The organism is Campylobacter sp. 2014D-0216 (assembly GCF_014931215.1).
GTDB lineage: Bacteria > Campylobacterota > Campylobacteria > Campylobacterales > Campylobacteraceae > Campylobacter_D.
Window position 1 is genome coordinate 112084 of the sequence record NZ_CP063089.1, and the last position, 57671, is coordinate 169754.

The window sequence follows — 57671 nt, forward strand, 5'->3', positions numbered from 1 at the left end:
AAGGGTTATGATCTAGATCAGCTTGCTAGAGTAAGGGAAATTTGTCCTGTGCCTTTGGTAGCAAGTGGTGGCGCAGGAGCTAAGGAGCATTTTTTAGATGCTTTTAAGCTTGGGGTTGATGGAGCTTTAGCGGCTTCAGTGTTTCATAAAAAGCTGATAGATATTAAAGAATTAAAATTATTTTTGAAAGATCAAGGCATACAAATTCGCATATAAAAAGGAAAAGCTATGAAGATAGATCAAGAAGAATTTATAAAAAGCGTTAATTGGCAAAAGGTTGATGGGCTTGTTCCGGTGATCATTCAAGATTACCACTCGTGTGAAGTTTTAATGCAAGGTTATATGAATGAAGAAGCTTTAAAAGAAAGCTTTAAACATCAAAAAGTTGTCTTTTACTCACGCACCAAGGCGCGCTTATGGATGAAGGGTAAAGAGAGTGGGAATTTTTTGCACATTGTTGATATGGGGCTTGACTGTGATAAAGACTGTGTTTTGATCCTAGCTAAACCTTATGGGCCTACTTGTCATAGTGGCGAAATTTCTTGTTTTGAGCAAATTTCCAAAAGAGCTGATTTTGTATTTTTATCGCGTCTTGAAAGACTTATCAATTCGCGTAAAAACCTTGCTCCAAACTCTTCTTATACAGCTGAACTTTTTGCAAAAGGCACCAAACGTATCGCACAAAAAGTAGGCGAAGAAGGCGTTGAAACTGCTTTAGCTGCTACTGTTAAAGACAAAGATGAATTAATCTGCGAAGCAGCAGACTTGCTTTATCATTTAGATGTTTTATTGGCTGATGCAAATTTGAGTTTAAATGATGTGATTGCTAAATTAAAAGAAAGAAATTCAAAATAAATAGTATGAATATCAATAAAGAGATATTTATTCATCATCTTTTAAAAGATATCCAAAGTGATTTGAAAGGATATAATAAAATTCTAAAGTTTGGAAAAATATTTTCCGAATATAATTTTTCAGATAATATTATTATCCAAATTGAAGATTCTTTTGATGTAAGTTTGTGTGCTTTATTGGGTGTTTATATAGAAAAATATTTAAAAACTTATAATATTACTATCAAATCAAGTAATTCAAAATTACATAATATTGGATTTTTAGAAAATTTCAATTATGAAAGAAATTTCACAAAACATTCTAAACTTAAACAATACTTCCATATAAAAACAAAAGAAGAATCTAAAAGTGAAGTATTTAAGGAGTATGTTAATTCAGTAATATTAGATCATAAAGAATTTCCAAAAATAAGTAAATTGGTAAAAAAAGAAATTGCAAAATCAATTTTTGAAATCTTTGATAACGCAAATATACACAGCGAAAGTGATAAAATTTATATTTGTAGTTTTTTAGATGAGAAAGAACATGAGTTGTATTTTTCTATTGTTGATTCTGGAATAGGATTTGCTAAAAAATTAAATAATTATTTTGGACAAAAATTTTCTTCCGAAAGTGCTATTAAATGGGCTATAAAAGAAGGACATACAACCAAAGAACAAACAGGAGGTCTTGGGTTTAAGCTTATAATAGAATTTATAAAATTAAATCAAGGAAGATTGCAAATTTTAAGTGGAGATTGTTTATATGAAATGAGTGACAATAAAGAAAAATATAATACTTTAGATTATGAATTTTGTGGTAGTATGGTTAATATGATATTTAAAACAAATGATACTAACTCATATCAGTTAAAAATAGAAGATGATGATTTATTTTAAGGAAAAAATATGCAAACTAAAACAATAAATATAAATCAACTTACAAATAGCCAATGTATTTTATCTGAAGATGGACAAAAAGTTTTTACAGAGATAAAAAAAATATTAGAAGCTAAAGATAAAGTAGTGTTATCATTTAAAGATATAAATATCTTGACAACAGCTTTTTTAAATTCTGCTATAGGAAATTTATATAATGATTTTAGTGAAGAATATATAAAAGAAAAATTGAGTGTTGAAAACATGAAAGATGAAGATAAAGCAATGTTAAAAAGAGTAACAGCTAATGCTAAAAGTTATTATAAAAATCCTGATAAAATCAGACAATCTATAAAAGAAATTTTAGAAGAAGATTGATGTCAGTTGTCTATTATTTAAAAGATATCACTACATTTAACAATAAAAAAATATTTTTTGATACCAATATTTTGATTTATCTTTTTTATGCAAGTGACAAAAAATTACAAGAAGAATGTGCTAGTTTATACAATGAGCTTTTAAAAACAAAAGCCCTGTGTTATACTAGTTTTTTAAATATTTCTGAATTTTATAATCGTTGCATGAAAATTGAATTTGAAAAGGCAAAAGAAATAAATAAGCAACTTAAATATAAAAATTTTAGAAATAGTCCAGAAGGTTTGGAGATAGAAAAAGATATTACCAATATTGTTAAATCATTATTAGATAAATTTTTTCTTGTTATGGTAGATTTTGATAAAGATTTTATTATAAAAGTTTTAGACAATGAAACTATTGATTTATGTGATAAAGCTTTAGTAGAAATTTGCAAAAAAGAAAATATGATTTTATTTACCAACGACAAAGACTTTAAAAATAAAGATCTTAATATTCTTGCTTTAGAAAACTTTTAATAAAAGTTAAGCGTGATTTCTCACGCTTAATTAAGCAATATTTTTGAAAAGATTCACTGACTATATCGAGTGATTTTTAAAAAACTTTATATTTTAATGCATAGTTTTGGCATTTTATATCCAATACATCTGTTTTAATTCGGACTAAAATCATTTTTTATCATTTTCTAACATTATTTTCTAGTATAAATCTTCAAATTTGTAACATTTTGCTGTATTTTTGGAACAGTTCTTGCTTTACATTAGCTAAGCAATAGAAGATTGTGAGATATTCACAAAGCAATATTTTTTAAAGGATTTAATTATGATGAGATCTCTTTGGGCTGGGGTTTCAGGACTCCAAGCACACCAATACGCAATGGATGTAGAAGGTAACAACATAGCAAATGTTAATACATTTGGTTTTAAGTATTCTCGTGCGGATTTCTCAACGCTTATGAGCCAAACTTCTAAGATAGCTACAGCTCCAGATGGCAATTTAGGTGGTAAAAACCCTATGCAAGTTGGACTTGGTGCAGGCGTAAATTCTACGACTAGAATTCACTCTCAAGGTAATATCCAAACCACAGATAAAAACACCGATATGGCTATTAATGGAGATGGATTTTTCATCGTATCAAATGATGGTGGCACCACTCAGTATTATACCCGTGCAGGGGATTTTAAAACAGACGCGGTAGGAAATTTCGTAGATAATAACGGCTATACTGTTCAAGGCTGGAACTACAACCAAGAAACAGGTCAAATTGACTCTTCAACTTCAGTAGGTGATATCGTAATCCCACCTGGCATGAGTATGCCTGCTAGACCAAGTTCTTCTGTAAAACTTACAGCAAATTTAGATAGTGGTAATACTTTAGGTATGAATGCTTCTGCTAAGCGTCCTATCTATGCTCTTGATTCTGTTCATGGTATGAGAACTGATACAGGAACAGCAATAGATGAAAATGATACAGGCCATACTGAGTTTTACACTACTTCAAAAAGTGGAGCCCAAGTAACTGAAAAAGGTGTAGATATGGGCGTAGTGTTTAATGCTCAGGGTGAGGGCTTAAACTTAAGAAGTGGTCAAGGTATATGGATAAGTTATGCTGACGCGAAGCACACATCAAATGTTACTATAAAACCGGATTTACCACAAGATCCTTCAAAATGGCAAGCAAATACTGATTATACATTTTGGGGCTTTAAGCAACCAGATGGAACAATGGTAAATGCTGTTTTAGATATTAATATCAATGGTGTAAATATAAAAGCTGAAGGTGTGGGGCAAGAAACTTTTATCAACGCTATCAATGCTAAGACAGCAGAAACTGGTGTAGTAGCTTCTATAGTAGATGGTAAAATAACTTTTACAAACGATAATAGCACAGGAACTACGGCAAAATCTAAAAATTTAGATATTACTATAAATAATGCAACTACAGCAGGTGGACAAGTTAGAATACAAAATGCCCCTGGAAATAATCAGGTTACAGCTGATAATATACAGGTTCAAGGACAACCTAGGAGTGCTTGGTTAGGTGTTGACAATGGTGCAGCGAAAACTACTGTCCAAGTAGTTACAGCTCATGAATATATTTATAGTCCAAATAATGTAGATATAGGACCAAATCCTAATCCAAACGCGAATAATCAAACAGATGCGCATATGCCTAGCATAAATGGACAAAGAACTTTTCATACAACCGAAGATTTAAGAGAGCTTATGCAAAGAGATGCAAGATGGGGTGTGGATTATGATGGAGATGGAAAATTAGAAAATTGGAACAATGGTGGTGGCGCAGGAGAAGATGCAAATGCCGGTGTAGAAGTAGTAGTTGAAAGTGATGGTAGATTTAAAATTACAAATCCTAAATTAGATGAAAATTCCAAAGACATGACTTTTAAAGTTACAGGTTATTCTAATGAGGCTAATAAAATCGCCACAAATGATAAATTCACAGCGATGTTTAGTGCCTTAGATGGAAATTTCAATGCAGGTAATAATGAAAAATATTCTCAAGACATGTATCTTTCAGCTCATACTGCTAGTATAGAAATTTTTGACTCATTAGGAACTAGACATGAGCTAACTGTGCAATTTACTAAGCAAAGTAAAACAGCAGATGGTGGAGCTGAATGGTCTATTATCATCTCAGTACCTGAGCCTGCAGAGATAAATTTTAGTGGCGATGGTGCTCCAGGAAACATAGTAGTAGGAAATTTAAGATTTGGTAATGATGGCTCTTTACAAAGCTATACGCCAAATGTATTAAACTTCACTGGAAATAATGGCTCAAAACCTGATCAAGTTATAAAACTTGATTTTGGTACAACAGGTGGTTTTGATGGTTTAACAAGCTATGATAAAGACTCAGCTACCACTAAACAAGAAACTGATGGTTACACAGGGGGTAACTTAAAGCCAGATGCATTAAGAACTGATGAGAATGGTTATATCTATGGAGAATTTACAAATGGTAAAACTCTAGCTCTAGCTAAGGTTGCTCTAGCTACTTTCCCAAATAACATGGGTCTTGAAGAAATGGGTAATAACCTTTTTAAAGCAACAGCAAACTCAGGTAGTCCTACTATAGGTCATGCTGGTGAAGGTGGTAGAGGGGGCTTAAAAGGCTCAGCTATAGAAATGTCAAATGTGGATTTAAGTCGTGCATTAACTGAGCTTATCGTAATCCAAAGAGGTTATCAAGCAAACTCAAAAACGATTACCACAAGTGATCAGCTTTTAAATACTTTGCTTCAATTAAAACAATAATTTTAACCCAAGGTTTTAAAAACCTTGGGATCAAGCTTTACAAGGTTATCGAGGTAGCCTTGTAATACTTGATAGCCTTGAAGCCTTCAATCTATTGCTAACTCACTTCTTTTTTGCCTTAAGGAGTGAGTAGCATGATTTGCATATCGACAAGTTAAAATAAAAATTTACAAACACAATATTCTACTAATGATTTTATCATCATAAATTTTAATCTTTAATGCATTAAGGTTTTCAAAAAGCCAAAGCAAGATTAAAAGTTTGGTTATGTGATGAATGTTTAAGATTATAATATTACTAGATATAAAGTTTTTTGAAAAAGGTTCGATATAGTCAGTGAATCTTTTCAAAAATATTGCTTAATTAAGTGCGAGACATCGCACTTAACTTCTTTTTGATTTTATTTAACTTTCTTTTATTGGTTAATCTTAAATACGAAACTAAAGATAAAAATGTGCAAGTTCCTAAAATAACTGATAAAAATATAGGTGTATTTGCATTTAAAAGACTGACAAAAAATGCCATCACTCCTGCCATGGCAAATTGTGTTGCGCCTAAGAGTGCAGAGGCACTTCCTGCGTGTTGTTTAGATCTTGCCATGGCTAGGGTAGTGGTGTTGGGTAAAATAAAACCCAAGCTTGCTATGATCAAACATAAAGGAATTTCAAAAGCCCAAAAACCTAGATCAAAAGTCGCTCCTAAAATCAGCACAAAGGTAAAAAACGTGATCATCGTAAAAGCTTTAGGTAAAACATAATAAGGAGAAAATCGACGCACAATTCTTGCGTTGATATTAGCACAGATGACAAAGCTTAACGCATGAGCACCAAATAAAGCAGCATATTGTTGTTCGCTAAGTCCAAAAACACGAGTAAAAACAAAAGATGACCCTGTCAAATACGCAAAAAATCCCGCAAAGATTAAATTACCGCAAAGTAAATACACCACAAAACGGCGATCTTTTAAGACTTTTTTGTAGCTTTTTATCACTGCTTTATGGTTGAATGTTTTACCTTGGGTGTTGTGGTTGCTTTCTTTTAAAACAAAAATAACAAGCAAAAATAAAATAAAACCTAAGACAAATAGTGTCAAAAATATACTACGCCAAGAAAAAAACTCTAGCAAAATTCCACCAAAGGTAGGAGAAAGCATAGGAGCTAGTGAGGTAAAAACCATCATCAAAGCATAAACCCCAGCGGCTTCTTTAAGATCAAAAACATCATTTACGATAGCTCTTGCTACAACTACACCCACACAACCTCCTAAGGCTTCAAAAAAACGCAAAGCTATAAAAGCGTGGATTGAGTCCACTAAAACACAGGCGATACTAGAAGAAATAAAAATAAAAAGTCCTATATATAAAGGTTTTTTTCTTCCATACACATCACTTAAAGGCCCATAAAAAAGTTGCCCTAAAGAAAAGGCGATAAAAAAACTTGCAAGAGAAAGTTGGGTAAAAAAAGAATTAGTATGAAAACTTTGCTCTACTTGGTTTAAAGCGGGTAGATACATATCAGTAGAAAGTGGTGCTATGGCAGATAAAAATCCTAAGATAAAAATGAGTTTAAGTTTTTCAAAACCTTTGATTTGTGTGTGTTTTTGCATAAGAAGTCCTAAAATATTTTTACCATTGTATAGCAAAAAGTCTAAAATAAACAATAATTTACATTTTTTAAAGGCAAATAAGATAAAATTAAAATAAAAATAATCAAGGAAAAGTTATGAATATGCCTTTTAGTGATGAGGAGTTGATCGAGCCTGTCAAAGCAAGTTTAGCTAAAACTATGCATATTTTAGAAAATGATGGTGGCGGGCTTGATTTTTTAGGGGTTAAAAATGGTGTAGTATATGTTAAATTAACCGGTGCATGTCATGGCTGTCCAGCTAGCGGAACGACTTTAAAATACGGTTTGGAAAAACAGCTTAAAATCGACATACACCCAGATATTACCATAGTAAATTTAGCAGGTGGAGAAAGCGAATTTGCAAAATTATAAAAAAATAGCCATAGAATGTTTTTATAATAAAGACTTTAAAAATGCCAAGATGTATTTTTCTCTTGCGTATGAAAAACGCAAAAACAAAAGACTTTTAACCTTTATCAATATTTGCGATTTGGCCTTAAAAAGCCCTGAAGAGGCGTTTGTGTTTTTTGAATTTTTTATGCAAAATTACAAAAACACTAAGGTTGATAAGGATATTGAAAAACTTATTAATCTTAGTCAAAGCGTACAATTTGAAGAAGATAGCGAGGATTTTGAAGGTTTGAGTTATCAAGACTTTTTGCTGAGTGAAGCAAAAGTTGGGTTTAAACAGGCATTAGAAAATGTTATAATATCTAATAAGCTTATTATCAACGACAAAGAAGATTTTGTGGATTTTTTAGAAAAGCTTTTAGAACATGGCTATAAAGATATGCTTGTTGCCTATATGGAAGATGTTTCGGCGCATTTTTATTCAAATTATAGGTTTATTAAACTGAGTGAGAAAATCAAGGAATTAAACTATGGTAGTAAAGATTGATAACACTTTCATTTGTGATAATTCTAACGAATGTGAAAAAGGGTGTTATTTTTTAAAAACTGCACAAAATGAAAAATTTCTTCAGCAAGCCTTAGAAAAAGAAGCAAAGGTCATTAGTGTTGATGAGGCTAAAAAGCTTTTAAATATCGATGAAAATATCCAAATCATAGGCATTACAGGAACCAATGGTAAAACAACCACTGCGGGTGCGATTTATTCTATTTTGCTTGATTTGGGTTATAAATGTGCTTTGATGGGAACTAGGGGAAGTTACATCAATGATAAAAAAGTAAGCCCCAAAGGCTTAACCACTGCTCCTATTTTGCAAACTTTGGAGCTTTTGTCTTTAGCTAGTAAAGAAAAGTGTGATTTTTTAGTCATGGAAGTAAGTTCGCATGCTTTGGTGCAAAAGCGTATCGAGGGACTTGAGTTTAAGGCTAAAATTTTTACCAATATCACGCAAGATCATTTGGATTTTCATCAAAATTTTGAAAATTACCAGGCTGCAAAGGAAAGTTTTTTCACTGATGAAAGCATGAAATTTATCAACAAAGATGCAAAAGCTATTTGTTTTAATGTTAAAGGTGCTTTTACTTATGGGGTGGAAAATCCAAGTTATTATCACATCAAAGCTTATGCTTTAAAAAATGGCATAGAAGCTGTGGTAAATTTTGGCAAAGACACTTTTATGATCGATTCTTCTTTAGTGGGGCTTTTTAATCTTTACAATCTTTTAGCTGCGAGTGCTTGTGTAAATGAACTTGTAAAGCCAAATTTAAAAGAACTAGAAAAAGCCATTAGTAATTTTGGTGGCATTGAAGGCAGAATGCAAGTGGTTGCCAAAGATGTGATCGTGGATTTTGCGCATACACCAGATGGTATAGAAAAGGTTTTAGATGCTTTAAAATACCGTGATTTGATTGTAGTGTTTGGAGCGGGTGGAAATAGAGATAAAACCAAGCGTCCTTTAATGGCAAAAATCGCAAAACATTATGCTAAAAAACTTATCATCACAAGTGATAATCCTCGCTTTGAAGAACCTATGGATATCATTAGTGATATTTTAAGTGGTGTAGAACAAGATGAAAGCATTTTAGTAGAATGTGATAGAAAAGAAGCGATTAAAAAAGCTTTAGAGTTTAAAACTAAAGATGAATTTGTCGTGATTTTGGGTAAGGGAGATGAAACCTACCAAGAGATCAAAGGCGTGCAATACCCTTTTAATGATAAAGAAGTGGTATTAGAGATATTAAACGAAGGAAAATAAATGTTTGAAAATATGGATTTTTCTAAAATGGGCGAGCTTTTAACTAAGGCTCAAGAAAAGGCAAATGAATTAGAGCAAGAAGCTTTAAAAAAAGAATTTAGCGCAAAAAGTGGCGGTGGCTTAGTCAAAGTTAGCGCAAATGGAAAAGGGGAAATTATCGATGTGAATATTGATGATTCTTTGCTTGAAGATAAAGAGTCAATGCAAATTTTATTGATTGCTGCGATGAATGATGTGCTAAAAATGGTAGAACAAAATAAAAAATCAATGGCTAGTAATTTATTTAGTGGGATGGGAATGCTATGAGAATTTTACTTTGTATTTTAGGTATGGCTTGTGTGCTTTTTGCTGTGCCAAGACCGACTTTTAATGATTTTTTAGGGTGTTATGAGAAAAACAAAGCAAGTATGTTAAACTATGAGGGTTTGCCTGCTTTTGCTTTAAATGAAAACACTCTAGCAGTGGTAAAAACACAAAATGCAAAATTAAATAGCTATACAAAATACGATCCGTTTTTAAATTTGTATTTAGTTAAAACTGATTTTAGTTTAATCCCTGCTCCTATGGGAAATGAAGAAGAATTAACACGCAATAGCTGGGTGGGAATTTTAGATCATAATAAAAGCTATATAGGGCATTTGAAGTATTTTGGGCAAAATTTAACAGAACGTGATCAGCTTGATTTTACTTCAAAGATCGGAGAATTAAATTCGCCTTGTTGTAAAATGCTAGGTATCACTTTAGATAATGGCAAGCTTATAGGAAATCGCTACTTAAAGCATTTTGCAAAATACCCTGATGTATACTGGGGCGATATCGGTGTAGATTTTGATATGCGCGATGGTAAAATTTATGTTAAAAATGTACGCAAAAACGGACAATTTTTACTCAATGATGAGCTAGTGAGTGTAGATGGTCAAGTTTATGATGATCTAAGAAAGTTGAATGAGAAAATTTTATTTGCTGATCGCGGCGCAACTTTGTACTTTAATATGCTAAGAGATAACAAAGATGTAAACATTTCTACCGTAGTTTTTGACAAAGACTTAGGAGTGTTTGCTAAACCAAAAAAAGTTGCACCGGTTAAACCAACATCATTTTATAGTAATCTAGGCTTGCGTGTTGACACAAAAATGAATGTGATAGAAGTCATTCCAAATTCTAAAGCACAAATGGCAGGATTTATGAAAGGCGATAAGATCTTAAGAGTAAACAACCAAAAAATAAACAACTTTAATGATTTTCAAGCAATCTTAGCTCAGGCTAATGCTTTTGATGTTTTGGTTTCAAGACAAGCGACAAATATCCCTTCAGCGATAAATAATGATTTTGAACATTTTAATAAAGGATATTTTGACTTTTTTATAAGGCTAAATAAGTGATTTTACAAAAATTCAAACAGCACTTAGAGCAAAATTTTCCTAAAAGTCAAAGTTTTCATCCATTTTTTAATGAAGCATTAAAATGGATGTTAGAAGCCGGCGGAAAGCATTTTAGAGCCCAATTACTTTTAGGGATAGTCAATGCTAAAAATCCTGCTTTGTTTGAAAAGGCTTTAAATGCAGCTTTGGCTTTAGAGTTTATCCATACTTATTCTTTAATACACGATGATTTACCTGCTATGGATAATGCTTCTTTGCGTAGAGGAAAACAAACTTTACACAAAAAATATGATGAAACCACTGCTATTTTGGTGGGCGATGCTTTGAATACTGAAGCTTTTTTACTGCTTTCAAGGCTTGATTTAAAAGAAAGTGTAAAATTAAAACTCATAGAAACTTTAGCTTTTAATGCAGGGCTTGGTGGTATGATCATCGGTCAGGCGATTGATTGTTATTTTGAAGATCAGCCACTAAATTTAGAGCAAGTAGAGTTCTTGCATATCCATAAAACTGCAAGATTAATCGCAGCAAGTTTAAAAATGGGCTGTGAAATTTGTGAGTTAGATGAAAAAGAATGCGAACAAATTTATGAAATAGGGCTTTTAATAGGCTTAGTTTTTCAAATCAAAGATGATATCATTGATGCGACTTTAGACACACAAGAAGCGGGTAAGCCAACTCACAATGATTTACATAAAAATTCTTTTGTGAAACTTTTGGGTTTAGAAGGTGCGAAAAAGGCAAAAAATGATAAAATCGCTTTATGTGAAGAAAAAATGAAAAATTTAGATTCTAAGCTTGCTGATGAGCTTCAAATTTTGATTGATAAATATTTAAAGGGTTAAAAATGTTACAAAAACAAGCTAATACGATAAGATTTTTATGTGCAGATATGGTGCAAAAAGCAAATTCAGGTCACCCAGGTGCACCTATGGGCTTGGCAGATATCATAAGTGTTTTAAGCACCCATTTGGTACATAATCCAAAAGATCCAACTTGGTTAAACCGTGATAGATTAGTTTTTTCAGGTGGTCATGCAAGTGCGTTGCTTTATAGTTTTTTACATTTGAGTGGTTATGATATAAGTTTAGAGGATTTAAAAAATTTCCGCCAATTGCACTCTAAAACTCCAGGCCATCCGGAAATTTTTACTCCAGGAGTTGAGATTGCTACAGGGCCTTTAGGACAAGGTATTGCAAATGCGGTGGGTTTTGCTATGGCTGCTAAAAAAGCAAGCTTGCTTTTGGGCGAAGATATTATCAATCACAAGGTGTATTGTTTATGTGGTGATGGAGACTTGCAAGAAGGAATTTCTTATGAAGCTTGTTCTTTAGCAGGTGTGCATAATCTTGATAATTTAATCATTATTTATGATAGCAATAATATTTCAATCGAAGGTGATGTGGCAATTGCCTTTAATGAAAATGTAAAAGAGCGTTTTAGAGCGCAAAATTTTGAAGTACTTGAGATAGATGGGCATGATTTTGAGCAAATTGACTTAGCGTTAAAAACTGCTAAAGAAAGTAAAAAGCCTTGCTTGATCATCGCGCATACTACCATAGCAAAAGGCGCTTTGGATCTTGAAGGAAGTCATCATTCACACGGAGCACCTTTAGGTGAAGAGCTTATTAAAAAAGCAAAAGAAGCTTTAGGATTTGACCCACAAAAAACTTTTGAAATTCCAGAAGATGTAAAAGTGCGTTTTGGTGCAGCAGTAGAGCTTGGGGATTTAGCGCAAGCTAAGTGGCAAGATAAGGTTAACAAGCTTGATCCTTCAAAACAAGCTTTGTTAAAAGAGCTTTTAGAGCCTGATTTTTCAAAAATCGAATTTCCAGACTTTAAAGGAAAAGATCTAGCCACTAGAGATAGCAATGGTGCGATTTTAAACGCTATAGCTAAAGCTTTACCGGGATTTTTAGGTGGTAGTGCGGATTTGGGTCCATCAAATAAAACCGAACTCAAAGATATGGGTAATTTCCCAAATGGAAAAAATATCCACTATGGTATTAGAGAGCATGCGATGGCTGCGATATCAAATGCGTTTGCAAGATATGGTTTGTTTATGCCTTATTGTGCTACTTTTTTTATCTTTAGTGAGTATTTAAAACCTGCTGCAAGAATAGCAGCTTTGATGAAAATCAAACACTTTTTTATCTTTACTCACGATAGTATAGGTGTGGGCGAAGATGGTCCAACACACCAACCTATAGAACAACTTAGCACTTTTAGAGCTATGCCAAATTCACTAACATTTAGGGTAGCTGATGGGGTTGAAAATGTAAAAGCATGGCAAATAGCACTTAAAACTAATATGCCAAGTGTTTTTGTGCTATCACGTCAAAAATTAAGCGCTTTAAGCGAACCTGTTTTTGGTGATGTAGCAAATGGGGCTTATTTGCTAGAAGAAAATACCAATGCGCAATTTACACTTTTAGCTAGTGGTAGTGAGGTGTCATTGTGTCTAAAAGCAGCTAAGCTTTTAAAAGAAAAAGGCGTGATTATGAATGTGGTTTCTATGCCATGTTATGAATTATTTATCGCTCAAGAAAAATCATATAAAGAAAGAATTCTACAAGGCAAAGTTATCGGTGTTGAAGCTGCAAATTCAAATGAACTTTATAGAATTTGTGATGAGGTGTATGGCATAGAAAGCTTTGGTGAAAGTGGAAAAGATAAAGATGTATTTGAGCATTTTGGATTTAGCGAGGAGAAGTTAAGCTCTTATATTTTAAGCTTATGTTAACGAAAAATAAAATCATCAAAAACACTAAAAACGAAGAATGTGTTTTTAGTGTTTTTGGCACTTGGGATCAAACTAACGCCGGAGAAAAACACACATTAGATCTTCCTGAATGTAAAAATATCGTTTTTGATTTTACTCATTTAGATTTTATAGATACTGCGGGAATTCGCTACTTTTTAGCTTTGGAGAATGAGTTTAAGCAAAAAGGTCATATGGTCACTAGAATTCATCTTAAAAATGAACATGCTAAACTTTTTGAACTTTGCCAAAAACACTATAAAAGTTTAGATCACACACAAGAAGATAAAACAAGCATTAGAGATTTTTTTGAAATTTTAGGCAAAAGAGTAGTGAGTTCTTTTGAAATTTTGATACAGTTTTTAAATTTTATAGGTTTGATTTTTTATACTTGTTTTAAAACTTTACTAAATCCCAAAAAACTTCGCTTTAAAGCATTTTTATATCATGTGGAAAATTCTGCCATTAATGCTTTGCCTATCATTATGTTAACTTCACTGCTTGTGGGTGTGGTGCTTGCATATCAAGCTGCTTATCAGCTTTCACAATTTGGTGCAAATATTTATATCGTTGATTTGATGGGAATTTCTGCCACTAGGGAGTTGGCTCCGTTGATTAGTGCTATTGTTATTGCTGGTAGGAGTGCTAGTTCTTATACAGCACAAATTGGGGTAATGAAGCTTACTGATGAAATCGATGCTATGAAAACCATGGGTTTTAAAGAAAGTGAATTTATCGTGCTTCCTAGGGTTTTGGCTTTGAGTTTGGCTATGCCTTTGGTGGTAATCGTGGCTGATATTTTAAGTATTTTGGGTGGGATTATCGTGGCGTGGCTAAGTTTAGAAATTAGCATGAATGAATTTATGAGTCGCTTTAAAGAAGCGGTGGAGTTAAAGCATATCATCATAGGTTTGATAAAAGCTCCTATGTTTGGTTTTTTGATCGCTTCTATTGCATGTTTTAGGGGATTTTTTGTGCAAAAAACAACCGAGAGTATTGGTATTTATACTACAAAAAGTGTAGTAAATGCCATCTTTTGGGTGATAGCATTTGATGCGATTTTTTCTATCTTTTTAACAAAGGCTGGAATTTGATCATACAAGCTAAAAATATCAGTACTTATTTTGGAGATAAATGCATTCATGAAGATATCAGCTTTAAAATACAAGAAAATGAAATTTTTGGTATTTTAGGTGGTAGTGGTAGTGGTAAATCTGTACTTTTAAAACAAATGCTAATGCTTGAACATTTTGATGGTGGTGAGTATGAAATTTTAGGAAAAAAATTAAAAAATATTAGCGATGATGATGCTTTATTTTTGCAAAAACAATGGGGAGTTGTTTTTCAATATGGAGCTTTGTTTAGTTTTTTTAATATCCTTGAAAATATCAGCATACCTTTAATAGAATACACAAAATTAAGCAAAAATGATATCAAAGAAATAGCTATGATGAAGCTAAAAATGGTGGGACTTGATGAGAGCGTGGCAAGGCTTTATCCAAGTGAAATAAGTGGAGGTATGAAAAAAAGAGTTGCTATAGCTAGAGCTTTAGCGCTTGATAGCAAATTGCTTTTTTTAGATGAGCCAACCTCAGGGCTTGATCCGCATAGTTCGAGGGAATTTGATGAGTTGCTTTTGAGTTTAAAACAAAGCTTTAAATTATGCGTGATTTTGATCACACATGATAAAGATAGTATGAAAAATGTATTAGATCGTTTTTTGATTATAGAAGATAAAAAAGTGGGTTTTTTGGGTGATATGCAAACATTGCAAAAAGACAATCTAAGACTTTATGAAAGGTTTATGCAATAATGGAAAATAAAGCAAATTATATTCTAATAGGAATTTTTGTTAGTGTATTATTTTTTATCAGCTTGTTGTTTATTGTTTGGTATGGAAATTTAAAAGATGAAAAAACTTTCAAATATTATGAAATTTTCATGGAAGAATCAGTCGCAGGGCTTAGCGTAAAAGCACCTGTGAAATTTTTAGGAGTTGATGTTGGTAGTGTTGAAAGTATAAGTATTGATAATTCAAGTAAAGAATTAAGAGTAAAAATTCTAGTCAAACTCGATTCTAATTTAGTGATAAAAACAGACACTTATGCAAGTTTGCAAATTCAAGGTATAACAGGTTTTAAATTTATACAACTAGCAGGTGGAAGCGAAAAAGCTGCACCGTTACAAGCAGATGAGGATACTTACCCTATCATTGCTTCAAAAGAAAGTTTTTTTGCAAGTATTGACAAGCAAACTAACAATATCTTAGAGTTAATGCACACTTCTAAAGTAAAACTAGAAAGTCTTTTGAGTGATAAAAATTTAAAAAACATAGAACAAATTTTACAAAATACATCAGAATTATCAGCGCATTTAAACACACAAATTCCGGTTTTCTTAGCAAATTTAAACCAAACAAGCACTAAGGTTGCTAAAAGTTCAGATGAATTTTCTAAATTTTTAAATCAAGCTAATTTGCAATTGGTTGAGTTAAATAAAAGTAGAATGCTTTTGAATGATAATTTAGATATTTTAAGAGTGATGTTTTTAGATTTTTCTCATTTATTGAAGAATTTAAAACAAAATCCTTCAAACATCATCTATAAAGACAAAAACATTCAATATGCACCAGGAGAATAACACAATGAAAATTTTATATGCCATAGTTGTAGCGATTTTTTTTAATGCCTGCTCGTTGATTGGGCCAAGTCAAACCTTGCCTGCAAATAAGTATTTTAGTATTAATTTAGAAAAAATACCACAAGAGCAAAATTATAAAAAAGAAAAAACGATCATTGTTGCTTTACCTAAGGGTTTGGATTATTCTAGTGCAATTTTTTATAAAAAAGATCATATGGTTAATGCCTATGCGTATCATTTTTGGAAACAAAACCCCGCGTTGATGATAAAAGATTTTTTAGAGTTTCACTTGCAAGATTTAAATGCATTTAAAGCAGTATTAAATCAAGATAGCCTAGCAAGTGCTGACTATGTACTAGAAAGTAAGGTAGATGTGCTAGAGCAAGAATTTAGTGATGAGATGCATTCTAAAATAAAATTTGGCATTAGTTTGAATTGGGTGCATATTAATACTAAAAAACTCTTAGCTAGTAAATATTTTTATTATGAAAAAAAATTAACCGACAATGCGCCTGAAGTTTTGATCCAAAATTACAATGAGCTTTTTATGCTATTTGCTAAAGATTTTAGGCTTTGGATTGGTCAAAATTTGGAATAAAAAATGCTTTTCTTGTTATAGCAATAACAAGGAAGGTGTAATCATGAGAGATGAATTAGAAATCTTACAAAAACATTTAGGACAAGTAGGTTCTAGTATAGAAGGTGCAAATTTAAAACACCAAACACAAAAATTTAGCGAAGATATCACCGATGCAAATGATTTTGTAGGTGCGTTGCAAATTTTAGATTCTTCTTTGAAAAAAATTTCAAAAATTTTAGAAGATAAAAATTATGAAGATGTACAAGATAAAGTATTGATCGCAAGTGAAAGCTTAAAGATAGTAGATAATTGTTCTTTTTTGGGTAATGCTTTATTTGATAATAATTATAATGTCAATGTTGGCTCAAAGGCATTTGCGTTTGAAATTTATAATCCTTTGAAAATTTTAGAAACAAGCGACTATGAAGGTATGAAAGCTTATATCGAAGATAAAAGAGAAGAAATTGCTTCTATGCTTTCAGAACTTGCAGTGGCTATTGCTAGTTATAGTCCAAGCCAAAGTTTTGGTGGAACAAGTTTTGATTCTATGGGCGATTTTGATTTTACTAAACTTTTTAAATAATACTAAAGGCAAAAGCCTTTAGTATGGTTAGTGAATAACTCCACAAGCCATTCTAGCGCCCCCGCCGCCAAGCGCAGCTGGGTGATCGCTGTGATTATCCCCGCCAAAATGTATCATTAAAGCATGGTTTTTTAACTCATCAAGGGTTTTGATCTTTGGTGCTAATACAGGATTAGTAGCCTTTCCATCTTTTTCAACATAAAGTGGTGGTAAATCACCTTTGTGACCTTTATCGTCCCATGGACTTGAATGTGCATCAGTCTTTTCAGGATCCCAGTGTCCCCCTGCTTTCATTCCTAAACCCTTATCGGTTGCTCCGCAATCTGCATTTGCATGTACATGAAAGCCATGAATTCCACTTTCTAAACCTTGAAGATTTGGATAAAATGCTACCCCATAAGGAGTTTGCACTGCTACGATTTCTCCTGCGTCTTTATTTGCTTTTTTGTCAAGAACTTGCATTTTGATAACTAAATGTTCTTTTTGTGCTTTAGGATTAAAATTCTCTAAATTTGCTCCAAATAAAAAGCTTGATGCTAGTAGTGAACCTAGTATGATTTTTTTCATTATTTCTCCTTTTTGTAAAAAATTGTTTTATTGTAGCATATATTTAGAAAGGAAAAATTATTTTTTATTGTCTTTTATAAATTACAATAATCAAAAAACTTATAAAAAAGGTAGAAATTGATTTTTCCAAAAGACTTAGAAAAAATGAGTAAAAATACAGTAAAAAATTCTTTATTTTCCTTGTGTTGGTATGTTAAAAATGCTTCTGCTTGTGTAAGTCAAGAAGTGTTGTTTGAAGATTATGCTTTGGTTTATATTTTAAATGGAAGCAAAAGTATCCATAGTATGGATAATCACTTTAGTGTGAAACAAGATGAGCTTGTTTTTTTTACTAAGAACTCTTTTTCGATTCGAGATTATCTTGATACTGAAGGCAAGTACGAGTCTATTATTTTATGTTTTAAAGAAAGCATTTTGGTGGAGTTTGTTTTTAAATACAAAGAATTAATCTTAAAACTAGATACATCAAAATACAATAAAAGCTTATTTAGTTTAAAAGCTGATCTTATAACAAAAAGCATATTTGAATCTTTTTTGCCTTGTATAAATAGTGCTTGTGTTTATAATGAGCATTTGTTTAAGCTAAAATTTGAAGAATTATTTTTATCTTTATTGTATAGTGAGAATAATGCAGAATTTCTAGCTTTTTTAAAGATGGTTTTAAGTGGTTTTAAGCTGGAACTGTATCAGATGTTTGCATATTGCCAAAATGATTTTGAAAATGTAGCTTCTATGGCAAAATTTAGCAAGATGGATATTGCAACTTTTAGCCGTAATTTCAAGCAAAGTTTTGGCATTAGCGCAAAAGAATGGCTTGATAATAAGCGTTTTGAAAAGGCTAAATTTCTACTTGAATTTTCTACGAAAAATATTACTCAAATTTGTCATGAGCTTGGCTTTAATTCGCCTGCATGGTTTATAGCAAGATATAAAAAACGATACGGCATTACTCCAAAACAAGAACAAAAATCAAAAAACTTATATTTTTTATCTTAAAAGTGATAGATTTTTCTTTGTGTTTTTATTAAAATTTCTTAATAAAAATTAAGAAAGGTAACATCATGAGAAAAAATATCTTAGCTTTGGCTTTGTTTGCATTTTGCGGTGCAAATGCTTTGGAAATTCAAGAATTTAAAGGATTTTCGCATCCTGAGAGTGTTTATGTGGATCAAAACACAGTTTATGTGTCAAATGTAGGAAAAAAGCTAGCCCCGCTAGATAAAGATAACGATGGATTTATATCTAAACTAGATTCAAATGGAAAGATTTTAGAATTAGAGTTTATTAAAAATCTTCATGCACCAAAAGGTATGTCTAAAATAGGCAATACTTTATATGTGGTGGATATTGATGTAGTTTATGGTTTTGATGTGGTAAATAAAAAAGAGGTTTTTAAACTTCCTATAAACAATGCGGTTTTTTTAAATGATATAGCGGTTTTAAATGATGATGTTTTGTTGGTTAGTGATACGGGCACAGGATATATTCACAAAGTGTATTTAAAAACAAAAAAATATGAAAATTTCATTCATTTAGATCCAAAATACGGTGGTCCTAATGGTTTATTGGTAGATCAAAACTCCTTGCTTGTAGCTGGTTATGATCCAAGTGATAAATCAGGTGGAAAGGTGATTTGTATAGATTTACAATCTAAAAAAATTCAAGAATTAAGTTCAAAAATAGAACAATTTGATGGTATAGTATATGATAAAAATAAAAATCTTTTAGTGTCAAGTTGGGGTAAAAATTTACAAGGTTATATCTACAAGATAAAAGATAATAAGGAAGAAAAATTAAAGTTAGATTATATTCAAGGGCCTGCGGATATGTTTTTTGATGGAGAATATTTATGGGTGCCAAAAATGGCAGAAAATGCGATTGTGAAAATTAAATTATAAGAACTTTTAAGCTTAAAGGCTTAAAAGTTGATGTTTTGCGGTTTATTTTTATATGTTTTTAAAATACGAAGCAAATCAAGAATTTAAATCCCAATCAATTGGCGTTTTAGAAAGTTTTGACAAAATGATATTGCTTTGGGAAAAGTGTTTGCAACCTGAAAAAGCATTTCTTGCTAATGGAGAAGGGTGTGCTGCTTCTAAGATATAATGTTTTTGCATGTTGATTAAAGATTTTTTATTTTTAGCATAATTTCCCCAAAGCAAAAATATCAAACCCTCTTTTTCATCGCTAAGTTTAGATATAACCGCATCGGTAAATTTTTGCCAGCCAAAATGAGCGTGCGAGGCAGGTTTGTTAGCTTCTACACTTAAGATAGAGTTTAAAAGCAAAACCCCTTGCTTAGCCCATTTGCTAAGATCTCCATGTTTTGCTATGGGTATATTAAGATCTTGATATAATTCTTTGTAGACATTTAGCAAAGAAGGTGGAATTTTTACTCCATTTGGCACGCTAAAGCTTAATCCCATAGCTTGATTTGGATTATGGTAAGGGTCTTGCCCTAAAAGTATGATTTTTAGATCTTTTAAAGGGGTAAGATTAAAAGCATTAAAGGTTAAATGCGCAGGTGGGTAGATGGTTTTTTTTGCATGAAGTGCTTGAATATAATGCGATTTGATTTCTAAAAAATATGGTTTTAAGAATTCATCTTTTAGAAATTCTTTCCATGATGGTTCGATTTTGATCTGATCTAAACAAATTTCCATTTTTATCCTTGCCAAGAAAGTATAAATTCACTTCCTTTGTTTTCCTTGCTTATTACTTTTATGTTGATGTTGTTTTTATCTGCAATTTGCTTGACTAAATTTAAACCTATACCAAAACCTCCTTGGTCTTGATTAAAGCGTTTATAGCGTGTAAAAATTTGAGTAATTTCTTTAGCGCTCATACCTTGACCCTCATCTTTAATACTAAGCATATTTTGTTGTAAAGAAATATAAATTTTTTTATGAGTATGGGTGTATTTTATAGCATTGCTTAAGAGATTGTCAAATAAAATTTGAATTTCTTCTTTATTGGCGTGGAAATTTTGCTCTAGTAATTTCTTTTCTATGGTTAGATTTTTTTGAGAGATTAAGCTTTCAAAATATTCTAGTCTTTGTTCGATTAATTCTTTTAGTTTGATATCTTCTTTGGTATTTTCTTTTTGAATGAAAAAATTCAAGGCGATGAGATTTTGATAAATATGATTAAGGTTTTTACTTGCTAGTTTGATGTGGTTTAGTTTTTTGATGTTGTTGGGATCTAAATGGGTATCATCAAATTTTTTAATACTAGCTAAAATCACACTTAAAGGTGTGTTGATTTCATGCGTAGTGTCTTTAATGAAATCATTGAGTGCTTGAAATTGTTCTTTGATATTTTTAAACACTAGTGAAAGCAATATATAAGCAATAGCAGCAAGTATACTAATGCAAATAAGTGCATAAAAGATGGTTTTTAGTTTTAACTTCCAAAGTTCACCAGCAAAGTCTTTGATGTCTAGGTTGTTGTAATTGTCTTTGGAGTATTGTTCTTTTTTGAATCCAAGATCGTTGATTTCGATAATAATGTAAATATTCTTATGTTTTAAAAAATGAGAATGGTGCCTTGGTTTTTTGATATTTTTGGTATCAACATAGGTGTCAAGATTTCGAATTCTTAAAAAATCTATAAACAATCGTTGGTTTTGATTGTAAATATAATTGTTTTTTTTCAATTGTTTTAAAATATCTAGAGCGTTAAAACTTAGATTGCTGAAAATGATTTGATCTTCTGCGATGATGGCAAATTGCGTGTTGAGTTTTTTGGAAAGATATGCAAAGTCTTCTGAGGTTAAAAAGCTTCTTTCGTGTCTTGCTTCGATGATGTTTTGCAAGATATAGTTAAAATGAGTGTAAGAGTGGGTGATTTGATTTAACCGTATAAAATTGGCTTCCTTTTGGTAAAAAGTAATGAAAAAAATCGTCAAAAATACACCACTTGTAATGATATATAGTGCTAAAATCTTTAAAATAGTATGGTTGAAATTTTCACTTTTCATTTTCTAACCTAATCGCATATCCGATATTCCTTTGGTTGATGATAAGATCTTTACCGAGAATTTTTCTTAAATTTTTTATATATACCCTAAGACTCATGATCACAGGCTCTTCATCTAAATTCCAAATTGCTTCAAAAATGCTTTCTAAGCTTACAAAATGAGGGCGTTTTTTTAAAAGTAAAGCTAAGAGTTCTTTTTCTTTGTTGGTAAGGTTGATGATGTTTTTATCTTGATAAAGGGTTTTATTGATTGGATCAAAAGAGATATTTTTGTCAGGATTAAGTATGATGAGGTCTTCTTTTTGGTGATGAAAATTTCTTTTAATGATATTTTTAACACGAATAATCAACTCATCGATATCAAAAGGCTTTTTAATATAATCATCACAACCTGATGAAAATCCTTCTTTTACATTATCAAGCATAGATAAAGAGGTTAGAAAAATTGCAGGGGTGTTTTTAGAGCTTTCTCTAAGTTCTTTTAACACTTTAAAACCATTGCCTTTGGGGACTTTAACATCAAAAATCCAAAGATCGAAATTTTCTTCATAAGCTTTATCAAGCGCCTCTTGTGCATCATATACACAAGAGACTTTGAAGCCTTCATCATTTAGAGCATCGCTTATAATTTCATTTAAGCTTAAATCATCTTCTAAAAGTAAGATTTTTGCTGCCATTTTATCTCATCATGCAGTTTTCATGGTGTGTTTTATGTTCATGATGTCCTTTGTGGGTTAAGCCATGCATACCTTTACCATGGTGATGTAGGTTTAATTCCCTTATTTCTTTTCCACTCATTGTATCAGTTAGTTTTTGCATGTCATCTTGGACTATAGTCTTTCTTTGGCTTCTTTCTTGCGGAGAGAGTTTAGAAAGGTTTTCTTGCAAGTTGGTTCTAAATTGTTGTTGGAAATTTCTTGCATCTTTGTATTTCATCTCATTCATTCTTTTTTTCATCTCTATGACTAGATCGGCTTGATCTTGCGCGCTTACATTTTTTGCAAGATTTAAAATTTCTTCATTGCTTTTTTTAGAAAAATCAGCGCCAAATGCAAATGAAGCAATTAGCGAACTAGCAATTAGTAACTTCATGGTTTTTTTCATTTATTTCTCCTTTGTTTAATGACGAGAAATTATAAAACCTCAAAATAAAGCCAAAATGAAATTTAATAACAAACAAAAAGCACATCAGCTTTTAAGCTTTGTTTTTCACTTTGCACAATAGGCAACACAATGTTATCTGCGCTTGCTGATAAATTAGGACCGCGGTATTTAATGCCATCATTGTCAAAATGTATATTTTTCATTGTACAAGTTTTTGCTAAACTTTTAGAGTAATACTGAGCTTTTTCAAAAGCTTTTTTTAGCGCAAGATCATATAATTTTTCTTTATTTGTTTCTAAAATCATTTCATCAAAACCAACTTGTAAAGCTTTGGTGTTAAAAGAAATGAGTGTATTAGTAGCGCTAATGTTTTCTATATCTTTTACAAGGTTTTCATAGTCTTTGCTTTTATTTTGTGGAATTTGACAAGTGAAGTTAGAATATAATCTATATCCATTTAAAGTTTTATTGCCCTGATGGTAATTGTAGCTTGGCTCTAAAGTATAGCTTCCGCCCTTGCAATAATGCTCTTTTGCAATGCGATCTGAGATTTCTTTAAAAGTTTGAGCGATGTAGTTTTTTTCTTCATTAGAAATGAGAGTTTTTTCACTAAGTTCTTTACTTGCACTAAAATTTAAAGTAGCATTAAAGATATTTGGCATAATTTCATTAGATACTTCGATGTTTCTTGAAAATTCTATATTTTGTTTATCATGGTTTTTTAAACCTAAAAATTCTGTATTAAAAACTACTCCTAGAACAAATAATATCAAGCAAAGTAGTCCTAGTCCTAAACCTTTTAAAAAACTTTTCATCTTTTATCCTTTTAAAACATTTTTTTTAATTTTAACATAAAGCTTTTAAGAATTGATTGTATAATTTTTAAAAAACAAAGAAAGTCTTAATGCAAAAAATTCACGAAAATATCTTAAAGTGGTATGATCAAAATGGTAGGAAAGATCTGCCTTGGCGTATTTTACATGATCGGTATAAAAAGTATGCTAAGGTAGATGACTTAGAAAGATTAAAGCATATTGACATAGCATATGCTGTTTATGTGAGTGAAATTATGTTGCAACAAACTCAAGTGAAAAGTGTTTTGCAAAATTATTATTTTCAATTTTTAGCTCAATTTCCTTCTTTAAAAATTCTTGCATTATCTAGTGAAGATGAGGTTTTGAAAGCTTGGCAAGGACTTGGCTACTACACTAGAGCTAGAAATTTGTATCAATGTGCAAAAATTTGTATGCAAAAATGGGGTGCAAAATTACCAGCAGATGTTGAAAAGTTACAAACTCTTCCTGGTATTGGAGAGTATACAGCAGGCGCTATAGCTTGTTTTGGGTTTTTGCAAGCTCAAGCTTTTGTAGATGCAAACATCAAAAGAGTTTTGAGTAGATTTTATAGCTTGCAAAATCCAAACTCTAAACTTTTAATGCAAAAAGCAAAAGAGTTGTTAAACCATAAAAATCCATTTGAACATAATCAAGCTTTACTAGATATAGGCGCTTTGCTGTGTTTGCCTAAAAATGCAAAGTGTAAACTTTGTCCTTTAGAGGAGTTTTGTAGCGGAAAAAATGAGTATGAAAAATTCCATACAAGCAAAAAAATTCAATACCAAAACATCACTTTAGATATTTTAATAGTTCAAAAAAATCAATATTTTTTATTAGAGCAAAGTAAAGAAAAATTATATTTTAACTTGTATAATTTTCTAACATACAAGGGTGAAAAAAATGCAAGTTATTTAGGTGAGTTTAAACATACTTATACAAAATACAAAATCAATGCTAGAGTGTATTTTTTAAAAGATGATCAATTTAAAGATCAGGGCTTTAAGGCGGTTTTAGATAAAGAGTTAGAGCAGCTAACGCTTTCAAAGCTTGCTGTAAAAGCTTTTGAAATTTATAAAAAGAGTGTCGATGCAGTTTGAAAAAATCTATATAGAACTAAGCGATATTTGTGGATTAAAATGCGATTTTTGTCCTAGTCAAAAAGCACAGCGTAAACTCATGAGTTTAGAAAATTTTGAAAAAATTTGTAAAAGCGTACATCATCGCGCCAAGCTTTTTACTTTTCATGTATTAGGAGATCCTTTAAGGGTGACAAATTTAAAAGAGTATTTAGAGCTTGCATTAAAATATGATATGTGTATTGAGCTAACTACGAGCGGGTTTTATCTAGATGAGGAAAAAATTACCTTGCTTTTAAATTCAAAAAATATTAGGCAAATTAATATTTCCTTAGGAGCTTTTTTAGCGCAAAGTAGAGTAGATATAAAGGAATATTTTAAGCCTATTTTGCGTTTGATTTTTTTGCACTTGGAGAAAAGATTAGATTCTTTTGTGAATTTAAGACTTTGGAATTTAGATCATGATTTTAACCCACCTTTAGAAAATGAAAAAATTTATCATTTTTTAGAGTCGACTTTTCAGGTTTTCATTCAAAGGCAAAAAGTAAAAAATCGTTTAGAAAGGCACATTATCTTACACCAAGCTAAGCTTTTTAAATGGCCTTCTTTGAAAGATAAAGTCATACGTCATGAAGGTATTTGTCATGCTTTAAATGGTCAAATCGCCATATTAAGCGATGGGAGTTTGGTGCCTTGTTGCTTAGATACTCAAGCAGATATGAAGCTTGGCAATTGTTTTGAAGATGAGTTTAATGAGCTTTTGAAATCTCCTTTGTATACACAGCTAAAAGAAGGATTTAAACAAGGAGTTTTAAAAGCAGAACTTTGCAAAAGATGTGAGTTTTTGCAAGCTAAAAACTAATTTTCCTTGCTTGGACAATTATAATTTCAGGAAATTCTTTATTTAAAAATACATCCATTATGAAGCTATTTTGCCACTAGCGTTTATGGTTTGAAAAATGAATTCTATGTAAAAATTTTTCATCTTTGCTAGTTTTATTATTGATCGCTATAGTCAAAAGCATAAACATTAGTGTTATATTTTTTACACATATAAGCGGAAAAATTTCCATTTTCACAAGTAATATTTAAAATATAATCACCATTTGTATGTTTAGTCATCCTTTGATTTAGGATGTATAATTTTTTATGAAATTCGTTAGAATTATCTCCTATTTATACATCCTAAAATTTTGCATTAATACTCCAAGCTTTTACATTTTATAAGCCTAATTCTACTACTTTTTCGTCGTTAAAATTTTCATCACTTGTAGAATTTTCTTGAATGCTTTCTGTAGATTTTGCATACATAGGATTTTGGGAGTATTTAAATATATCATCTGTGATTTTTGTTGCTATCCCACGTAGTGCTTTTTGTTGACTTGGAGTGCTTGTAGAAACCATTTTAAACTCCAAAGTATTAGAGGCTTTAATTTGTGCTGTTGAAAAACTTATCAAGCGATAATTAATGCTAATGTTATAATTTTGCATTGTGCCTTCATCTTGGAGTTCTTGTAGTTTGGGCTGTAAGATGAGTAAATAGTCTGCGCCTGATGTTTTAAAAAGCTTAATAAGATCTTCATCGCTAGCACCAGCAATAAGTGATGATTTTTCTTGACCACGAAATTCAATATCTGCTCTATCTAGAATTTTAAATTTTTTAGTTTGAAATAAAACACTTAGCAATTCTTGTTCAAATTTAGCAGAAAGTTCATCTTTTACTTGATTTATAATGATTAAAGAACATCTATCTTCAGTGCTTTTATCATTGTAGAGTTTGTTGTAAATTACTACTTTTGCGCGGAATTCATTTTGGCTTGTTTGGGTAAGAGATTGGATATCATAACTATTAAAAACTCCATTGCTAATTAGATCAATCTCCTCATCATAACCTATGTTAAAATTACCGTTAAATTTAAATTCAAATTTTTTAAGTTTAACTTGTCTTAATCCTTCTGTTTTACCCAAAGCTTCATTGATAGCATTTTTAATCGCTTCGCTTCTTGTGGCACCAAAGCCTTCCCCGTAGCTTTCTTTATTAAGGGCGCTATGTGCATGAGACATGCACACAAGAGTTAAAAAAAGTAAAAAGAATTTTTTTACCATGTGACACTCTTGCTTGTACCAGTCTTGTCGATTGTTTTTTCATCTTCCCAAAGCGCTAAGCCGCTTGTTAAATCAGTAAGAATGAGATGAAAGAAATATTCACTTTGAATTTTGCCATTGTAAAGCTTTACACTATCTTGTCTAATCTTTCCAGAGAGTGAGAAGTTAGGTGCTAAGATGGTGCCTTTGGAAGCAATGGTATTTTGATTAAATTCATCATTTTCTCTTAAATTTCTTATTTCGTGTGTTAGATTATCTTTAGCTCCACCTGCAGCTACTGCGGTAGTGAGTACAAATTTACCTGATTTTCTTAGTGCTATTGTGATTTTTGCGGTGAGTTTATCAGTGTCTATTCTTTGTGGGGTATCGTTGATAATGCGACCTATGGCAAGTACTTTTTTGTTTTGAGCATTTAAATTTGCAAATGCAGGATCATTTAACATACTTTCTATCATTGCCTTAGCTGTGTTTTCAAAGTCCTCTCTATCTAGTCCCAAGGTAAGTGCATTACCTTGCACTTTTTGCGAAGCTTTGCCATCAGTGTATTTAGGTTGAGAAGAACAAGCACCAAAAATAAAAATGGCAAAAAAAGTAAAAAGTAGGCTTTTTTTCATTTTATCTCCTTATTTTTCTTTAATCTTATAAATAACATTAGAATGAGGCATGAAAGATCTTACTAGTAAGATATAGTTTTTATCTTTTTCTAGCTTATCATCAAAGATTAATTTTTGATGATCATCATAAATTTGTACCAAGCCTTCGTTTTTTAGCATTAAAATACTAGCACTTTTTGGTAAAGCTTGCCACATTCTAAGATCAGCTTTATTTGTTAGTGCTGTGCTAACTGTGCTAATCAATGATAAAAATCCACTTGAATCATTATTGGCTATGGTTAGATTGATTGAAGTTTTAAGAGCGCTTGAAACCAAAGTTTTTAATACTATAGAAGGTAAAAGAGTTTTAAACTCACTTACAATAATATCATCAAAATAAATCAAATTGTGCGTTTTTTGATCTTGGCTTTGTAAAAAAGGATAAGAGGAATTTCTTGCTTTAAGATAGGCAAAGGCTATGCTGATATTAGCAAGATTATCATTGAATACAAAAGGCAATATAAGATTGAATTCTTCTTTAGTGGAGCTTAGTCCATTTTCATAAACGATAAAAATGTATTTTTGTTTATTTGTGTTTGGTTGAATATGAGTAAGGGTTTCAAATAGCTGAAATTGCTTTTGTAGTTCTTGGTTGTTCGTTTGGCTTAGTGCAACTTCTTTTAACAAATCATAAGCTTTTAAATAGTCTTGATCAAAAAAGAAAAATAAAGCACTTATATAGGTTGTGTAGGTATTGATGTAGTTTTTACTAGCATTAAAATTGCTAAGTAGATTATCGTATTGTTTGTAGATGGGGTTTAAATTTTGATAAAAACTTGCATATAGTTTTTTGTCTTTTTGAATTTCTTTTTTGTAGTCTTCTTGAGCTTTTTGTATATATGAGTAAAAATGCTCTTTTAGTCTATCTTGTCGATACAAGGCTCTATTAAATTCAACTCTTGCGTTTTGAAAATCCCCTAAACTCATATAGTTTAAACCTTTATAAGTATTGAGCATAACTCTTTCATAAAAATAACCTTGATAATCATAAATCGTATCATTTAATAAAAGCTCACTCAAATTTCTTGAAACTTTTTGAATGTCATTTTGCAAATCTACATCAAATTTATAAGCCTTTTCTGCTTTATCAAAAAATGCATTACTTTGAACATAGTCTTTGCAAACCCTTGCTAAAGAGGCTAGATTTAATCCGTTGTAAATACTGTCTTTATCGGCGTTCTTTAAGGCGAGGGTGTTTTTGTTGCACTGTTGATGAATGAAAGCTTTTTCAAAATTAAGATTGGTGTTAGCGTGGTTAGAACAAGCAGTGAAGAAAAATGCCACTAAAAAGCAAAAATATAAATGCTTCATCGGGTTCCTTTAGTGTAAATTTAAAAAAATAAGCTATAATTTTCTTTTTTAGAGAGGTGTCCGAGCGGTCGAAGGAGCACGCCTGGAACGCGTGTGTGGGGCAACTCACCGAGGGTTCGAATCCCTTCCTCTCTGCCATTATGCGCTTTTATTATACTGACTTCCTATGTAATCTTGTGAAATATTTTGAGTATATGATTTTATGGCTTTTGAATTAGCATTGTTTTCTTGGTTGTTTTTATTTTCTTCATTTTGTGCTTTTAGTTCTTCTGCTTTTATTTTAGATTGTTCTAAGCGGGCTTCATTTTGCATTTGCATAGCATTGGCTGCTACTTTGTAATCTTGCGGACTAGGATCAGCTGGCGCCATCGCAGCAGCAACTACTTGCATAGCATTTGCGATAGTCTCTTCAGGGGTGTTGCCTTTTTGCATTCTTATAGGAACTTCCCCTTCTACCGCATACATTTTATTATCAGGTCCTCTTGTATAACCAAAGCTTGCAGCACCTGCTAAAGCTCCACCTGCAGCTTGATGTGCTGCTTCATGTGCTCTAACTTCGCGGTCTATTTTTTCAAGTTCTCTTACTTGTTTTACTTCTTCATTGCTTAGATCTTTACCATTGACTTTTTGTGTTTTTTCATCTTTTTCTTGATTGTCTTTGTTATCTTGTATAGTTTGTGAGTTTTCGTTTTCAGTATTATCTTGTTTAATTTCTTCTTTATGCTTGTTTTGATAATTAGGTATGTAAAAAGTACTACTATGATTTGAATGAATATGCATTAAAATCCTTTTTTGCTTGTAGTTTTGTATTTTTAACACAAAAAACTTAAAAAATGTATAAAAATGCAGAAAATATTGATTTTATAAAATGTTAAGAAAAATAAAAGTATAATTTTAACTTCTTTTTTATGTCAGGGTAGCTCAGCTGGCTAGAGCGCTGGTCTCATAAGCCGGAGGTCGGGAGTTCAAGTCTCCCCCTTGACACCATCAATACTCATATTGTTTAAAATCTTCTTGAGTTCCAAGCAACATGATGATATCATTGATATAAGCTTTATTATCCAAATTTGGCATTATACTCCATGTTTCATGCTGTTTGTGGGCTATGACTTTTAAATTTTTTGCTATAGTGTGTAAATTTTTTCCAGCTAAGTTTTCATCCACTAGGAGTTTTGCCACTTTAATGGTGTTAGCAGAAAGATCAATGATTTCAAAATTAGGATTTGCAATGAGAATTCTAGCCAAGCGTTTAGCAGATTCTTTTTCAGGATAGATGACTTTATTGACTCCAAGCTTAGATAATATTTGTCCATGTGTAGGGGTGTTTGCTTTAGCAATGATATTTTTTACGCCAATTTCTTTTAAAGCCATAAAGGTGAGTATGCTAGATTCTAGATCTTCGCCTATGCTTAAGATAACAACATCAGCATTTGCATAACCTGCTTCCTTTAGTGCGATAGCATGGGTAGAATCTAAAATATAAGCAAAATCTGCTTGATCTTGAAGTTCTTTGACTGCTTCTTCGTTGATATCAGATACAATAACCTTTTTTCCTTGACAAATCAGCTCGTTTGCTAAAACAGATCCAAATCTACCAAGCCCTATGATGCCATAAATTTCTTTTTTCATAATATAATTTTTCCTTTTGGGTAATTTAAGTATTTTTCTTTTTCCTTGAAAAATATACTAAATAAAAACGCCAACACCCCAACTCTACCGCTTAACATAAGTAAAATGATTATAAGTTTGCTAAATGGGTTAAAATTTGCACTTAAAGATAAAGTTCCACCATCGCCAACTGAAACACCTACTGTGGCAAACGCTGAACTTGTTTCAAAAAGTAAATGCAAGAAATGTTTATCATCTTCTATAAATGATAAAATTAAAACACATGTGATGATATAGACAATAGAGCTTACAGTTATAACAAAAGCTTTGTTGATCGTTTTGCTAGGTATTTCAAAGTTAAAAACTCTTACAACGCCATCTTTGATACTCCAATAAGCATAAATTAGCAAAATAGCAATGGTTGTGACCTTGATACCTCCTGCGGTTCCACCGGGTGCACCTCCTATAATCATAAACAAAGAACCAAAAAATAAACTTGCATCTTTAAAGGTGCTAAAATCAAGTGTGTTAAAACCAGCTGTACGGTAATTTACTGCAGTAAAATATGCACTCATAATTTTATCAAACAATGAAAGCTCACCTATGCTTTTGGGATTGTGGTATTCAAATAAAAACACCACTAAGCTTGCAAAAATAATCAAAATAACACTAGAGCTTAAGACAAGTTTGGTGTGTAGACTTAAATTAGCAAAGCGTTTTTTGGAAAAAAAATATAATTCTAGTAAAACAAAATAACCCAAACCACCAATAATAATCAAAGAAGTGATGATAAAATTAATCCAAAAATCATCTCGGTAGGGTACTAACCCGGTTTCAAATATACTAAATCCGGCGTTATTGAAAGCAGATATAGAGTGAAAAATACTAGCCCATAATGCTTTACTTAAGCTCATGTCAAGCTTAAATCTTAAAAACAACAACATCGCACCTAGTAACTCTATGGTAAAAACAAAGATTAAAACTTTTTTTAAAAAATCTACTAAGCCACTAGGTTGAGGATATATTAAGGATTCTCTTAGTAGGTTTTTTTCTCCAAAACTCATCTTTTTTCTTACTAAAATATACAAGGCCATAGCTATACTCATATAACCTAGGCCACCAATTTGAATGAGTATTAAAATCACTATTTGGCCGTAAAAACTAAAATCTAATGATGTATTTAATACAATAAGTCCTGTCATGCTTACCGCAGAAGCGCTTGTGAAAAAAGCATCTAAAAATGTGATAGGTTGAGTATGCATAATAGGAAGCATAAGAATAAACGTACCAAGTAAGGCTATTACAATATAACCTATAAATAAAATTCTAATATTGTTTCTTTCTAAATTTAATTTAGTCATAATATTACTTTTTTAAAAATAGGAAAATATTTTACTGCAGAATTAGTTAATAAATAAAAAACTTTCCACTTTGGCAGTGGAAAGTTAAAGTTTCAAAGTATTCCCACGGCTAGGAAGCCTAGTGCAACAGCTATGGCGATAGCTAAAACACCTGGGATAAAGAATGCGTGATTGAAAATGAATTTTCCAATTCTTGTTGTGCCAGTATCATCCATTTGTACAGCACCTAGTAAAGTAGGGTAGGTTGGAAGTACAAAAAGTGCTGAAACAGCAGCAAAACAAGCAACTAGCATGTAAGAATCACTAGGATTTGTAGCTGAAATACCTAATGCAGCAACAATAACAGGCACAATAGCTTTTGCAGTAGCTGCTTGAGAGTATAAAAGCATACTAGCAAAAAAGAAAGCAACTGCAAGCATGGCCGGAGTTTCTTTAACCCATTCTCCTGCTACTGCTTTAATGCCTGCTTCATGACCTGCAACGAAAGTATTTCCAAGCCATGCAACACCAAATACACACACACAAGCTGTCATACCTGATTTAAATACACTTGTATCTAAAATTTTAGCCGGCTCAACTTTACACAAGAAAGTGATTATGGTTGCAGCAGTAAGCAAGAAACTCATAATCGCAGCATCTCTTGGTATAATCACTGGATCGATCCATTTGATATTGCTTGAAATCGCAGTTGCATAAAGTACAACACATAATACTGTGATTAGGAAGATTGCAACTGAAAGTTTTGCACCCGGTTTATCTTCGCTATGTAATACATCAGAGGCGCTTTTTACAAGACCTGCTTTTAAGCGTTCTTGATATATTGGGTCTTTGCTAAGATCCATAGGAGTGATGAGGCTTACGATAAATGCTGTCACCATACAAGCGATAAAGGTAGTTACGATCCAAATTCCAATTAATGTAGGATAGTTCCAACCAAGAGGCTCTAATACACCTGTCATGTAAACAACAGCAGCGCTAACAGGGGAAGCTGTGATACCAATTTGCGAAGCTACCACCATAAGCGATAAAGGAGCTGATGGTTTGATGTTTTGTGATTTTGCCACATCAATAACAACAGGCATAAGTGAAAATACAGCATTACCTGTACCTGCTAAAATAGTAAGCAACCAACCACAAGCTGGCGCAAGATAGTTGATAAATCTTGGATGTCTGCGTAAAATTCTTTCAGTAACTTTTACCATATAATCCAAACCACCTGCTTGCTGCATTGCTGAAATAGCAGCAATAGCAGCAGCAATAATCAAAATAACATCCCAAGGGATATTACCTGGTTTCATACCTAATACAAGTCCTAAAATGACAACACCCAAACCACCAGCATAACCTATTGCTATGCCACCAAGGCGAATACCTATAAAGATAGCGCCAAGAAAGACAATAAGTTGTAAAATAACCATAATGTCCATGATCATCTCCTTTTTTTTGTTTATTAAGCTTTTCTTTTTTCAGTCATATGAGGATTTAACATATTTTCAGGGGTTAAAATCTCATCGATTTTTTCTTTTGGTAAATATCCTCTTTCAAGACAAATATCTCCAACGGCTTTGCCAGTTTCTAAAGCTTCTTTGGCGATACTTGCAGATTTTTCATAGCCTAAAACAGGGTTAAATGCAGTAACAATTCCGATAGAGTTTAAAACAAGTTTTTTACAATTTTCAGGATTTGCTTTAAGACCTTTGATTGCTTTTTCGGCTAAAGTTTTCATAGCATTTTCAAGCAATACAATAGAATTAAATAAGCCATAAGCAATACCTGGTTCAAAGGCATTAAGTTCAAATTCGCCTCTTTCAGAGCAAAGCATAATGGTAACATCATTACCTATTACTTCATAGCAAGCTTCTCCAACTGCTTCACAAATAACAGGATTTACTTTTCCTGGCATAATAGAACTACCAGGTTGCATAGCAGGTAGACTAATCTCAGCCAAACCACATCTTGGACCTGAATTCATTAATCTTAAGTCATTTGCTATTTTAGAAAGTCTAACTGCAGCTGTTTTTAACGCACCGCTTACATGCACAAAGTCGGCTGTATCTTGAGTAGCAGCGATGAAATCTTCGGCAGGTTTAAAGTCAACCCCGGTAATTTCTTTTAACTTTTTCTCAACCACAAATTTATAATCAGGGTGGCAGTTAATACCTGTGCCTATAGCTGTAGCACCAAGATTTAAAAATGTCATAGATTCACGTGCTGCAGTGATTTTTGCTATATCGCTTTTAATATAACTTGCGAATGCGTTAAAAGTATTTCCTAAAGTAGTAGGAACCGCATCCTCAAGTTCTGTTCTACCCATTTTAATGATATCTTTGTATTCTTTAGCTTTTGCTTCTAATTCTACTTTTAAGTTTTCCATAGCTTTTAAAAGATCACTTAATTTTGCATAAGTTGCCACTTTAATCGAGCTTGGATAGGTATCGTTAGTTGATTGTCCTAAGTTGGTATGGTCATTTGGGTGAAGGTATTGGTATTCACCTTTTTTATGTCCCATACTTTCAAGTGCAATGTTGGTAATTACTTCATTTGTATTCATATTAGTACTTGTTCCAGCGCCACCTTGAATCATATCAACTACAAATTGATCTAAAAATTCACCAGCAATCAACCTATCGCAAGCATTAGCGATAGCATCGGCTTTATCTGCATCAAGAACTCCAACTTCTTTGTTAGCTAGTGCAGCTGCTTTTTTAACTTGAGCAAAAGCTTTTACAAAATAGGGGTAATCTTGTAATTTTCTACCGCTCATACTAAAATTTTCTAATGCTCTAAAGGTTTGTACACCATAATAAACTTCATCAGAAATTTCTAACTCACCAATAAAGTCGTGTTCCTTTCTTGTTCCCATAATATTCTCCTTGTGGGTTTTATTTAAGTTTTATTTATAAACTTGGCAAGTATTATACTACAAAATATTATAAAGATTTCATAAATTTTTTTATTTTTTATCAAATATAATAAAAATATATAACATAAGTATCGAATATTGATACTCATTTTCTAGACAAAATATCAAGTGGCTAAAATGTTTTGTTTATAATATTTAAATTTTATCAATATATTTAAAATTTATTATTTTTTATTTACTTTTATTATCAAATTTTGAAAAAACCAAAAACACAAATATATTTTACAACCTAGGAAATTAATTATAAAGAGATAAAGAGGGTAAAAGCCAAACCCTTAAAGGCTTGGCTTGCTAATGATCAATTAAAACTTTTTCTTTCTAGCATCTTCTAAGATATCATTAGCTATCTTATTAACATTATCAGATATAGCTGCACTATCTTTAGCTATTTTTAGATTTTCTTGTGTTACGCTATCAATTTGAGCCACAGCATCATTAATTTGAGTAATACCTGTAGTTTGTTCTTTAATACTTTCACCCATTTCATTGATAGATTGAACTAAGATATTTGTGTTAGCTTCAATTTCACCCAAAGACTTTTGAGTTCTTTCAGCTAGATTTCTAACTTCATCTGCAACAACAGCAAATCCTCTACCATGTTCACCAGCACGTGCAGCTTCAATAGCAGCATTTAATGCAAGTAGGTTAATTTGATCTGCAATATCTCCAATAATAGAAGTAACATTTTTAATCTCTTCACTTTGAGCAATTACTTCACTAGTTTTATGCGAAACATTTTGCATAGAAGAAGTAATCTCTTCTAGTGCTGCTGCTGTTTCTTCTAAAGAAGAAGCTTGAGAAGATGAAGAATCAGTTAGGTTTTTAACCGCACTTTGTAATTTACCACTTTCATCTGCTAATAAAGAAGCAAATTCAGATGATTGTCTTAACATAGCTACAATTTCTTGACCTAATACATTTGTGGTTACTTCAACTCCACCTTTAGCATTTTTAACTTCAGTAGTAAAGTCTAATGCTTTATAGCTATCAAATACTCTATTAATTTCATTCATATTAGAACCTACTTTTTGTTCTAATACATTAAGCATTTCATTTAAAACATTTTTTAATTCTATAAGCTGAGGATTAGCAGGAATTGCAGTAATTCTTGCTGTTAGATTACCACTTTCTATTTCTTTGGCTGTATCTACTGATTGTTCTACTGCTTTAGCATCTTGTTCTAATGCATTTTTAGTTTTAGTGATGTTTTCATTAATGGCTTTAGCCATAATGCTTAATTCATCATTAGTTTTAGTGTCTTTACTTAAAATGGTATCTTTAGTTTCGTGATTGATAAATTTAAAGAAATGTAAAAGATTGTTTTGTAGATTTACAATTCTTGAGCTAACTGCTTTATTGATGTAAATAAATACTACTAGTACTATTGCTAAAACTACAAAAAGAGATACAATAGCTATAGTCGCAACAAGTTTTACAATAGGCATTTGTATAGAATCAACTGGCGCCATAGTTACGATAGACCAATAATCGCTTGCATTATCCCACACGTTAAAGTTAACTATCGCTGCTCTGTTATCTTTTCCATCTCTTGCACGGGTAAAATCAAAAATAGTGTTAGTTTTATTTTTTTGTAAATCTACTAGTGTTTGCGCGCTAGGATGAGGATTTACTTCAGTGATATTTTTACCTATGAATTCAGTTGCAGGGCTAACTGCAATAAGTCCATTTTCTCCAAGTAATAATCTTTGATCATCTTTAAATACGCTTCTTTCAGGATTTACTAGTTCTTCTTGAAGCTGAGTTAAGCTTCCTAAAGCTCCAACAACACCGATAAGCTTTCCATTTCTTATGATTGGAACAGTAACATTATAAGCTAAGAACTCTTGACCGTTGATAACAAATTTTTGAGGTCTTCCTATGCCTTCTTGCTGGTTTTTTAAAGCATCATTAACACTTCTTTGATTTAAAACCCTATCATCTGCTTGAATGAGTTCAATACCGCCTTTTTCTCTTAAGCTAGTATCGTGCATTAGCATTAGAAATCTATTAGATTGGGTTAGAAGTTTAGGGTTGATGTTAGAGTATTTTGAAACATCCATGATGTGCACATAAATATATGCAATCCAACCATTAGAATCAAGAGCACCACCAAGTATATCTTGCAACCTCTCTTCTTCGATTTCTGTTTGGGTATCAAGAATTTGATCGATAGAGCTTTCAGTGCTTACAAGAGTTGAATATACGCTTTCAGTAGCTCCTCTTACGATATTTGAATATCTAAAAGCGCTAGTTTGAAGTAGTTTTTCTGCTTCAGTATGTAAGATATTTGAAGATTGTACAGCAATAACGCTTGCTAAAATTCCAATACCTAAAACTATAATCGCAATAACAACTGCAACTATTTTTGTTCCTATTTTTAAGTTTGAAAACAAAATAAGCTCCTTTGTGATTTGATTTGAAAATTGATTTAAGATATTAAGATATTAATTTTATCTTAAAAAAGATTATTTTTTAATTAATCTTTTTGCTTTCTCCCAAAGTCTTATACCTAACTCTTTTGCATTATTTTTATCTAAGCTCTTATATTTGGAGCTTGCTAGTTTTTCAAGTTCGTTAAGTTCTTTAGCTAAAAGATTGATTTTGCTTTGTGCGAGTTTGCTAAAATCATCAATTTTTGGATTTTGTTTTAGTTCATTGATTTTGATTAAAATTTGCTCTCTGCTTTCTTGAATAAGACGTTTAAATTTAGCAAATAAGGTATCAAATTTATTTTCTAACAAATCTTTTAATATATCTTTAACTGGATTATTTAATTCTAAGGAAGTTTTTTTAAGCATTTGGATTAATTCTTGTTCGATATCGATGAGCTGTTTTTCCTTGTCTTTTAGATCATGCTCTAAAGCACTATAAGCAAAGCTTGCTTTAAATTTTTCAATCGCCAAAGAAATACCTTCTTGTACCCCATAAATCGCCCCTATGCACAAATCATAAGCAAAAACTTTTGATTCGTTGGCAAGTTCAAATGCTGCATTTAAAACAACTTGAGAAATTTTTAAAATTCTTTCTTTTTCAAAACTACCTTCACAGATCGCATTAAAAACTAAATTTTTTGCTATTTCACATGAGGTAAGTTCGATGTTCTCGCCTTTTTCCAAAGTAGTGATAAAAGCACTTTCAGCAGTTTCTTTTAAAAGTCCTAAAATTTCAATATCATAAAGCATAGCATCGTTAATGCTGATATTAAATTCATTTAAATTTAAATCTTTTAAGGTTTTTTCTAAATCAAAAAAGTTATCGCAAATTTTATGCTTGATAGTGTTTTTTTGTTCTTCTATTTTTGCTTTTAGTTTGCCATATTCGTTGATATAAGCAAAAAAACTTTTTTTATCTTCTTCAACCCTAGCTTTGATAATGCCTTGAATAATTTTGGAAATATTTTCTTCATTAACAAGTTCTAGTTTTTCAAGTACTTTAGAAAAACTAGCAAATAATTCTTCATTAGTGGTGTTTTCATAGCAAATTTTTTTATAGCTTAGGTTAAATACAAGTTCGCTGATTAAGCTTGGAATTTCATTTTTTTCGCAAGCAAGAAGAGAGTTTTCAAAAATAATGGCTAAATTTTTCATAGTTTTCCCTTTTTTATAGTACAAATTTGGCTTTGCTTTTTAATTGATTAAAAATATTTAATCGATCCTCTTTGCTATTCACATAAACACTTAAAAGATAACTTTTGTATGTTCCTTGTTTACTTGTGTTAGAAATTTGATATTTAAAATCTCTTTGATTTAAAATTTGATTAAAAATTTCTAGTGCATTTGTATTTGCTTCAAATACAACCTTATAATCCCAAAAAGTAGGATAATCAATAATAGGTTCTTTTTTAAGATCGCATATATTTACCACTTTTACCTCCTTCTTTGCTTTCTAAAACAATATCTGTAATTTGCATACTTTTATCAATGGCTTTGATCATATCATAAATGGTTAAAAGTCCTACGCTAACTGCTGTTAAACTTTCCATTTCAACACCGGTTTTGCCTTCGCATTTTACGGTGACAAAAAGTTTAAAAGAGCATTCTTTGGCGTTTTCCTCTATATGGGTTTGTACTTTTGAAATCATTAGCGGATGGCACATTGGAATGAGATTGGAGGTTTGTTTTGCGCCCATGATAGCCGCTGTAATGGCAGTTTGTAAAACAGGCCCTTTTTTTGCTTTATTTTCAATGATAGCATTAAATGCTTCTTGGCTCATGTAAATTTTACCACTAGCACAAGCCTCTCTTTGAGTGATATCTTTTTGGCTTACATCTACCATTTTAGGATGATTTTTTTCATCTAGATGTGTTAAATTCATATTTTTCCTTAATGTGTTTTTAGAAAATTATACCAAAATGTGTATTTTTATATTAAAATACTACTAAAAAATATTAAAGGATAAAAATGGCTTACGATGATGAAGAATTTGAAAATTACGAAGATGAGTTGTATGATGATGCTGATGATGACACTTATGCGAGTAATCAAAGATCATATAATTATGATGAAGATGATTATGAATATGATGATGATTATGGCGATGATGATACTTATGAAATGGACTGATTTCTAAGTTTTATATAGATTTTAATAATACCCTACGCACATGCTTTCAGTGATTTTGATACGTTTTTCTAAGGGCGTAGGGCTAAAAAAATGACATTTTTCAATGTAAATATTACAGGTGTAGTCAAGTTTTAAAAAATCATAAAAAGCTTTTAAATTTACAAATTTTACCCCGCAAACTTCTTTGATATCTAAGATTTTATAAATTTGAGAATGGTTTTTTTCTACTAAATGTGAAGGTGCTAAAGTAGTAAAAGAGCAAAAAGCACTCGCAAGAACAAAACCGCTTAAATCTTCACACTCTTTAACAAGGTGCTGGTGTTTTTTAAGTATGCTTTTTTTATGTAAAAAAACTACTCTTGTACCTTGATAGCGTGCAACTTGAGCATTTTTCCAAAACTTATAAGCATTTTTAGAAATACCAGCAAGTTGATGTAATTGGACATTTAAAACATAATCATCTAAAAATTGATTAGGAGGTAAAATCGTATAAGTCATGTTTTTTCTTTTTATTGTAAAGTATTTTTAAAATTATACTAAAAATTGACTTTTGTTTATATTTTTAGCATGTATTTTTAATACAATTGTTTGAATTTATTATCTTAAGGAAAATTATGAAATTAAGTAGTATTGATCATGATGGCATTAAAAAACTTATGGATATTTTTTATGCAAAAATAAGAGTTCACAAAGATTTGGGTCCTATTTTTAATGATAAAATAGGTACAGATGATGAGAGTTGGAAAAAACATAAAGAAAAAATCGCAAGCTTTTGGGCGGGAATGTTTTTAGGCGATCCAAGTTATAGCGGATCTCCTTTGAGGGCTCATCATGAGTTGCCTCCATTTCCAAGAGAATTTTTTGATATTTGGCTTGAATTATTTGATGAAAGTTTACAAGAAGTTTTCGAAGATGAACCAAGGAGTATGATGATGGAAAGAGCTAGAATGATAGCTCAAAGATTTCAAATGATTATTTATGATCATCGTTTCGCTTAAGAGTTTTAACTCTTAGCGATAACTAAAGGTGTGTAGGTTTTCACTATGAGAATAATCATAGCTATATTTTCCATCTAGATAGATTACTAAACGGTAATACTCTTTATGTGATCCAAAAACAACTTTTTTAACTCTAGCGGTGTTTACTTGCAGTGTTTTGGTGTTAAAATTTTGTTTTTTAGCAAAATCGATGATGATTTTGGTAGGATCGCCAATGGATAAATTTCTTAGCATTTTATCTTCGGTTTTGATATTGATTTTATTATTATAAAAACTTAAAGAGATAAAGTTGTATATACTGCCACTAAATAGCGGTGTTTCTATATTGATAGTGGTGTTGTTTTCTTCGGTTTTGCTGTTTTTGGTTGCTTGTTTTTGTGGCACTGTCACAGAGACATCAAGAATGGGCGTTGCGTTAGGGCTTTTGGTTTTTATAAAAGAGTAGGTATCATGCCAATTAATACTTTTGTAAATATCAAGCGTTGTTTGTTCTTCTGAGCCATCAAGGTTGATATAATTTATAGTAATACTTTTTAAAATTCTCGCATCAGAATTAAAATTAAAATCTTGTCTTTGAAAGGGACTTAATTTTATAAATTCAGGATCTTTTTGCTGCATATCGTTGTCGAAAGGATTGTCTTTTGCATTTAAGCATATACAGGAAAGCACAAACAATACCAAAAACTTAATTCTCATGCGAAGTTTCTCCTTTAAGTCTTAAAAGTTGTAAATATTCTTTTTGCGCTTGGGCGTTTTTTGCTTTTAAGGTCATTATGTTTTTTTCTAAAATTTTTTGTTCTTCTTTAAGTGATAGTAAAACATCTAAAGAAGATTTTCCAAAAAACATATTTCCAAAATACATAGCAACAATGATCGCCACAAACGATAAAGCAATGGTTTTTATTAAATGACGACGAGCTTCCTTTTTTTTGGAATGCTCATCGTATTCTTTTAGTAAATCACTCAGAGTTTATCTCCTAGGTATTCATCGTTGTCTAGTTCGATTTCTAATAAGCGATTGTATTTAGCTGTTCTTTCTCCTCTTGCTAAGGCGCCGGTTTTAATTTGTCCTGTATTGAGTGCTACTGCAAAGTCAGCTATAAAAGCATCTTCACTCTCACCACTTCTATGACTCATGATACATCTATAATTATTTCTATGGGCTAATCTTACTGTTCTCATGGTTTGAGTGATTGTTCCGATTTGGTTAGGTTTAATTAATACAGCATTTGCCATATTTTTCATGATACCTTCTCTTAAGATATCTTCGTTGGTTACAAATAAATCATCACCCACAAGCTGAACTTTGCTACCAAGTTTTTGAGTGAGTTTAATCCAACCTTCATAATCATCTTCAGCTAAGCCATCTTCTATGCTAAAAATAGGATATTTAGCGCATAATTCTTCATAACGAGCGATTAAGTCTTCGCTTGAGAAAACTTTACCTTCTAGGTGGTATTTACCATCTTTATACAGTTCGCTACTTGCTACATCTAGCGCTAGTTTGATTTTGTTTTCATAACCTGCTTTTTTAATACAAGTCATTAAAAGATCAAGTGGTTCGGTATTGTTTGCTAAATTTGGAGCAAAACCACCCTCATCACCCAAAGCGGTAGAATGACCTAAACTAGCTAGTTCTTTTTTTAATACTGCATAAATTTCGCAAACTGATCTTAGCCCTTCTTTGAAAGATGAAAAACCAAAAGGCATGATCATAAATTCTTGAAAATCTACGCTATTGTTTGCATGAGCGCCGCCATTGATGATGTTGCACATTGGTACAGGTAATACACTTGCATTTGCTCCACCTAAGTAACGGTATAAAGGCACACCTAAGGCGTTAGCAGCTGCACGTGCTGTTGCCATAGAAATTCCTAAGGTTGCATTTGCTCCTAGGTTGGAGTAGTTTTTTGTTCCATCAAGCTCTAAAAGAGTGTTATCTAGTTGGGTCTGATTAAATGCATCAAGTCCTATGATGTTTTCAGCTATTGTGCCATTGATGTTTTCAATCGCTTTTAAAACACCTTTTCCGCCAAATCTCTCATCATTATCTCTTAACTCTAAGGCTTCTTTTTTTCCAGTACTTGCTCCACTTGGAACGATAGCACTACCCACGCTACCATCGCTTAACATGATTTCAGCTTTAATGGTAGGATTACCTCTACTATCTAAAACCTCAAAAGCTCTTAAATCTTCAATCATTAACATTACTCTTCTCCTTCCTCATCTTCTTTTGCACCTAAAATCATACTATCTATACCGATGGAATTTTGTATAGCTTGTGTGATTTCATCTGCAATAGCTGGGTTTTCTTTTAAAAAGGCTTTGGCATTTTCTCTACCTTGACCAAGTTTAGAAGCTTTGTAAGAAAACCATGCACCACTTTTATCAATGATGTCAAGTTTTACACCATAGTCTATTAACTCGCCTTCACGACTTACGCCCTCGCCAAACATCACATCAAATTCAGCTTGTTTAAAAGGTGGGGCGACTTTGTTTTTAGCTACTTTTACTTTAACACGGTTTCCAATAGGCTCATCATTTTGTTTTAAGGTAGCTGTTTTTCTTACATCTAAACGCACCGAAGCATAAAATTTTAATGCATTTCCACCGGTGGTTGTTTCAGGTGTACCATAACCCATCATACCTATTTTCATACGAATTTGGTTGATGAAAATTACAGTGGTGTTCATTTTGTGTACAATACCAGTGAGTTTTCTTAAAGCTTGACTCATTAATCTTGCTTGAAGTCCTACGTGTTGATCTCCCATATCGCCTTCGATTTCTGCTTTTGGAGTTAGTGCAGCAACGCTATCTACCACTATTAGATCAATAGCTCCACTTCTTGCTATGGTTTCAACGATTTCTAAAGCTTGTTCTCCAAAATCTGGCTGAGAGATGTAAAGATTTTCTGTATCAACACCTAAATTTTTTGCATATCTTACATCTAGCGCGTGTTCAGCATCGATAAATGCACAAACTCCGCCTTTTTTTTGGCATTCTGCTATGATGTGCAAAGTAAGTGTTGTTTTGCCTGAACTTTCAGGCCCATAAATTTCTATAATTCTTCCTTTTGGTACTCCGCCTATACCTAGAGCTAAATCTAGCCCAACTGAACCTGTAGGAATAGAATCAATTTTTTCAACTTCTTTATCGCCAAGTCTTAAGATAGTACCTTTTCCAAAGGTTTTATCAAGACTTTTTAAGGCTGCATCAAGTGATTTTCTTTTATTATCATCCATGCTTATTAATCCTTTTATAATATGTTTAAAATTGTATCAAAAAGAAATTTAATATAAGTTTTTATTTTGAATTTTGCTAAAATACTTTTTTAAATTTTTAAGGAAAAAAATGAATAAAAAAATTAGCGTAGCACACTCTCCTGATGCTGATGATATTTTTATGTATATGGCGATTAAATTTGGCTGGGTGGGAAATGCCTATGAGTATGAAAATACAGCCTTAGATATACAAACTTTAAATGAGTTAGCATTGCAAAATATATACGATGTTAGTGCAATATCTTTTGCGCTTTATCCTTTGATAGCTAGTGAATATGCTTTATTGAAAACTGCTGTAAGTTTTGGCGAAGGTTATGGACCAAAACTCATTAAGAAAAAAGATAAAAGATTAAAGCCAAATTTTAAGGTTGCTTTAAGTGGTGCACACACTACTAATGCTTTGATTTTTCGTATAAAATATCCACAAGCTAGGATAATCTATAAGAATTTTTTAGAAATTGAAAAAGCAGTTTTAGAAGGTGAGGTAGATGCTGGAGTGCTGATACATGAAAGTATTTTAGAGTTTGATTCTAGCTTATGTGTAGAGGCTGAACTTTGGGATATTTGGCAAGAGCTAGCTAAAGATGATTTGCCTTTGCCTTTGGGTGGAATGGCACTTAGAAGATCTTTGCCGATAAATGATGCTATAGCGGTTGAAAAAGATTTAATCAAAGCAGTAGAAGTAGCTGATCATAATAGAAAAATCTTAGCTTCTATGCTTTTAGAGCGTGATTTAATACGCGTAGATGCGCAAAAACTTGATGTATATTTAAACCTATATGCAAATAAAAACTCTATTAACATGAATGATAAGCAGTATAATGCTATAGATAAACTTTTTGAGCTTGGATTTAATCATGGATTTTATGAGAAAATGATAAAGAGCAAAGATTATCTTATACCTAGCGAATATGAAGAATTTAGAAATTCTTGATAGAATTTCAATTTTTAAGGAGAAACAATGGAAAGTGCTTTGGTGGCTTTGGGTGTTCAAACTTTTAAAATTACTCTCATGCTTTCTTTACCTATGCTTTTAGCGGGTCTTATCGCAGGTCTTATTATAAGTATTTTTCAAGCTGTAACACAAATTAATGAAGCTACGCTTTCTTTTGTGCCAAAAATTTTACTTGTTGTTGTAGTGATAGTATTTTTGATGCCTTGGATGATAAGTTCTATGATTGATTTTACAACAAATATTTTAAATCAAATTCCAAGTTTTATTCGATGATTATTGACTTTGCTAAGTATTCTTCTGTGCGTATAGGCGAGAGCTTTGAAGTGCAAGTGCTTGAAGAGCTTTGTGAGTTTGATGGTTTTTTGATAGGTGGGGCTAATAATTTACTTGTTTCGCCAAGACCTAAAAAACTTGGAATTTTAGGGAAAAGTTTTGATTATATTACAATTTTAGAGCAAAATGAAAAAGGTATGTCTGTAGAGATAGGTTCTAGTGTGAAATCTTTTAAGATGTATCAATTTGCTAAAGAAAATAATCTAAAAGGCTTTGAATTTTTAAGAAATATCCCAGGTACTTTGGGTGGAATTTTAAAAATGAATGCGGGTTTAAAAGATGAGGACATTAGTAAAAACTTAATGAGCGTTCGTACTTTTAATCAAGAAATTTTAAAACAAGATATTGCTTTTGCTTATAGATTTAACCCTATTAAAGAAGTGATGTTTAGTGCAAAGTTTTTTTTAAAATATGGATTTGATATAAACAAAGATGAGCTTTTAAAGAATGCAAGAAAAAACCAACCCAAAGGTGCTAGCTTTGGGTCTATTTTTAAAAATCCCAAAAACGATCATGCAGGGAGATTGATAGAAGCAGTTGGTCTTAAAGGTTTTAGTAAAAATGATGCGATGTTTAGCAATGAACATGCAAATTTTTTGATCAATAAAAAACATGCTAGCTTTGATGATGCGATGTTTTTAATAGAGCTAGCTAAAAAAAGAGTATCGGAAGAATTTGGTATTTTTTTAGAAGAAGAAGTGGTGATTATATAGTATTTTTAATATCTTCATAAAGAATTTTAGCTATTTCTTGGACTAACTCTTCGTAAGATTTACTTTTATCGCTAGTGTTAAATCGAGTATCAATGGTAAGTAGTTTATGGTCTTTTAATTTATTGGTTTTTGTAAGAAAAACTTTATATTCTAAGTCAATTTTTACATCAAAATTAGAGAAAAATAAAAAATTATGTTGACTTGCTTGGACTTTTTTTAGATCTAGCAAAATCACAAAATCAGCTTTTTTAAAACGGTTAAATTCTAAAAAATCATCTGCATTGATAAAGTGTTTATTTGCTTGTAAAATATTTTGACTATTGATATAAACTTGATTTTCTTTTTGGCCTAGTAAGGCAAGATGATTTTCTTTGTTAAATAAGGTATTTAAAGCATTTAAGGTATCTTTTGCCATGGTATTAGCATCAATTTTTAAATTTGAAAAATAAAAATTATATTCTTTTTCATAGCTTGGCACCAAAGCCAAAACATCAATCTGCGATAATCTATCGTAGTTGACATTTTGGTTTAGTTTGATGATGTTAAAATCATCATTGTTTTGGAGTTTGATGATTTTTTTATTTGCAAAAGAATTGGCGTAAATGGTGCCAAAAAGACATAAAAATACTAAAAGTATTCTCATTAAAAACCTTGTAATTTAAAATCAGTTTTGGCAAAAGCTATAAAACTTGGAAGTTTAAAGTCAGGACGGTTATAGTCCAAAGCTTTTTTATCAAAATCATATAAAATACCACCATTTTGTTTGACTAAAAAATCTCCCGCGGCGATATCCCAAGCTTTTGGACCACCAAAACGTGGGTAAATTCCTGCTTTTGCCTCAAGCAAATACACAAATTTTAAAGCAGAAGAAACCTTAATACCTTCAAGTTGGTTTTGTATGAAAAAGTCTTCGTTATTGTCATGATTTTTAGAGTATAAAGCGATGTTTTTAACTTTTTCATATTGCTTTAATTCATGAGATAAAATAGTGTCATTTTTGTAAACTTTTGTGTGAGTGTGCGCATAATAGAATGCATTATTCTCCACATCGCCTATGAGTGAAAGCACGGGAGTATTTTTATGGATCAATGCGATTAAAACACAGTATTCCTTGTCTTTTTTAGCATAAGATTTAGTGCCATCGAGTGGATCTATTAGCCAAAAATACTCTAATTTTTTTCTTTCTTCATAAGAGAGTATATTTTCTTCAGAGCATATGGCTATATCACTTGATGCTAAAATTTCACTAATAGCCTCATTGGACTTGATATCAGCTAAGCCAACTGGAGATTCATCTTCTTTAAGCCATAAGGTATTTTTGTCTTTGTATTCAAGTAATACCTTAGAAGCTTCTTTACCTGCCCTTAGGGCTAATTCTAAAAGTGTGTCTAAATTTTTCATAAAAAAAGTATAGCAGTTTAAGATAAATACTTAGTAGAATTATTTTCTACTAAGATTATTGATAAATTTAATCAAGCTAATAGCTAAAATCGCTTCAAGCAAGGCAGTAAGCACTAATCCTGAGTATATATCTTGTGTGATGATATTGGTTTGATAAGAAAGAGTGGCTATAGCAATAAGCAAGGTTAATGGCATTGAGTGGCTTAAGCCAAATAAAAAAGTATGTTTTAAACCTAAATTTTTGAAAAAAACCATAGCGCAAAGCATTCTTAAGGCTATCATAAAAAGTGTAAGAGAAAAAGCGATAATTAAAACTTGCGTATTTAAAAGCATTTGAAGTTTAAAGCTTGATCCTATATAAATGAAAAATATAGGGATTAAAAAGCCATAGCCAAAACTAGAAAGCTTGTGCTCTAGATCTTTTTTGTGATCAAAAAAAGTAGCTATAAATGAACCTGCGATAAAAGCTCCCAGTGCAACTTCAAGTTTAAAATAAATCATGATTGCAACTATGGCTATAAAAATAGCCATGCAAAATCTTATATCCTTTTCGTTTTGATCTTGCCAAGGCATGAGTATGGTTTTAAGTTGTGGATACCACCAAAACAACACTTCTAGAAATTTAAAGCCAAAAATACAAAGAGCCAAAAAACCTACCAAGTACAATAAATTTTGAGTAAGCGAGAAAAGATCAGCTCCTTTTCCTAAAAACGCAGCTGCTATGGTAAGTAAAACTATGCTCACAACTTCAGCCAAAGTAGCTACCACCATAGATACATTAAGCCACTCACAATTTTTTCCAAAATCCCTATAAAGCGTTGAGAGTAACCCCACGCTCATTACAGGTATGATAATGACAAAAATATAAGAAATATCCACGCTTTCAACCGCTAAAACACTAAAAGCATATAAAAGTATAATGTATATAAAAGCTTTATTAAGCAAGCTTCTTTCAGTGTTTAAAAAGGTTTTGAGGTTAATCTCCATACCTGCTATAAACATAAGGTAATAAAACCCTGCATTGGCTAAAAGCTTAAAATTTTCACTCTCGCCAATAAAACCTAAAAACCCTATAAAAGAGCCAAGCATAATTTCAGTGGCTGAAAGTGGGAGTTTTAAAAATTTAGCAATATAAGGTGAGGTTAGCAAGCACCCTGCTACGACTAATAAAATTTTTAAATCCGTAGCAGCTTGAGCATCAATGACACCCGCTAGCAAAGCTAAACCCCATTTGTTTTAGTTTTTGTATATCTTTGCTTGGTTCTTCGCCTTTGGTTGTAAGATAATCTCCTACTACTATGGCACTAGCTCCTGCGTCAAAAATTTCATACTGTCTTTCTTTTAACACTACCTCTCTACCACCTGCTACCATAATGTGGGCATTAGGTAGATCTTTTTTAGTGTCTTTGATGATGTTTAATGCTTCATCAGGATCAAGCAAGGCTTGTTTAAGTTTTAAATTTTCATTTGGTATAAAAAAATTAATAGGCGAAGAAAAAGGATCAAGTTCTTTTAAACTAGCTCGAAAACTTTTTCTATCAGCTTCACTTTCCCCAAGACCATAAATTCCACCACAGCAAAGCATTAAGCCCGCTTCTTTAGCATAAAGATTGGTTTGAAATCTTTGCTCCCAAGTATGCGTAGAGCAAATATTTGGGAAAAATTCTTTAGAGGTTTCTAGATTATGGTTGTATGAAAAAATTCCTGCTTTTTTTAATTCTTTGAGTTGATCTAAATTGGCTATACCATTACAAGCTATAAGCAAAAGCCCTTCTACTTCTTTTTGTACTGCATGAGCTACTTTACACACATATTCAAGTTTTTCATCATCAAGCCCAGCACCAGCTGTAACCAAACAAAAACCTAAAGCCTCGTTTTTTTTAGCCATTTTAGCTTCTAAAACAATTTGATCTATATCTTTTCTTTTGTATTTGTTGATATTTGTTTTTACATGAGCGCTTTGGGTGCAGTACTTGCAGTCCTCTCCGCACCCTCCACTTGCTATATTAGATATAGCACAAAGCATGATTTGCATTAAATTTCCTTTTTGATTTTACATTTTAAGCACTCTAAAAATGTGCCTTTTTTAAGTTCTTTAATGATCAAAGTTTCACCGCATTCGCTACATTTTTCTTCACTTGGTTTGTATTTGCTTATATAATTACATTTTGGGTAAGCACTACAACCATAAAATTTACCGCGCTTAGAAAAACGCTCTACGATCTCGCCTTCTTGACAGCTTGGACATTTTACGCCTATGGTGTTGAGTTTTTTCTCGCTTTTTTCTTCATTTTGTGTTTCTTGTTTTAAATTTCTTGAATATTTACATTTTGGAAAATTTAAACAAGCTACAAATTCCCCATATCTTCCTTTTCTTATGGCGAGTTCTCCACCGCAATCAGGACAAGTTTCATCTAGCTTGGTGACAGTTTTTTGGCTTTTGATGTTTTTCTTGCCCTCATCAATTTTCCTCATAAAAGGAAAATAAAATTCTCGTAAAACTTCTTGCCAATCCATCTTGCCTTCTGCGATGACATCAAGCGTATCTTCCATTTTGGAAGTAAAATCACTATCTACGATATCGCTAAAGTTTTGCTCTAAAACCTCTGTTACGACAAAGGCTATTTCATTAGGAATGATTTGCTTTTTATCTATACGCACATACTCTCTTGCACTTAGTAAAGAGATGGTAGGAGCGTAAGTAGAAGGGCGCCCTATGCCAAGATTTTCTAGCTTTTTAACAAGCCCAGCTTCAGAGTATCTTGAAGGTGGTTCGGTAAAATGCGAGTTAAGTTCTATGTTTTGGATGTTTAGTGTATCTTCTAGTTTTAAATTAGGTAAGATTTTGTCTTTATCCATATCTCCATAAATTTTATAATGACCATCAAATAAAATTTTTCTACCACTTATTTTAAAACTTGCTTCGTTTGATTTTACATATACATTTTGAGTTTGAGAGATGGCGGGATTCATTTGCGAAGCTAAGAAACGGTTATAGATTAAAGTATATAATCTTGCTTCATCTTTTTCTAAAAACTCACTTGCAAGCTTTGGGGTAAAGCTAAGGTTGGTTGGTCTTATGGCTTCGTGGGCTTCTTGGGCACCTTTGCTTTTGGTGGTATAGATATTTGCTTTGCTTGGTAGGTATTCTTTGCCAAAATCACTTTTAATGAGTTTTCTTACTTCTTCTAAGGCTTCTTTTGCGATATTTAAGCTATCAGTTCTCATGTAGGTGATCACACCCATGATACCTTGATGTGTTTTAACACCCTCATAAAGTTTTTGAGCGATCATCATGGTTTTTTTAGGGTTAAATCCTAGGCGATTGCTCGCGCTTTGCTGTAAGGTTGAGGTCATAAAAGGTGCTTGTGGGGCTATTTTTCTATCTTTGCTTTCTATGTCTTTGATTTTAAAATTTGCATTTTTACAAGCATTAAAGATTAATTTTGCTCTATCTTCATTAGTTAGACTTAGCTTTTCTATTTTTTGGTTTTGAAATTCAACTAGTTCTGCTTGTAAGTCTTTTTCAAAAACCATATCGATACTAAAGTATTTTAAAGGAACAAAAGCCTTAATCTCTCTTTCTCTATCGACGATGATTTTTAAAGCCGCACTTTGCACACGTCCTGCGCTTAGGCCTTTTTGAATTTTTTGATTGAGTAAGGGGCTAAGTTTGTAGCCTACGATACGATCAAGCAAGCGTCTAGTTTGCTGGGCGTTGACGCTGTTTATGTTTAAAGATCTTGGGTTTTTTAAAGCGTTTTCGATAGCACTTTTGGTGATTTCATGAAAAACTATGCGTGGCAAAGTGCTTTCATCTTTATTAATAGCTTTGGCTATATGATAAGCTATGGCTTCTCCCTCGCGGTCCTCATCGGTTGCTAGGTAGATGGTTTTAGCTTTTTTAGCTTTTTCTTTGAGTTCTTTTACTAAGCTTGAATGGTCATTGGAAATTCTATATTCGGGTTTGAAGTTTTCATCTTCTATTTTTATACCAAAGCTAGTTTTAGGTAGATCTCTAATGTGCCCTTTGGAGGCGATGACTTCGTAGTCTTTACCTAAAAAATTACCTATGGTTTTAGCTTTGGCAGGTGATTCTACTATGATTAAATTTTTCATTATTTTCCTTATATAGGATTAAATTAGTAAAAGTGTATAAAAAAAAGTTAAATTTTTTGCTTAGAAGGGTTTTTAAATCAAATATATTTAATGCTATAATTTTTATATTTATAATCATAGGAATAAAAATGTTTTTGCAAAAAAATTTACAAGCATTGGAATTTACCAACAAACCTTTACAAGAAAAAATCGCTTCTTTAAAAGAAGAAAGTTTTATCGATATATTTCCAAGTCAAACTCCGGTTGTGCCTTCTAAAGAGGATTTGCTTAAGCCTAACATATTTTTTTGTGGGATAGGCGAGGGCTTGTTTTTAAAAAAATTAATCAATAAGCATATTTTTATTTTTGATAAATGTGAGTTTTTTGCTAATGTTTTGACTAAGATGGACTTAAGTCAAGAGCTTGCAAGTGGTAAAATTTATCTTTGTGATGTGGAGGAAAAAAGACTAGAGGAATATCTTGTCTTGCTTTTTTCTCAAAAAGATTGCTTTGAGTATTTGGGTTTATTTAAACTTTTACCATATAGTGAGTGTTACAAGCAAAGTCCAATGTTTGACTTTGTTTGTCAAATTTGTAGTGATGTTATATTTAGGTCTGTGTTAAATACAGATACTAGTTTTGCTATGGAATCTAAAATGTACAAACAGTTTTTATCAAATATCCCTTGTGTGTTAGAAGATACTCCTTTTCAGCGCTTTATTTATGAAAATAAAGGAAAAAACAAAAGTGTCATTGTGGTATGTGCTGGACCTTCTTTAAATAAACAACTTGAGCTTTTAAAGGCATATCAAAATAACTTTGTAATTTTTGCTTTAGATGCTACTTATAAAACCTTGCTTAAGAATGAAATATACCCAGATTTTGTTTTCTCTATGGATATTCAAGATAAGTGTAAATGTTTTTATGAAAACTTGCCTAGTGAGGTTAAAAAGCCTATTTTTGTATTGAGTGGAAATATTAATAAAGCTTTGATTGTAACTTTAAAAGATAAGGAAAAAAAGATATTTATCTTGCAAAATTTAGATTATCAACAAAAATTCAATCTAAATGACTTTGGTTATTTAGATATAGGTATTAATGTAGCACATTTTGCATATAGTTTTGCTATGGCCTTGGGTTTTACTAATGTCATCATGATAGGTCAAGATTTAGCTTTTGATGAAAAGGGCAATTCTCATGCAGATGCGAGCGTATTTACTTTTCATGATGTAGAAGCAGCTGAGCATACAGTTGTAAAACTTGAAGTATTGGCCTATGGTAAATCAGGTTATGTGCAAACCCATATAAGCTGGGATGAGTTTCGAAAAAGACTCGAGGTATTATTTCTTTCTCATCCACATGTGAAATTTTATAATGCCACAGAAGGGGGGGCTTTTATCGATTATACTATAGAAAAGCCGTTTGGAGAGGTTTTGGAGTTATTAAAAGATAGTAAAAAAGATTATATTTTACCTAATGCTTTAAGTTTTAATAGACAAAAAAAAATACTTACAAAAATGCTAGAAATTTTACAAAAAGATCATTTAGAATTAAGTACTTTGTATGAAAATGCTAAGAAGATTTTAAATATTTTAGAGCAACATCAAACACAAGTTGCTCTTCATGAAGAGTTATTAAATATCATCACCCAATTTAATCTTTTGCTAGATGAGAGTAAGCTGCTACAAAGTTTCATGTATAAACCCTTGTTTTACCATAGAGGTTTTTTTCATGTTAGTTTATATCAAGATACGCAAGAGGCTTTGAAAAAATATATAGATTTTCTACATCTATTTTTAGAATTCATATCATTAAATCTTAATTCACTTCAAGAGGCTATAGAAAAATACAAAAATATTTTAAAGCTATAAATTTTTAAAAGATTTGCCGATTTAGTAAAAACAACTGCATGGAAGCGGTTGAATTTATTTAAAAGGATTTAAAATGGGATTTCGTATAAATACTAACGTAGCATCTTTAAATGCTCAAGCTAATGCTAACTTAAACTCAAGAGCATTAGAAAACTCTTTAGGTAGACTTAGCTCAGGTCTTAGAATCAACTCTGCGGCTGATGATGCTTCAGGGATGGCGATTGCTGATAGCTTAAGATCACAAGCAAACACATTAGGTCAAGCAATTAGTAACGGTAATGATGCTTTAGGTATTTTACAAACAGCTGATAAAGCTATGGATGAGCAGCTTAAGATCTTAGATACCATCAAAGTAAAAGCAACACAAGCAGCTCAAGATGGTCAAACTACTAAAACAAGAAACATGCTTCAAGCTGACATCAACCGCTTGATGGAAGAGCTTGATAACATCGCAAATACTACTTCATTTAACGGTAAGCAACTTTTAAGTGGTGGTTTTGTAAATCAAGAATTCCAAATCGGTGCTCAATCAAACCAAACCATTCAAACTAGCATTGGTGCAACCCAATCAAGCAAAATCGGTGTAACGAGATTTGAAACAGGTTCTATGTCACATAGTAGTGGCGTAGCTCAACTTACCATTAAAAACTATAATGGTATTGATGATTTTAAATTCCAACCCGTGGTGATTTCTACTTCAGTGGGTACAGGTATGGGTGCTTTAGCTGAAGAGATCAACAGGGTATCTGACATCACTGGTGTAAGAGCAAATTTCTTAGTAGAAACAACCGGTGTGGGACCTATCAAAGCAGGTAAAACAGACTCTAACTTTAGTATCAACGGAGTAAAAATTGGTGAAGTTGAGTATAAAGATGGAGATGAAAATGGAGCTTTAATCTCAGCAATTAACTCAGTGAAAGATACCACCGGGGTAGAAGCTTCTAAAGATGCCAATGGTAGATTAGTACTGAACTCAAGAGATGGTAGAGGGATTAAAATCGAAGGTAGTATGGGGCCAGGTGCGGGTATTTTAAAAGATGATTATGAAAACTATGGACGTTTGTCTTTAGTAAAAAATGATGGTAAAGATATCTTGATCTCAGGTTCCAACCTTTCTACTATAGGTATGGGTGCTACAGATATGATCTCTCAAGCTTCTGTGTCTTTAAGAGAATCTAAAGGAAACATCGACACTAATGTAGCCGATGCTATGGGCTTTAATGCTTATAAAGGTGGTGGTAAGATGATAGTTACTTTCTCTTCTGTTTCTGCTTTTATGGGTTCAAGTGGTAGTGGTATGAGCCAAGGTAGTGGTTTTTCTGTGGGTAGTGGTAAAGATATGTCAAAGGTGTATAACTCCACTGAAGCACTAGCTTTTGTTACAGCTTTCTCAGCTGCCTTTGGGGTAAGTCCTGGTAATGGGGTTTCTCAGTTTGCTAATTTTGCTGCATCGACAAATATAGCTGCTAAAGACCAACAAGCAGGAGTTACTACGCTTAAAGGCGCGATGGCAGTGATGGATATCGCTGAAACAGCTATTACAAATCTAGACTCTATTAGAGCAGATTTAGGTGCGGTGCAAAATCAAATCACAGCTACGCTTAATAACATCAGCGTAACTCAAGTAAACATTAAATCAGCTGAATCTAACATCAGAGATGTAGACTTTGCAGCAGAAAGTGCAAACTTTGCTAAGCACAACATCCTAGCTCAAAGTGGTTCTTATGCGATGAGTCAGGCTAATGCAATGCAGCAAAATGTAATGAGACTATTGCAATAGTAAAGAAATCCAAAACACCTTGAAAACTTTCAAGGTGTTTGTAGTGTAAAAATATCCTTTTGTAAAAATATCCTTTTGTAAAAATATCCTTTTGTAAAAATATCCTTTTGTAAAAATATCCTTTTGTAAAAATTGGAACACTTCTTGCTTTTGTTGCTGAAAGCAATATTTTGAAAGGATTTAAAATGGGTTTTAGAATAAACACCAACATAGGTGCAATGAATGCACATGCAAATTCAACAATCACAGCAAGAGAGTTGGATAAATCTTTAGGTAGACTGAGTTCAGGTCTTAGAATCAACTCTGCAGCTGATGATGCTTCAGGGATGGCGATTGCTGATAGCTTAAGATCACAAGCTGCGACTTTAGGCCAAGCGATTAACAATGGTAACGATGCGATAGGTATTTTACAAACAGCTGATAAAGCTATGGATGAGCAGCTTAAGATCTTAGATACCATCAAAGTAAAAGCAACACAAGCAGCGCAAGATGGACAAAGTGCTAAAACAAGAAACATGCTTCAAGCTGACATCAACCGCTTGATGGAAGAGCTTGATAACATCGCAAATACTACCGCATTTAACGGTAAACAACTCTTAAGTGGAAATTTTGTCAATCAAGAATTCCAAATCGGCGCTCAATCAAATCAAACAGTAAAAGCAAGCATAGGCCCAACCCAATCAAGTAAAATCGGCGTAACAAGATTTGAAACAGGTTCTATGTCACATAGTAGTGGCGTAGCTCAACTTACCATTAAAAACTATAATGGCGTGGATGATTTTAAATTCCAACCCGTGGTGATTTCTACTTCAGTTGGTACCGGTATGGGTGCTTTAGCTGAAGAGATCAACAGAGTAGCAGATGTAACCGGCGTAAGAGCAAATTTTATAGTGGAAACAACAGGTGTTGGAGCGATTAAGGGTGGTATCACAAGCGATGATTTTAAAATTAATGGTGTGACTATAGGCAAGATCGAGTATCAAGATAGTGATCAAAATGGAGCTTTAATCTCAGCAATTAACTCAGTGAAAGATAGCACAGGCGTAGAAGCTTCAAGAGATGCCAATGGTAGATTAGTACTGAACTCAAGAGATGGTAGAGGGATTAAAATCGAAGGTAGTATGGGGCCAGGTGCGGGTATTTTAAAAGATGATTATGAAAACTATGGACGTTTATCTTTAGTAAAAAATGATGGTAAAGATATTTTGATCTCAGGTTCCAACCTTTCTACTATAGGTATGGGTGCTACAGATATGATCTCTCAAGCTTCGGTATCGCTAAGAGAATCTAAAGGAAGAATTGACTCTAATGTAGCTGATGCTATGGGCTTTAATGCTTATAAAGGTGGTGGTAAGATGATAGTTACTTTCTCTTCTGTTTCTGCTTTTATGGGTTCAAGTGGTAGTGGTATGAGCCAAGGTAGTGGTTTTTCTGTGGGTAGTGGTAAAGATATGTCAAAGGTGTATAACTCCACTGAAGCACTAGCTTTTGTTACAGCTTTCTCAGCTGCCTTTGGGGTAAGTCCTGGTAATGGGGTTTCTCAGTTTGCTAATTTTGCTGCATCGACAAATATAGCTGCAAATGATCAGGCTCCAGGAGTTACTACGCTCAAAGGTGCGATGGCTATGATGGATATAGTAGAAACTGCAACGGCAAACCTAGATGCCATTAGGGCGGATATCGGTGCGGTGCAAAATCAAATCACAGCTACGCTTAATAACATCAGCGTAACTCAAGTAAACATTAAATCAGCTGAATCTACCATCAGAGATGTAGACTTTGCAGCCGAGAGTGCAAATTTCTCAAAGTATAACATCCTAGCTCAAAGTGGATCTTATGCGATGAGTCAAGCTAATGCTGTGCAACAAAATGTTCTAAAACTCTTACAATAATCCTTAAAGCGGGTACCCCCCCCCGCTTTCTTTTTATATCAATTTTCTTTTTTCTAAAACATCTTGCAAAGGTATGATGGCTATTTTTAAAGCTTTTTCTTGCACTAAGGTAAGTTCTGTGATGTCTTCAAGCCATGCTTTGTGTGCTTCAATCCATGCAACTAGTTTATTTTGTTTGTCGCTTTCATTATGCATAGCATGAACGTAAATTTTAGAAAAAGTACTTTCTAAGTGAAACAATGAAGGGCTAATTACCTCTCTTAAAAAGATATGTTTTTTGCTTTCAAGTTTTTCTTTTAATTTATCGATTTTTTCATTTAGCTCATGAAGAGTGTGGCGAATTTTACCTTTATGGTAGAGTTCTTTGTGGAGTTTTTTACACTCTTTTAAAAAAGCTTGACTAGTTTTGATATTTTGCTTAATTTGTTTATAAGCTTGTAGCATAAGCTCTTCGCTATCTTTGCGTTTTGGGTTTTGTAGTTTTGGAAAAGGTTTTTTAAGATCTTCTTTGAGTAAATTTTCACATAATTCTTTAAAAGGTTTTTCTATGGTACCTTCTATCCTTGCTCCACCTTCAGTAGCATTATAAATTTTTACACCATTTTGTTTGTGGATTAAATTTTCAAAAACTTGTTTAAATAAAACCCAAACTTCTGAGCTTTGCGCATAGCCTTTTCCACCATAAGCAAGAACTTTAAATTTATCCTTATCTTTTTCATAATCTCCTTCATGATAAGCACTATGGATGAAACCTTCAGTATGTGAGTCGCCTTTTTCGCTATAGGCTAAATCTTGACCGATTAAAATGATATTTTTATGTCCTAGTAAAAGCGCTAGTTCATAGTTTAAGTGCGCTACGCTCATACCACCACCAACATAGCCATAATCATGCAAACCCAAAGAGTAAGCAAAAGGTAGAGATCTAGAAACTAAAATGTATTTGCGTTTATTTTTCTCTAAAAATTCAATACTATCTTTATATACCAAAGATACCAAAATAAAAGTGATATCTTTATCAAAATCTCCAAAGTCATTATCAAAACATTTAGATACCACATCATCTCTTTCTAGCATACAAACATAATCAGGCTTGATCCCTTCTTTTGCTAAGATAGGGTAGGCACTATCAGCGCAAAATATAGTTGCATTTTTGCTATATTTTTT

Annotated in this window: 61 protein-coding genes, 2 tRNA genes and 1 pseudogene (2 of these 64 only partly in view); 32 read left to right on the plus strand and 32 right to left on the minus strand. The window is 32.1% G+C overall.

What is annotated here, in order from left to right:
- The 6 genes from hisF to flgE form a co-directional block, all read left to right on the plus strand.
- Positions 1-216, plus strand: the 3' end of a protein-coding gene (gene hisF / locus A0083_RS00630; protein ID WP_197553373.1) for an imidazole glycerol phosphate synthase subunit HisF. 552 nt of this gene lie to the left of the window's left edge; the window shows 216 of its 768 coding nt (coding positions 553-768); its start codon lies beyond the left edge, outside the window; its stop codon occupies positions 214-216.
- Between the two features lie 12 nt (positions 217-228).
- The gene (gene hisIE / locus A0083_RS00635) at positions 229-855 is read left to right on the plus strand and encodes a bifunctional phosphoribosyl-AMP cyclohydrolase/phosphoribosyl-ATP diphosphatase HisIE (protein ID WP_197553375.1); all 627 of its coding nucleotides are present in this window, start codon (positions 229-231) and stop codon (positions 853-855) included.
- A gap of 5 nt (positions 856-860) precedes the next feature.
- Positions 861-1733: an ATP-binding protein gene (locus tag A0083_RS00640; RefSeq protein WP_197553377.1), complete on the plus strand. Its 873-nt coding sequence runs from the start codon at positions 861-863 to the stop codon at positions 1731-1733.
- 9 nt (positions 1734-1742) lie between these two features.
- Complete coding sequence (locus A0083_RS00645) at positions 1743-2090, plus strand: STAS-like domain-containing protein (RefSeq protein WP_197553379.1); 348 nt, start codon at positions 1743-1745, stop codon at positions 2088-2090.
- Complete coding sequence (locus A0083_RS00650) at positions 2090-2605, plus strand: type II toxin-antitoxin system VapC family toxin (protein ID WP_197553381.1); 516 nt, start codon at positions 2090-2092, stop codon at positions 2603-2605. Before A0083_RS00645 ends, A0083_RS00650 begins: the two co-directional genes overlap by 1 nt.
- 304 nt (positions 2606-2909) lie before the next feature.
- Entirely contained in the window at positions 2910-5363 is a 2454-nt protein-coding gene (gene flgE, locus A0083_RS00655) for a flagellar hook protein FlgE (protein ID WP_197553383.1), read from the plus strand.
- A gap of 167 nt (positions 5364-5530) precedes the next feature.
- Here flgE and A0083_RS00660 read toward each other — a convergent pair whose 3' ends face one another.
- Positions 5531-5713: a hypothetical protein gene (locus A0083_RS00660; RefSeq protein ID WP_120760707.1), complete on the minus strand. Its 183-nt coding sequence runs from the start codon at positions 5711-5713 to the stop codon at positions 5531-5533.
- 13 nt (positions 5714-5726) lie between these two features.
- On the minus strand, positions 5727-6968 hold the full coding sequence (locus tag A0083_RS00665; RefSeq protein ID WP_197553385.1) for a multidrug effflux MFS transporter: 1242 nt from the start codon (positions 6966-6968) through the stop codon (positions 5727-5729).
- Between the two features lie 122 nt (positions 6969-7090).
- Between A0083_RS00665 and A0083_RS00670 the strand changes: the two genes are divergently transcribed.
- The 12 genes from A0083_RS00670 to A0083_RS00725 are packed head-to-tail and all read left to right on the plus strand — an operon-like array spanning position 7091 to position 17099.
- Positions 7091-7360 carry an iron-sulfur cluster biogenesis protein NfuA gene (locus A0083_RS00670; protein WP_039619526.1) on the plus strand — a complete coding sequence of 90 codons (270 nt, stop codon included), beginning with the start codon at positions 7091-7093 and terminating at the stop codon, positions 7358-7360.
- Positions 7347-7886, plus strand: coding sequence for a histidine kinase (locus A0083_RS00675; RefSeq protein ID WP_120760708.1), 540 nt, complete (start codon positions 7347-7349; stop codon positions 7884-7886). The genes A0083_RS00670 and A0083_RS00675 overlap by 14 nt, the downstream gene beginning before the upstream one ends.
- Entirely contained in the window at positions 7870-9153 is a 1284-nt protein-coding gene (locus A0083_RS00680) for a UDP-N-acetylmuramoyl-L-alanyl-D-glutamate--2,6-diaminopimelate ligase (RefSeq protein ID WP_197553387.1), read from the plus strand. Before A0083_RS00675 ends, A0083_RS00680 begins: the two co-directional genes overlap by 17 nt.
- Positions 9154-9459 (plus strand): YbaB/EbfC family nucleoid-associated protein, encoded by a 306-nt coding sequence (locus A0083_RS00685; RefSeq protein WP_120760710.1) that lies wholly within the window; start codon positions 9154-9156, stop codon positions 9457-9459.
- Positions 9456-10535, plus strand: a complete 1080-nt coding sequence (locus tag A0083_RS00690) for a DUF7488 domain-containing protein (protein ID WP_120760711.1) — start codon at positions 9456-9458, stop codon at positions 10533-10535. The genes A0083_RS00685 and A0083_RS00690 overlap by 4 nt, the downstream gene beginning before the upstream one ends.
- Positions 10535-11380: a polyprenyl synthetase family protein gene (locus A0083_RS00695; protein ID WP_172586677.1), complete on the plus strand. Its 846-nt coding sequence runs from the start codon at positions 10535-10537 to the stop codon at positions 11378-11380. Before A0083_RS00690 ends, A0083_RS00695 begins: the two co-directional genes overlap by 1 nt.
- A gap of 2 nt (positions 11381-11382) precedes the next feature.
- The gene (tkt, locus tag A0083_RS00700; protein ID WP_197553389.1) at positions 11383-13278 is read left to right on the plus strand and encodes a transketolase; all 1896 of its coding nucleotides are present in this window, start codon (positions 11383-11385) and stop codon (positions 13276-13278) included.
- Positions 13279-13289: 11 nt separating this feature from the next.
- The gene (locus A0083_RS00705) at positions 13290-14390 is read left to right on the plus strand and encodes an MlaE family lipid ABC transporter permease subunit (protein WP_442861599.1); all 1101 of its coding nucleotides are present in this window, start codon (positions 13290-13292) and stop codon (positions 14388-14390) included.
- A complete protein-coding gene (locus A0083_RS00710) occupies positions 14387-15109 on the plus strand; it encodes an ABC transporter ATP-binding protein (protein ID WP_120760715.1) in 723 nt (240 codons plus the stop codon). The genes A0083_RS00705 and A0083_RS00710 overlap by 4 nt, the downstream gene beginning before the upstream one ends.
- On the plus strand, positions 15109-15936 hold the full coding sequence (locus tag A0083_RS00715) for an MlaD family protein (RefSeq protein WP_197553393.1): 828 nt from the start codon (positions 15109-15111) through the stop codon (positions 15934-15936). The genes A0083_RS00710 and A0083_RS00715 overlap by 1 nt, the downstream gene beginning before the upstream one ends.
- Positions 15937-15940: 4 nt before the next feature.
- Complete coding sequence (locus A0083_RS00720) at positions 15941-16534, plus strand: ABC-type transport auxiliary lipoprotein family protein (protein WP_197553395.1); 594 nt, start codon at positions 15941-15943, stop codon at positions 16532-16534.
- 43 nt (positions 16535-16577) lie between these two features.
- Positions 16578-17099, plus strand: a complete 522-nt coding sequence (locus tag A0083_RS00725) for a flagellar FLiS export co-chaperone (protein ID WP_052242955.1) — start codon at positions 16578-16580, stop codon at positions 17097-17099.
- Positions 17100-17126: 27 nt separating this feature from the next.
- Here A0083_RS00725 and A0083_RS00730 read toward each other — a convergent pair whose 3' ends face one another.
- Positions 17127-17666, minus strand: coding sequence for a superoxide dismutase family protein (locus A0083_RS00730; protein WP_120760719.1), 540 nt, complete (start codon positions 17664-17666; stop codon positions 17127-17129).
- A 117-nt stretch (positions 17667-17783) separates the two neighbouring features.
- Between A0083_RS00730 and A0083_RS00735 the strand changes: the two genes are divergently transcribed.
- On the plus strand, positions 17784-18662 hold the full coding sequence (locus A0083_RS00735) for a helix-turn-helix domain-containing protein (protein ID WP_120760720.1): 879 nt from the start codon (positions 17784-17786) through the stop codon (positions 18660-18662).
- A 65-nt stretch (positions 18663-18727) separates the two neighbouring features.
- Entirely contained in the window at positions 18728-19564 is an 837-nt protein-coding gene (locus A0083_RS00740) for an ATP-binding protein (protein ID WP_197553397.1), read from the plus strand.
- 75 nt (positions 19565-19639) lie between these two features.
- Here the strand turns inward: A0083_RS00740 and ung are convergent, their stop codons facing one another.
- The 5 genes from ung to A0083_RS00765 all read right to left on the minus strand — a co-directional run bounded on the left by ung (position 19640) and on the right by A0083_RS00765 (position 23563).
- Entirely contained in the window at positions 19640-20329 is a 690-nt protein-coding gene (ung, locus tag A0083_RS00745; RefSeq protein WP_120760722.1) for a uracil-DNA glycosylase, read from the minus strand.
- 2 nt (positions 20330-20331) lie between these two features.
- The gene (locus A0083_RS00750; protein WP_197553400.1) at positions 20332-21645 is read right to left on the minus strand and encodes a sensor histidine kinase; all 1314 of its coding nucleotides are present in this window, start codon (positions 21643-21645) and stop codon (positions 20332-20334) included.
- Positions 21635-22321, minus strand: a complete 687-nt coding sequence (locus tag A0083_RS00755; protein ID WP_120760724.1) for a response regulator transcription factor — start codon at positions 22319-22321, stop codon at positions 21635-21637. The genes A0083_RS00750 and A0083_RS00755 overlap by 11 nt, the downstream gene beginning before the upstream one ends.
- A gap of 1 nt (position 22322) precedes the next feature.
- Entirely contained in the window at positions 22323-22748 is a 426-nt protein-coding gene (locus A0083_RS00760) for a DUF1104 domain-containing protein (RefSeq protein WP_120760725.1), read from the minus strand.
- Positions 22749-22810: 62 nt separating this feature from the next.
- Positions 22811-23563 carry an SIMPL domain-containing protein gene (locus A0083_RS00765; protein WP_197553402.1) on the minus strand — a complete coding sequence of 251 codons (753 nt, stop codon included), beginning with the start codon at positions 23561-23563 and terminating at the stop codon, positions 22811-22813.
- 89 nt (positions 23564-23652) lie between these two features.
- On the opposite strand from A0083_RS00765, the gene mutY reads away from it, so the two are divergent.
- Both mutY and A0083_RS00775 read left to right on the plus strand, forming a co-directional pair.
- Entirely contained in the window at positions 23653-24681 is a 1029-nt protein-coding gene (gene mutY / locus A0083_RS00770; protein WP_120760727.1) for an A/G-specific adenine glycosylase, read from the plus strand.
- Positions 24671-25522: a radical SAM/SPASM domain-containing protein gene (locus A0083_RS00775; RefSeq protein WP_197553404.1), complete on the plus strand. Its 852-nt coding sequence runs from the start codon at positions 24671-24673 to the stop codon at positions 25520-25522. Before mutY ends, A0083_RS00775 begins: the two co-directional genes overlap by 11 nt.
- Positions 25523-25881: 359 nt before the next feature.
- Here A0083_RS00775 and A0083_RS00780 read toward each other — a convergent pair whose 3' ends face one another.
- From A0083_RS00780 to A0083_RS00790, 3 genes are read right to left on the minus strand one after another with little or no spacing between them, the layout of a single operon-like run.
- Complete coding sequence (locus A0083_RS00780; protein ID WP_197553406.1) at positions 25882-26766, minus strand: hypothetical protein; 885 nt, start codon at positions 26764-26766, stop codon at positions 25882-25884.
- On the minus strand, positions 26760-27380 hold the full coding sequence (gene lpoB / locus A0083_RS00785; protein ID WP_197553408.1) for a penicillin-binding protein activator LpoB: 621 nt from the start codon (positions 27378-27380) through the stop codon (positions 26760-26762). The genes A0083_RS00780 and lpoB overlap by 7 nt, the downstream gene beginning before the upstream one ends.
- Before the next feature lie 9 nt (positions 27381-27389).
- Positions 27390-28730 (minus strand): hypothetical protein, encoded by a 1341-nt coding sequence (locus tag A0083_RS00790; RefSeq protein ID WP_197553410.1) that lies wholly within the window; start codon positions 28728-28730, stop codon positions 27390-27392.
- 50 nt (positions 28731-28780) lie between these two features.
- Between A0083_RS00790 and A0083_RS00795 the strand changes: the two genes are divergently transcribed.
- Positions 28781-28868: transfer RNA gene (locus A0083_RS00795), tRNA-Ser, on the plus strand.
- Here the strand turns inward: A0083_RS00795 and A0083_RS00800 are convergent.
- Positions 28869-29510, minus strand: a complete 642-nt coding sequence (locus tag A0083_RS00800; RefSeq protein ID WP_197553412.1) for a putative metalloprotease CJM1_0395 family protein — start codon at positions 29508-29510, stop codon at positions 28869-28871.
- A gap of 130 nt (positions 29511-29640) precedes the next feature.
- Between A0083_RS00800 and A0083_RS00805 the strand changes: the two genes are divergently transcribed.
- A tRNA-Met gene (locus tag A0083_RS00805) sits at positions 29641-29717 on the plus strand.
- Here A0083_RS00805 and A0083_RS00810 read toward each other — a convergent pair.
- From A0083_RS00810 to moaC, 9 genes and pseudogenes are all read right to left on the minus strand, one after another.
- On the minus strand, positions 29718-30359 hold the full coding sequence (locus A0083_RS00810) for a potassium channel family protein (protein WP_120760733.1): 642 nt from the start codon (positions 30357-30359) through the stop codon (positions 29718-29720).
- Positions 30356-31699 (minus strand): TrkH family potassium uptake protein, encoded by a 1344-nt coding sequence (locus tag A0083_RS00815; protein ID WP_197553413.1) that lies wholly within the window; start codon positions 31697-31699, stop codon positions 30356-30358. Before A0083_RS00815 ends, A0083_RS00810 begins: the two co-directional genes overlap by 4 nt.
- Positions 31700-31791: 92 nt before the next feature.
- A complete protein-coding gene (locus tag A0083_RS00820; RefSeq protein ID WP_197553415.1) occupies positions 31792-33126 on the minus strand; it encodes an anaerobic C4-dicarboxylate transporter in 1335 nt (444 codons plus the stop codon).
- A 23-nt stretch (positions 33127-33149) separates the two neighbouring features.
- Positions 33150-34562: an aspartate ammonia-lyase gene (locus A0083_RS00825; RefSeq protein WP_197553417.1), complete on the minus strand. Its 1413-nt coding sequence runs from the start codon at positions 34560-34562 to the stop codon at positions 33150-33152.
- Positions 34563-34924: 362 nt separating this feature from the next.
- The gene (locus A0083_RS08270; protein ID WP_442861600.1) at positions 34925-36091 is read right to left on the minus strand and encodes a methyl-accepting chemotaxis protein; all 1167 of its coding nucleotides are present in this window, start codon (positions 36089-36091) and stop codon (positions 34925-34927) included.
- Positions 36092-36430: 339 nt separating this feature from the next.
- A pseudogene (locus A0083_RS08275) lies at positions 36431-36682 on the minus strand (hypothetical protein); the annotation flags it as partial.
- 405 nt (positions 36683-37087) lie between these two features.
- Positions 37088-38209, minus strand: a complete 1122-nt coding sequence (locus A0083_RS00835) for a hypothetical protein (protein WP_197553420.1) — start codon at positions 38207-38209, stop codon at positions 37088-37090.
- 13 nt (positions 38210-38222) lie between these two features.
- Entirely contained in the window at positions 38223-38486 is a 264-nt protein-coding gene (locus tag A0083_RS00840) for an HP0495 family protein (protein WP_197553423.1), read from the minus strand.
- Positions 38464-38937, minus strand: a complete 474-nt coding sequence (gene moaC / locus A0083_RS00845) for a cyclic pyranopterin monophosphate synthase MoaC (RefSeq protein ID WP_197553426.1) — start codon at positions 38935-38937, stop codon at positions 38464-38466. The genes A0083_RS00840 and moaC overlap by 23 nt, the downstream gene beginning before the upstream one ends.
- A gap of 86 nt (positions 38938-39023) precedes the next feature.
- Between moaC and A0083_RS00850 the strand changes: the two genes are divergently transcribed.
- A complete protein-coding gene (locus tag A0083_RS00850; protein WP_197553429.1) occupies positions 39024-39185 on the plus strand; it encodes a highly acidic protein in 162 nt (53 codons plus the stop codon).
- A gap of 21 nt (positions 39186-39206) precedes the next feature.
- On the opposite strand, the gene A0083_RS00855 is transcribed toward A0083_RS00850, so the two are convergent.
- Positions 39207-39683, minus strand: coding sequence for a cysteine permease (locus tag A0083_RS00855; protein ID WP_197553432.1), 477 nt, complete (start codon positions 39681-39683; stop codon positions 39207-39209).
- 116 nt (positions 39684-39799) lie between these two features.
- On the opposite strand from A0083_RS00855, the gene A0083_RS00860 reads away from it, so the two are divergent.
- Positions 39800-40183 carry a group III truncated hemoglobin gene (locus A0083_RS00860; RefSeq protein WP_120760203.1) on the plus strand — a complete coding sequence of 128 codons (384 nt, stop codon included), beginning with the start codon at positions 39800-39802 and terminating at the stop codon, positions 40181-40183.
- Positions 40184-40195: 12 nt separating this feature from the next.
- Here the strand turns inward: A0083_RS00860 and A0083_RS00865 are convergent, their stop codons facing one another.
- The 4 genes from A0083_RS00865 to recA form a co-directional block, all read right to left on the minus strand.
- Complete coding sequence (locus tag A0083_RS00865) at positions 40196-40879, minus strand: AMIN domain-containing protein (RefSeq protein WP_197553435.1); 684 nt, start codon at positions 40877-40879, stop codon at positions 40196-40198.
- Positions 40869-41063, minus strand: a complete 195-nt coding sequence (locus A0083_RS00870; protein ID WP_232087562.1) for a hypothetical protein — start codon at positions 41061-41063, stop codon at positions 40869-40871. Before A0083_RS00870 ends, A0083_RS00865 begins: the two co-directional genes overlap by 11 nt.
- Positions 41064-41146: 83 nt before the next feature.
- Positions 41147-42391: a phosphopyruvate hydratase gene (gene eno, locus A0083_RS00875; protein ID WP_120760209.1), complete on the minus strand. Its 1245-nt coding sequence runs from the start codon at positions 42389-42391 to the stop codon at positions 41147-41149.
- Positions 42391-43425, minus strand: coding sequence for a recombinase RecA (recA, locus tag A0083_RS00880; RefSeq protein WP_039662499.1), 1035 nt, complete (start codon positions 43423-43425; stop codon positions 42391-42393). The genes eno and recA overlap by 1 nt, the downstream gene beginning before the upstream one ends.
- Before the next feature lie 109 nt (positions 43426-43534).
- Here recA and A0083_RS00885 point away from each other — a divergent pair, with 109 nt between their 5' ends.
- Genes A0083_RS00885 through A0083_RS00895 form a run of 3 tightly spaced genes read left to right on the plus strand, consistent with a single transcriptional unit; the run spans position 43535 to position 45465 of the window.
- Positions 43535-44398 (plus strand): menaquinone biosynthesis family protein, encoded by an 864-nt coding sequence (locus A0083_RS00885; protein ID WP_197553438.1) that lies wholly within the window; start codon positions 43535-43537, stop codon positions 44396-44398.
- A 27-nt stretch (positions 44399-44425) separates the two neighbouring features.
- Entirely contained in the window at positions 44426-44692 is a 267-nt protein-coding gene (gene fliQ, locus A0083_RS00890) for a flagellar biosynthesis protein FliQ (RefSeq protein ID WP_120760213.1), read from the plus strand.
- Positions 44689-45465 (plus strand): UDP-N-acetylmuramate dehydrogenase, encoded by a 777-nt coding sequence (locus tag A0083_RS00895; protein ID WP_197553441.1) that lies wholly within the window; start codon positions 44689-44691, stop codon positions 45463-45465. The genes fliQ and A0083_RS00895 overlap by 4 nt, the downstream gene beginning before the upstream one ends.
- Here A0083_RS00895 and A0083_RS00900 read toward each other — a convergent pair.
- Genes A0083_RS00900 through topA form a run of 5 tightly spaced genes read right to left on the minus strand, consistent with a single transcriptional unit; the run spans position 45458 to position 50985 of the window.
- Entirely contained in the window at positions 45458-46108 is a 651-nt protein-coding gene (locus A0083_RS00900; protein WP_197553444.1) for a hypothetical protein, read from the minus strand. The genes A0083_RS00895 and A0083_RS00900 overlap by 8 nt on opposite strands.
- Entirely contained in the window at positions 46108-46866 is a 759-nt protein-coding gene (locus A0083_RS00905; RefSeq protein ID WP_120760218.1) for a 3'(2'),5'-bisphosphate nucleotidase CysQ, read from the minus strand. The genes A0083_RS00900 and A0083_RS00905 overlap by 1 nt, the downstream gene beginning before the upstream one ends.
- A gap of 39 nt (positions 46867-46905) precedes the next feature.
- A complete protein-coding gene (locus tag A0083_RS00910) occupies positions 46906-48084 on the minus strand; it encodes a cation:proton antiporter (RefSeq protein ID WP_197553447.1) in 1179 nt (392 codons plus the stop codon).
- The gene (locus A0083_RS00915; protein WP_120760221.1) at positions 48065-48901 is read right to left on the minus strand and encodes a biotin synthase; all 837 of its coding nucleotides are present in this window, start codon (positions 48899-48901) and stop codon (positions 48065-48067) included. The genes A0083_RS00910 and A0083_RS00915 overlap by 20 nt, the downstream gene beginning before the upstream one ends.
- The gene (gene topA, locus A0083_RS00920) at positions 48901-50985 is read right to left on the minus strand and encodes a type I DNA topoisomerase (protein ID WP_442861584.1); all 2085 of its coding nucleotides are present in this window, start codon (positions 50983-50985) and stop codon (positions 48901-48903) included. Before topA ends, A0083_RS00915 begins: the two co-directional genes overlap by 1 nt.
- A gap of 128 nt (positions 50986-51113) precedes the next feature.
- Between topA and A0083_RS00925 the strand changes: the two genes are divergently transcribed.
- The 3 genes from A0083_RS00925 to A0083_RS00935 all read left to right on the plus strand — a co-directional run bounded on the left by A0083_RS00925 (position 51114) and on the right by A0083_RS00935 (position 56507).
- Positions 51114-52835, plus strand: coding sequence for a motility associated factor glycosyltransferase family protein (locus A0083_RS00925; protein ID WP_197553450.1), 1722 nt, complete (start codon positions 51114-51116; stop codon positions 52833-52835).
- Between the two features lie 73 nt (positions 52836-52908).
- The gene (locus A0083_RS00930) at positions 52909-54615 is read left to right on the plus strand and encodes a flagellin A (protein WP_197553453.1); all 1707 of its coding nucleotides are present in this window, start codon (positions 52909-52911) and stop codon (positions 54613-54615) included.
- 185 nt (positions 54616-54800) lie between these two features.
- Positions 54801-56507 carry a flagellin A gene (locus A0083_RS00935; RefSeq protein ID WP_197553456.1) on the plus strand — a complete coding sequence of 569 codons (1707 nt, stop codon included), beginning with the start codon at positions 54801-54803 and terminating at the stop codon, positions 56505-56507.
- Between the two features lie 33 nt (positions 56508-56540).
- Here A0083_RS00935 and A0083_RS00940 read toward each other — a convergent pair whose 3' ends face one another.
- Positions 56541-57671: the 3' portion of a motility associated factor glycosyltransferase family protein gene (locus tag A0083_RS00940; protein WP_197553459.1), read on the minus strand. 747 nt of this gene lie beyond the right edge of the window; 1131 of the gene's 1878 nt are visible here — the last part of the coding sequence; its start codon lies off the right edge, out of view — the gene reads right to left on this strand; the stop codon is at positions 56541-56543.

Bases quoted from the DNA above. Each gene is read 5' to 3' on its own strand.
- A0083_RS00925 (WP_197553450.1), top strand. From the start codon at position 51,114: ATGTTTTTGCAAAAAAATTTACAAGCATTGGAATTTACCAACAAACCT.
- A0083_RS00825 (WP_197553417.1), bottom strand. From the start codon at position 34,562: ATGGGAACAAGAAAGGAACACGACTTTATTGGTGAGTTAGAAATTTCT.
- A0083_RS00650 (WP_197553381.1), top strand. From the start codon at position 2,090: ATGTCAGTTGTCTATTATTTAAAAGATATCACTACATTTAACAATAAA.
- flgE (WP_197553383.1), top strand. From the start codon at position 2,910: ATGATGAGATCTCTTTGGGCTGGGGTTTCAGGACTCCAAGCACACCAA.
- A0083_RS00685 (WP_120760710.1), top strand. From the start codon at position 9,154: ATGTTTGAAAATATGGATTTTTCTAAAATGGGCGAGCTTTTAACTAAG.
- A0083_RS00670 (WP_039619526.1), top strand. From the start codon at position 7,091: ATGCCTTTTAGTGATGAGGAGTTGATCGAGCCTGTCAAAGCAAGTTTA.
- lpoB (WP_197553408.1), bottom strand. From the start codon at position 27,380: ATGAAAAAAAGCCTACTTTTTACTTTTTTTGCCATTTTTATTTTTGGT.
- A0083_RS00935 (WP_197553456.1), top strand. From the start codon at position 54,801: ATGGGTTTTAGAATAAACACCAACATAGGTGCAATGAATGCACATGCA.
- A0083_RS00895 (WP_197553441.1), top strand. From the start codon at position 44,689: ATGATTATTGACTTTGCTAAGTATTCTTCTGTGCGTATAGGCGAGAGC.
- A0083_RS00765 (WP_197553402.1), bottom strand. From the start codon at position 23,563: ATGAAAAGTTTTTTAAAAGGTTTAGGACTAGGACTACTTTGCTTGATA.
- A0083_RS00835 (WP_197553420.1), bottom strand. From the start codon at position 38,209: ATGAAAAATTTAGCCATTATTTTTGAAAACTCTCTTCTTGCTTGCGAA.
- A0083_RS00865 (WP_197553435.1), bottom strand. From the start codon at position 40,879: ATGAGAATTAAGTTTTTGGTATTGTTTGTGCTTTCCTGTATATGCTTA.
- A0083_RS00730 (WP_120760719.1), bottom strand. From the start codon at position 17,666: ATGAAAAAAATCATACTAGGTTCACTACTAGCATCAAGCTTTTTATTT.
- A0083_RS00915 (WP_120760221.1), bottom strand. From the start codon at position 48,901: ATGCAAATCATGCTTTGTGCTATATCTAATATAGCAAGTGGAGGGTGC.
- A0083_RS00715 (WP_197553393.1), top strand. From the start codon at position 15,109: ATGGAAAATAAAGCAAATTATATTCTAATAGGAATTTTTGTTAGTGTA.
- tkt (WP_197553389.1), top strand. From the start codon at position 11,383: ATGTTACAAAAACAAGCTAATACGATAAGATTTTTATGTGCAGATATG.
- A0083_RS00855 (WP_197553432.1), bottom strand. From the start codon at position 39,683: ATGACTTATACGATTTTACCTCCTAATCAATTTTTAGATGATTATGTT.
- A0083_RS00740 (WP_197553397.1), top strand. From the start codon at position 18,728: ATGAGAAAAAATATCTTAGCTTTGGCTTTGTTTGCATTTTGCGGTGCA.
- A0083_RS00775 (WP_197553404.1), top strand. From the start codon at position 24,671: ATGCAGTTTGAAAAAATCTATATAGAACTAAGCGATATTTGTGGATTA.
- A0083_RS00760 (WP_120760725.1), bottom strand. From the start codon at position 22,748: ATGAAAAAAACCATGAAGTTACTAATTGCTAGTTCGCTAATTGCTTCA.
- A0083_RS00665 (WP_197553385.1), bottom strand. From the start codon at position 6,968: ATGCAAAAACACACACAAATCAAAGGTTTTGAAAAACTTAAACTCATT.
- A0083_RS00820 (WP_197553415.1), bottom strand. From the start codon at position 33,126: ATGGACATTATGGTTATTTTACAACTTATTGTCTTTCTTGGCGCTATC.
- A0083_RS00860 (WP_120760203.1), top strand. From the start codon at position 39,800: ATGAAATTAAGTAGTATTGATCATGATGGCATTAAAAAACTTATGGAT.
- A0083_RS00850 (WP_197553429.1), top strand. From the start codon at position 39,024: ATGGCTTACGATGATGAAGAATTTGAAAATTACGAAGATGAGTTGTAT.
- A0083_RS00800 (WP_197553412.1), bottom strand. From the start codon at position 29,510: ATGCATATTCATTCAAATCATAGTAGTACTTTTTACATACCTAATTAT.
- A0083_RS00815 (WP_197553413.1), bottom strand. From the start codon at position 31,699: ATGACTAAATTAAATTTAGAAAGAAACAATATTAGAATTTTATTTATA.
- A0083_RS00810 (WP_120760733.1), bottom strand. From the start codon at position 30,359: ATGAAAAAAGAAATTTATGGCATCATAGGGCTTGGTAGATTTGGATCT.
- moaC (WP_197553426.1), bottom strand. From the start codon at position 38,937: ATGAATTTAACACATCTAGATGAAAAAAATCATCCTAAAATGGTAGAT.
- A0083_RS00780 (WP_197553406.1), bottom strand. From the start codon at position 26,766: ATGGTAAAAAAATTCTTTTTACTTTTTTTAACTCTTGTGTGCATGTCT.
- hisIE (WP_197553375.1), top strand. From the start codon at position 229: ATGAAGATAGATCAAGAAGAATTTATAAAAAGCGTTAATTGGCAAAAG.
- eno (WP_120760209.1), bottom strand. From the start codon at position 42,391: ATGTTAATGATTGAAGATTTAAGAGCTTTTGAGGTTTTAGATAGTAGA.
- topA (WP_442861584.1), bottom strand. From the start codon at position 50,985: ATGAAAAATTTAATCATAGTAGAATCACCTGCCAAAGCTAAAACCATA.
- A0083_RS08270 (WP_442861600.1), bottom strand. From the start codon at position 36,091: ATGGCGCCAGTTGATTCTATACAAATGCCTATTGTAAAACTTGTTGCG.
- A0083_RS00930 (WP_197553453.1), top strand. From the start codon at position 52,909: ATGGGATTTCGTATAAATACTAACGTAGCATCTTTAAATGCTCAAGCT.
- A0083_RS00750 (WP_197553400.1), bottom strand. From the start codon at position 21,645: ATGAAAAGTGAAAATTTCAACCATACTATTTTAAAGATTTTAGCACTA.
- A0083_RS00790 (WP_197553410.1), bottom strand. From the start codon at position 28,730: ATGAAGCATTTATATTTTTGCTTTTTAGTGGCATTTTTCTTCACTGCT.
- A0083_RS00680 (WP_197553387.1), top strand. From the start codon at position 7,870: ATGGTAGTAAAGATTGATAACACTTTCATTTGTGATAATTCTAACGAA.
- A0083_RS00905 (WP_120760218.1), bottom strand. From the start codon at position 46,866: ATGAAAAATTTAGACACACTTTTAGAATTAGCCCTAAGGGCAGGTAAA.
- A0083_RS00885 (WP_197553438.1), top strand. From the start codon at position 43,535: ATGAATAAAAAAATTAGCGTAGCACACTCTCCTGATGCTGATGATATT.
- mutY (WP_120760727.1), top strand. From the start codon at position 23,653: ATGCAAAAAATTCACGAAAATATCTTAAAGTGGTATGATCAAAATGGT.
- A0083_RS00640 (WP_197553377.1), top strand. From the start codon at position 861: ATGAATATCAATAAAGAGATATTTATTCATCATCTTTTAAAAGATATC.
- recA (WP_039662499.1), bottom strand. From the start codon at position 43,425: ATGGATGATAATAAAAGAAAATCACTTGATGCAGCCTTAAAAAGTCTT.
- A0083_RS00900 (WP_197553444.1), bottom strand. From the start codon at position 46,108: ATGAGAATACTTTTAGTATTTTTATGTCTTTTTGGCACCATTTACGCC.
- A0083_RS00690 (WP_120760711.1), top strand. From the start codon at position 9,456: ATGAGAATTTTACTTTGTATTTTAGGTATGGCTTGTGTGCTTTTTGCT.
- A0083_RS00755 (WP_120760724.1), bottom strand. From the start codon at position 22,321: ATGGCAGCAAAAATCTTACTTTTAGAAGATGATTTAAGCTTAAATGAA.
- A0083_RS00645 (WP_197553379.1), top strand. From the start codon at position 1,743: ATGCAAACTAAAACAATAAATATAAATCAACTTACAAATAGCCAATGT.
- ung (WP_120760722.1), bottom strand. From the start codon at position 20,329: ATGGAAATTTGTTTAGATCAGATCAAAATCGAACCATCATGGAAAGAA.
- fliQ (WP_120760213.1), top strand. From the start codon at position 44,426: ATGGAAAGTGCTTTGGTGGCTTTGGGTGTTCAAACTTTTAAAATTACT.
- A0083_RS00720 (WP_197553395.1), top strand. From the start codon at position 15,941: ATGAAAATTTTATATGCCATAGTTGTAGCGATTTTTTTTAATGCCTGC.
- A0083_RS00725 (WP_052242955.1), top strand. From the start codon at position 16,578: ATGAGAGATGAATTAGAAATCTTACAAAAACATTTAGGACAAGTAGGT.